The 57,671-nt window shown below is 60.7% G+C and carries 48 protein-coding genes (2 of these 48 cut by a window edge); 15 read left to right on the forward strand and 33 right to left on the reverse strand.

The annotated features are described in order from the left end of the window. Positions 1-860 carry the 3' portion of an MDR family MFS transporter gene (locus AC245Y_RS21365; protein WP_012759430.1) on the forward strand. The gene continues 679 nt to the left of window position 1, outside the view, so only the last 860 of its 1,539 coding nucleotides appear in the window; the start codon falls outside the window, past its left edge; its stop codon occupies positions 858-860. 391 nt (positions 861-1,251) lie between these two features. Continuing rightward, positions 1,252-2,796 (forward strand): M48 family metalloprotease, encoded by a 1,545-nt coding sequence (locus tag AC245Y_RS21370; protein ID WP_017995499.1) that lies wholly within the window; start codon positions 1,252-1,254, stop codon positions 2,794-2,796. Between the two features lie 112 nt (positions 2,797-2,908). On the opposite strand, the gene AC245Y_RS21375 is transcribed toward AC245Y_RS21370, so the two are convergent. From AC245Y_RS21375 to AC245Y_RS21395, 5 genes are all read right to left on the reverse strand, one after another. Beyond that, positions 2,909-3,772 carry an RNA polymerase factor sigma-32 gene (locus AC245Y_RS21375; protein ID WP_012759432.1) on the reverse strand — a complete coding sequence of 288 codons (864 nt, stop codon included), beginning with the start codon at positions 3,770-3,772 and terminating at the stop codon, positions 2,909-2,911. Between the two features lie 377 nt (positions 3,773-4,149). Continuing rightward, on the reverse strand, positions 4,150-4,722 hold the full coding sequence (locus AC245Y_RS21380; RefSeq protein WP_003543775.1) for a CarD family transcriptional regulator: 573 nt from the start codon (positions 4,720-4,722) through the stop codon (positions 4,150-4,152). Between the two features lie 393 nt (positions 4,723-5,115). After that, positions 5,116-5,454 carry a ferredoxin FdxA gene (gene fdxA / locus AC245Y_RS21385; protein WP_012759433.1) on the reverse strand — a complete coding sequence of 113 codons (339 nt, stop codon included), beginning with the start codon at positions 5,452-5,454 and terminating at the stop codon, positions 5,116-5,118. 194 nt (positions 5,455-5,648) lie between these two features. Continuing rightward, positions 5,649-6,053, reverse strand: a complete 405-nt coding sequence (locus AC245Y_RS21390; protein ID WP_017995502.1) for an RNA-binding S4 domain-containing protein — start codon at positions 6,051-6,053, stop codon at positions 5,649-5,651. Positions 6,054-6,055: 2 nt separating this feature from the next. Next, positions 6,056-9,328: a helicase-related protein gene (locus AC245Y_RS21395; protein ID WP_017995503.1), complete on the reverse strand. Its 3,273-nt coding sequence runs from the start codon at positions 9,326-9,328 to the stop codon at positions 6,056-6,058. An 810-nt stretch (positions 9,329-10,138) separates the two neighbouring features. Between AC245Y_RS21395 and AC245Y_RS21400 the strand changes: the two genes are divergently transcribed. The 3 genes from AC245Y_RS21400 (at position 10,139) to AC245Y_RS21410 (ending at position 10,931) form a co-directional block, all read left to right on the forward strand. Then, the gene (locus tag AC245Y_RS21400) at positions 10,139-10,294 is read left to right on the forward strand and encodes a DUF3309 family protein (protein WP_007632343.1); all 156 of its coding nucleotides are present in this window, start codon (positions 10,139-10,141) and stop codon (positions 10,292-10,294) included. 27 nt (positions 10,295-10,321) lie between these two features. After that, complete coding sequence (locus tag AC245Y_RS21405) at positions 10,322-10,579, forward strand: YMGG-like glycine zipper-containing protein (RefSeq protein WP_003589657.1); 258 nt, start codon at positions 10,322-10,324, stop codon at positions 10,577-10,579. 193 nt (positions 10,580-10,772) lie between these two features. After that, the gene (locus AC245Y_RS21410; protein WP_017995504.1) at positions 10,773-10,931 is read left to right on the forward strand and encodes a hypothetical protein; all 159 of its coding nucleotides are present in this window, start codon (positions 10,773-10,775) and stop codon (positions 10,929-10,931) included. A 149-nt stretch (positions 10,932-11,080) separates the two neighbouring features. On the opposite strand, the gene phbB is transcribed toward AC245Y_RS21410, so the two are convergent. Both phbB and AC245Y_RS21420 read right to left on the reverse strand, forming a co-directional pair. Next, a complete protein-coding gene (gene phbB / locus AC245Y_RS21415; RefSeq protein WP_017962530.1) occupies positions 11,081-11,806 on the reverse strand; it encodes a beta-ketoacyl-ACP reductase in 726 nt (241 codons plus the stop codon). A 71-nt stretch (positions 11,807-11,877) separates the two neighbouring features. Beyond that, positions 11,878-13,059, reverse strand: a complete 1,182-nt coding sequence (locus AC245Y_RS21420) for an acetyl-CoA C-acetyltransferase (protein WP_017995505.1) — start codon at positions 13,057-13,059, stop codon at positions 11,878-11,880. Positions 13,060-13,297: 238 nt separating this feature from the next. On the opposite strand from AC245Y_RS21420, the gene phaR reads away from it, so the two are divergent. Further along, on the forward strand, positions 13,298-13,870 hold the full coding sequence (gene phaR, locus AC245Y_RS21425; RefSeq protein WP_012759438.1) for a polyhydroxyalkanoate synthesis repressor PhaR: 573 nt from the start codon (positions 13,298-13,300) through the stop codon (positions 13,868-13,870). Here the strand turns inward: phaR and AC245Y_RS21430 are convergent. The 5 genes from AC245Y_RS21430 to mtgA all read right to left on the reverse strand — a co-directional run bounded on the left by AC245Y_RS21430 (position 13,865) and on the right by mtgA (position 17,024). After that, a complete protein-coding gene (locus AC245Y_RS21430; RefSeq protein WP_026157508.1) occupies positions 13,865-14,272 on the reverse strand; it encodes a hypothetical protein in 408 nt (135 codons plus the stop codon). The genes phaR and AC245Y_RS21430 overlap by 6 nt on opposite strands. Before the next feature lie 143 nt (positions 14,273-14,415). Next, positions 14,416-14,601, reverse strand: coding sequence for a 50S ribosomal protein L32 (rpmF, locus tag AC245Y_RS21435; RefSeq protein WP_003543812.1), 186 nt, complete (start codon positions 14,599-14,601; stop codon positions 14,416-14,418). Between the two features lie 155 nt (positions 14,602-14,756). Then, positions 14,757-15,404 carry a glutathione S-transferase family protein gene (locus AC245Y_RS21440; protein ID WP_017995507.1) on the reverse strand — a complete coding sequence of 216 codons (648 nt, stop codon included), beginning with the start codon at positions 15,402-15,404 and terminating at the stop codon, positions 14,757-14,759. 13 nt (positions 15,405-15,417) lie between these two features. Beyond that, positions 15,418-16,140 (reverse strand): DUF1868 domain-containing protein, encoded by a 723-nt coding sequence (locus tag AC245Y_RS21445; RefSeq protein ID WP_017995508.1) that lies wholly within the window; start codon positions 16,138-16,140, stop codon positions 15,418-15,420. A 146-nt stretch (positions 16,141-16,286) separates the two neighbouring features. Beyond that, positions 16,287-17,024, reverse strand: coding sequence for a monofunctional biosynthetic peptidoglycan transglycosylase (gene mtgA, locus AC245Y_RS21450; protein ID WP_017995509.1), 738 nt, complete (start codon positions 17,022-17,024; stop codon positions 16,287-16,289). A 135-nt stretch (positions 17,025-17,159) separates the two neighbouring features. Here mtgA and AC245Y_RS21455 point away from each other — a divergent pair, with 135 nt between their 5' ends. Then, positions 17,160-18,074 carry a polyprenyl synthetase family protein gene (locus tag AC245Y_RS21455; RefSeq protein WP_017995510.1) on the forward strand — a complete coding sequence of 305 codons (915 nt, stop codon included), beginning with the start codon at positions 17,160-17,162 and terminating at the stop codon, positions 18,072-18,074. Positions 18,075-18,084: 10 nt separating this feature from the next. Here the strand turns inward: AC245Y_RS21455 and hisC are convergent, their stop codons facing one another. The 4 genes from hisC to AC245Y_RS21475 all read right to left on the reverse strand — a co-directional run bounded on the left by hisC (position 18,085) and on the right by AC245Y_RS21475 (position 22,643). Further along, positions 18,085-19,146 carry a histidinol-phosphate transaminase gene (gene hisC / locus AC245Y_RS21460; RefSeq protein ID WP_017995511.1) on the reverse strand — a complete coding sequence of 354 codons (1,062 nt, stop codon included), beginning with the start codon at positions 19,144-19,146 and terminating at the stop codon, positions 18,085-18,087. Positions 19,147-19,162: 16 nt separating this feature from the next. Next, positions 19,163-20,413: a flavodoxin-dependent (E)-4-hydroxy-3-methylbut-2-enyl-diphosphate synthase gene (gene ispG, locus AC245Y_RS21465; RefSeq protein WP_017995512.1), complete on the reverse strand. Its 1,251-nt coding sequence runs from the start codon at positions 20,411-20,413 to the stop codon at positions 19,163-19,165. Between the two features lie 199 nt (positions 20,414-20,612). Next, positions 20,613-21,803, reverse strand: a complete 1,191-nt coding sequence (locus AC245Y_RS21470; protein WP_017995513.1) for an MFS transporter — start codon at positions 21,801-21,803, stop codon at positions 20,613-20,615. Between the two features lie 63 nt (positions 21,804-21,866). Further along, positions 21,867-22,643: a DeoR/GlpR family DNA-binding transcription regulator gene (locus AC245Y_RS21475; protein WP_026157509.1), complete on the reverse strand. Its 777-nt coding sequence runs from the start codon at positions 22,641-22,643 to the stop codon at positions 21,867-21,869. Positions 22,644-22,855: 212 nt separating this feature from the next. On the opposite strand from AC245Y_RS21475, the gene AC245Y_RS21480 reads away from it, so the two are divergent. The 4 genes from AC245Y_RS21480 (at position 22,856) to AC245Y_RS21495 (ending at position 26,303) form a co-directional block, all read left to right on the forward strand. Further along, the gene (locus tag AC245Y_RS21480) at positions 22,856-23,725 is read left to right on the forward strand and encodes a DMT family transporter (RefSeq protein ID WP_026157510.1); all 870 of its coding nucleotides are present in this window, start codon (positions 22,856-22,858) and stop codon (positions 23,723-23,725) included. Between the two features lie 152 nt (positions 23,726-23,877). Then, positions 23,878-24,651: an amino acid ABC transporter substrate-binding protein gene (locus AC245Y_RS21485; RefSeq protein ID WP_017995516.1), complete on the forward strand. Its 774-nt coding sequence runs from the start codon at positions 23,878-23,880 to the stop codon at positions 24,649-24,651. 213 nt (positions 24,652-24,864) lie between these two features. Beyond that, positions 24,865-25,545, forward strand: a complete 681-nt coding sequence (locus tag AC245Y_RS21490) for an amino acid ABC transporter permease (protein WP_012759450.1) — start codon at positions 24,865-24,867, stop codon at positions 25,543-25,545. Next, positions 25,542-26,303: an amino acid ABC transporter ATP-binding protein gene (locus tag AC245Y_RS21495; RefSeq protein WP_017995517.1), complete on the forward strand. Its 762-nt coding sequence runs from the start codon at positions 25,542-25,544 to the stop codon at positions 26,301-26,303. Before AC245Y_RS21490 ends, AC245Y_RS21495 begins: the two co-directional genes overlap by 4 nt. Before the next feature lie 157 nt (positions 26,304-26,460). Here AC245Y_RS21495 and AC245Y_RS21500 read toward each other — a convergent pair whose 3' ends face one another. The 3 genes from AC245Y_RS21500 to AC245Y_RS21510 all read right to left on the reverse strand — a co-directional run bounded on the left by AC245Y_RS21500 (position 26,461) and on the right by AC245Y_RS21510 (position 31,661). Then, positions 26,461-27,033: an NADPH-dependent FMN reductase gene (locus AC245Y_RS21500; protein ID WP_012759452.1), complete on the reverse strand. Its 573-nt coding sequence runs from the start codon at positions 27,031-27,033 to the stop codon at positions 26,461-26,463. Positions 27,034-27,223: 190 nt separating this feature from the next. Further along, entirely contained in the window at positions 27,224-30,688 is a 3,465-nt protein-coding gene (gene pyc, locus AC245Y_RS21505) for a pyruvate carboxylase (protein WP_017995519.1), read from the reverse strand. A gap of 217 nt (positions 30,689-30,905) precedes the next feature. Next, a complete protein-coding gene (locus AC245Y_RS21510) occupies positions 30,906-31,661 on the reverse strand; it encodes a helix-turn-helix transcriptional regulator (protein WP_017995520.1) in 756 nt (251 codons plus the stop codon). 319 nt (positions 31,662-31,980) lie between these two features. Here AC245Y_RS21510 and AC245Y_RS21515 point away from each other — a divergent pair, with 319 nt between their 5' ends. The 3 genes from AC245Y_RS21515 to AC245Y_RS21525 all read left to right on the forward strand — a co-directional run bounded on the left by AC245Y_RS21515 (position 31,981) and on the right by AC245Y_RS21525 (position 35,087). Beyond that, positions 31,981-33,744 (forward strand): glucan ABC transporter ATP-binding protein/ permease, encoded by a 1,764-nt coding sequence (locus AC245Y_RS21515; protein WP_012759455.1) that lies wholly within the window; start codon positions 31,981-31,983, stop codon positions 33,742-33,744. A gap of 153 nt (positions 33,745-33,897) precedes the next feature. After that, on the forward strand, positions 33,898-34,266 hold the full coding sequence (locus AC245Y_RS21520) for an IS5 family transposase (protein ID WP_157628345.1): 369 nt from the start codon (positions 33,898-33,900) through the stop codon (positions 34,264-34,266). Positions 34,267-34,733: 467 nt separating this feature from the next. Further along, entirely contained in the window at positions 34,734-35,087 is a 354-nt protein-coding gene (locus AC245Y_RS21525; RefSeq protein ID WP_012759457.1) for a VOC family protein, read from the forward strand. Positions 35,088-35,137: 50 nt separating this feature from the next. On the opposite strand, the gene AC245Y_RS21530 is transcribed toward AC245Y_RS21525, so the two are convergent. The 13 genes from AC245Y_RS21530 to AC245Y_RS21590 all read right to left on the reverse strand — a co-directional run bounded on the left by AC245Y_RS21530 (position 35,138) and on the right by AC245Y_RS21590 (position 56,293). Further along, complete coding sequence (locus AC245Y_RS21530; RefSeq protein ID WP_017995521.1) at positions 35,138-36,376, reverse strand: OpgC family protein; 1,239 nt, start codon at positions 36,374-36,376, stop codon at positions 35,138-35,140. A 100-nt stretch (positions 36,377-36,476) separates the two neighbouring features. Continuing rightward, the gene (locus tag AC245Y_RS21535; RefSeq protein ID WP_017995522.1) at positions 36,477-44,996 is read right to left on the reverse strand and encodes a glycoside hydrolase family 94 protein; all 8,520 of its coding nucleotides are present in this window, start codon (positions 44,994-44,996) and stop codon (positions 36,477-36,479) included. 574 nt (positions 44,997-45,570) lie between these two features. Beyond that, positions 45,571-45,735 (reverse strand): hypothetical protein, encoded by a 165-nt coding sequence (locus tag AC245Y_RS21540; RefSeq protein WP_003543858.1) that lies wholly within the window; start codon positions 45,733-45,735, stop codon positions 45,571-45,573. Between the two features lie 126 nt (positions 45,736-45,861). Next, entirely contained in the window at positions 45,862-46,050 is a 189-nt protein-coding gene (locus AC245Y_RS21545) for a hypothetical protein (protein ID WP_012759460.1), read from the reverse strand. Positions 46,051-46,213: 163 nt separating this feature from the next. Next, positions 46,214-46,963: an ABC transporter ATP-binding protein gene (locus tag AC245Y_RS21550; protein WP_012759461.1), complete on the reverse strand. Its 750-nt coding sequence runs from the start codon at positions 46,961-46,963 to the stop codon at positions 46,214-46,216. Further along, positions 46,960-47,793 carry an ABC transporter ATP-binding protein gene (locus tag AC245Y_RS21555; protein WP_012759462.1) on the reverse strand — a complete coding sequence of 278 codons (834 nt, stop codon included), beginning with the start codon at positions 47,791-47,793 and terminating at the stop codon, positions 46,960-46,962. Before AC245Y_RS21555 ends, AC245Y_RS21550 begins: the two co-directional genes overlap by 4 nt. Beyond that, on the reverse strand, positions 47,790-48,725 hold the full coding sequence (locus tag AC245Y_RS21560) for an ABC transporter permease (RefSeq protein ID WP_017995523.1): 936 nt from the start codon (positions 48,723-48,725) through the stop codon (positions 47,790-47,792). Before AC245Y_RS21560 ends, AC245Y_RS21555 begins: the two co-directional genes overlap by 4 nt. After that, a complete protein-coding gene (locus AC245Y_RS21565; protein ID WP_017995524.1) occupies positions 48,722-49,789 on the reverse strand; it encodes an ABC transporter permease in 1,068 nt (355 codons plus the stop codon). Before AC245Y_RS21565 ends, AC245Y_RS21560 begins: the two co-directional genes overlap by 4 nt. Positions 49,790-49,807: 18 nt before the next feature. Then, the gene (locus AC245Y_RS21570) at positions 49,808-51,451 is read right to left on the reverse strand and encodes an ABC transporter substrate-binding protein (protein WP_017995525.1); all 1,644 of its coding nucleotides are present in this window, start codon (positions 51,449-51,451) and stop codon (positions 49,808-49,810) included. 37 nt (positions 51,452-51,488) lie between these two features. Further along, on the reverse strand, positions 51,489-52,547 hold the full coding sequence (locus tag AC245Y_RS21575; RefSeq protein ID WP_017995526.1) for a dipeptidase: 1,059 nt from the start codon (positions 52,545-52,547) through the stop codon (positions 51,489-51,491). 146 nt (positions 52,548-52,693) lie between these two features. After that, positions 52,694-53,719 carry an ABC transporter permease gene (locus tag AC245Y_RS21580; RefSeq protein ID WP_017995527.1) on the reverse strand — a complete coding sequence of 342 codons (1,026 nt, stop codon included), beginning with the start codon at positions 53,717-53,719 and terminating at the stop codon, positions 52,694-52,696. Positions 53,720-53,753: 34 nt separating this feature from the next. Beyond that, on the reverse strand, positions 53,754-55,295 hold the full coding sequence (locus AC245Y_RS21585; RefSeq protein WP_017995528.1) for a sugar ABC transporter ATP-binding protein: 1,542 nt from the start codon (positions 55,293-55,295) through the stop codon (positions 53,754-53,756). Between the two features lie 68 nt (positions 55,296-55,363). Then, positions 55,364-56,293: a sugar ABC transporter substrate-binding protein gene (locus AC245Y_RS21590; protein WP_012759469.1), complete on the reverse strand. Its 930-nt coding sequence runs from the start codon at positions 56,291-56,293 to the stop codon at positions 55,364-55,366. 375 nt (positions 56,294-56,668) lie between these two features. Between AC245Y_RS21590 and AC245Y_RS21595 the strand changes: the two genes are divergently transcribed. Beyond that, complete coding sequence (locus AC245Y_RS21595) at positions 56,669-57,166, forward strand: DUF1993 domain-containing protein (RefSeq protein ID WP_017995529.1); 498 nt, start codon at positions 56,669-56,671, stop codon at positions 57,164-57,166. Positions 57,167-57,321: 155 nt separating this feature from the next. Here AC245Y_RS21595 and AC245Y_RS21600 read toward each other — a convergent pair whose 3' ends face one another. After that, positions 57,322-57,671 carry the end of an alkaline phosphatase family protein gene (locus tag AC245Y_RS21600; RefSeq protein WP_017995530.1) on the reverse strand. 1,210 nt of this gene lie beyond the right edge of the window, so the window shows 350 of its 1,560 coding nt (coding positions 1,211-1,560); its start codon lies beyond the right edge, outside the window — the gene reads right to left on this strand; it ends in the stop codon at positions 57,322-57,324.

Below are 57,671 nucleotides of genomic sequence, written 5' to 3' on the forward strand. Positions count from 1 at the left end.
AATTGTTCGGCGCATTGATCTCGCCGGAGAGTATCGGCATCGTCGCCTTCGGCGTCGTCTGCGCCGTCACCTGGGTGTTCGTCGAGCGCCGCGCGCCGGAACCGATCGTTCCCCTGCAGCTGTTTCGCAATTCGACCTTCAGCCTGCTCCTGGTGATCTCGATCATGGGCGGCGCCATCGCCATCGGCATGGTCAATTATCTCGCCCTCTTTCTGCAGACAACGACCGGCCTTTCGCCGTCTGCCGCCGGCCTGCTCTTCATCCTTCTGACCGGCGGCCTCGTCTGCGGGTCGCTTTCCGCAGGCCGCATCATCTCGAAGACGGGGCGCTACAAGCCCTTCGCCATCGCCAGCCTCACCTGCAGCGCCATCGCCTTTGCGCTGATGTCGCAGATCCACGCCGGAACGCCGATCGCCTTCATCGGCGCGGTCATGATGCTGCACGGCATCGGCATCGGCCTTGCCCAGCAGGTTCCCGTCATCGGCGTACAGAATGCAGCACCCGCCCGCGACGTCGGCGCCGCCACCGGCTCGGTGACGCTGTCGCGCATGGGCGGCGCCTCGATCGCCATTTCCATCTATGGCGCCATCATCGCCTCTGAGCTCGGCAAGGTCGGCGTCTCCATTCCTGGCGTCGCCGATATCAAGCAGCTGACGCCGAAAATGATGGCCGCCCTTCCCGAAGCGAGCCGCCAAGCGGTCGCCGATACCTATGCCGCCGCATTCTCGCCGCTCTTCATGACCTCCTGCGCCATTGCGCTGATCGGCCTTGCCGCCGCCATCATGCTGAAACCCGTGCAACTGCCCCGTGCCGGCGAGACGATAAAGCCGCAACCGGCGACGGCGGAAGCTGCCGAATAGTCGAATCGTCACGCGAGAGAATGCTTTATCAGGAGGCGTTCTCTCTCGACGTGCATACATCAAAGGTTGCGATTTTCTCGCAAGACTGTCGCTATCGAGCCGGTTGCTTCAATCGGGCCGTTCTTTTTCCGCACCGCCGACGAATCTCGGCTTTGTGACGGAACTTTCGCCATAATTTCATCCGAGCGAAGGGAAGCCTTAATGCCTGAGGCTTGCTAAAATGCAACGGCGCCACATTTAAACAGAGTCTCGCTATGCAACCGATGCGTAAATCAGCTACAGCAACGACTTGTATTGGCCGATTGTGCAGCGCGAGATCAGGGGTGCGCACCTGTTGAATTCCCCTTGCCACGGTCGGTCCGAATCTGCGGCAAACCGGCAAAACAGCGACATGATGCGGAGAAACAGACTGGACAGCTTGACGACGTGGAAATCCCCCGCGCTTTCCAGTGATGCCATTTCCGCGCCGCGGCGCTTCGCGCGTCGCATGATGCTGCTTTCGGCCGTCGCAATGGCGCTGAATGGCTGCCAAACGCTGATCGACCAATCCTATCAGCCGAGTGTTTCGCCGTCTTCCAATCCACAGATCGTCGACGAGGTGCAGAAAAACGACCCGCGCGCGGCGATGGGCGCCCGCGAGCATCCGCGCATCGTGGCAAGCTACGGCGGCGAATACAAGGACGCCAAAACCGAGCGCCTCGTCGCCCGCATCGCCGGCGCGCTGACGGCGGTGTCGGAAAATCCGAGCCAGTCCTACCGCATCACCATCCTGAATTCGCCGGCGATCAACGCCTTTGCGCTGCCGGGCGGTTATCTCTACGTCACCCGCGGCCTGCTCGCCCTTGCCAACGACGCTTCGGAAGTTGCCGCCGTGCTGTCGCACGAAATGGGCCATGTGACGGCGAACCACGGCATCGAGCGGCAGAAGCGCGAAGAGGCTGAGGTTATCGCCAGCCGCGTCGTCGCCGAAGTCCTTTCCAGCGACATCGCCGGCAAGCAGGCGCTTGCCCGCGGCAAGCTGCGGCTCGCCGCCTTCTCCCGCCAGCAGGAGCTGCAGGCCGATGTCATCGGTGTGCGCATGCTCGGCGAAGCTGGCTATGATCCCTATGCCGCTGCCCGTTTCCTCGATTCGATGGCGGCTTACAGTCGCTTCATGTCGGTTGATCCCGAAGCCGACCAGAGCCTCGACTTCCTGTCGAGCCATCCGAATTCGGCGCAACGCATCGAGCTTGCCCGCACCCACGCCCGCGCCTTCGGCCAGGAAGGCTCGGTCGGCGACAAGGGCCGCGATTATTATCTCGACGGCATAGACGGACTGCTCTACGGCGACAGCCCGGAAGAAGGCTATGTGCGCGGCCAGACCTTCCTGCATGGGGGTCTCGGCATCCGCTTCGACGTGCCGCCGGATTTCCACATCGACAACAAGGTCGAAGCGGTGATGGCCACCGGCCCGAACGACATTGCCGTCCGCTTCGACGGCGTCGCCGACAATCAGAACCAGAGCCTCACCAACTATATCTCCAGCGGCTGGGTGACCGGCCTCGACCCGTCGACCATCCAGCCGATCACCATCAACGGCATGGAAGCAGCCACCGCGCGCGCCAGCGCCGACCGCTGGGATTTCGATGTGACCGTGATCCGCAACAATTCGCAGATCTTCCGTTTCCTGACCGCCGTGCCGAAAGGCAGCGGCGCCCTTGAGCCAACGGCGAATGTGCTGCGCGCGAGTTTCCGGCGCATGACGCCGGCAGAGGCCGCCTCGCTGAAGCCGCTGCGCATCCGCGTCGTCACCGTTCGGCCGGGCGAGAACATCTCGACACTCGCCGCCCGCATGATGGGCACAGACCGCAAGCTCGATCTCTTCAAGCTCATCAACGCCCTGCCCACGGGTGCAGCCGTTGCAACAGGCGATCGCGTCAAGATCATCGCCGAATAAAAAAGGCCCGGCTTGCGCCGGGCCAGTTTGTGCTGCTGGAGGGGATAAACATCTGGCGCAAAACTGTGCGGCGGTTTTGCGACAATGACCGAAAGCGCGACGCGCTTTCGGTTCAGGCGTAGGCCGCCATATGCGGATCGGCGCTGACGAGCGCGCTGCGAAGTTTCTCCATCGCCCGGCTTTCGATCTGACGCACGCGCTCCTTGGAAATGCCGAGATCGGCACCGAGCTCTTCGAGCGTGGCACCATCTTCCGCCAGTCGCCGGGCGCTGATGATCTTCATCTCGCGTTCGTTGAGATGTTTCAGCGCCGAGGCGAGCCAGACGCGGCGGCGCTCGCCGTCGATCATGTTGGACACCTGCTCGTCCGGCAGGGGATCGTCGCTGACGAGGAAGTCCATCTTCTCCGCGCTCTCGGCATCGCCGGAGACCGAAGGCGCCTGCAGCGAGGCGTCGTTGCCGGAAAGCCTGGCATCCATCGTCTGCACATCCGAGAGGCTGACGCCGAGGGCCGCGGCGATTTCCTGGTGAATGGATTGCAGCGTCAGCTGCGTGTCGCCCTTGGCGAGCTTGGCGCGCAGACGGCGCAGATTGAAGAACAGCGCTTTTTGCGCCGAACTCGTGCCGCCGCGCACGATCGACCAGTTGCGCAGGATATAATCCTGGATCGACGCCCTGATCCACCAGCTTGCATAGGTGGAAAAACGCACGTCGCGTTCCGGCTCGAAGCGGGCGGCGGCCTCGAGCAGACCGACATAGCCCTCCTGCACCAGATCGCTCATCGGCAGGCCGAAATTGCGGAACTTGCCCGCCATGGATATGACAAGGCGCATATGGGCCATGGCGATCTGGTTGCGCGCGCCGCGGTCGTCGTGATCCTTCCAGCGGGTGGCGAGATCGTGCTCTTCCTGACGAGCGAGATAAGGCGCGGCCATCGCGATTTTGATCATGCGCCGATCTGCAGACATGTTCTTCATTTCGATCTCCCGAAACAGGCCTCTCGCCCTGAAATGAACAATAAAACTCATCTTCCGGAACATCGCTGTCCGGATTCAATGGGGTTCTGAATGCATAAAAACCTCGCCCCTGGACTTTTCAGGGGGAGGCCCTATTTTTCATCATGTGCCGGTAAGACGGCTGGGCAGGACCTGTTTTTTCACCTTGCCGGATGGGCAATATAGAAAAGGCATGATCCGCTCCTCATCGAACATTGACGGAATAGCAGTTCGCCCGTGAGGCCATTGCCCGACGAGCAGTCCGCAATTACGTGTGATAAACGCGGCAGTCGGCAAAAAGTTCCAATAAAAAAACCCGGCTCGAAGGCCGGGTTTTTTGACAGAAAAACAGGGTCGCTTTATGCGGCTTCGTCCTGTGAATCGTCTTCTTCGATGGCCTTGCCACGCTTCGGACCCTTGTTGAGATTGGTCTCGACGAGGCGGACGGCTTCGGTTTCCGACATCTTGTTGACCGCGGCGATTTCGCGCGCCATGCGGTCGAGCGCAGCCTCATAAAGCTGGCGCTCGGAATAGGACTGCTCGGGCTGGTTCTCGGCACGATAGAGATCGCGCACGACTTCAGCGATGGAAATCAGGTCGCCGGAATTGATCTTGGCATCATATTCCTGGGCGCGGCGGGACCACATGGTGCGCTTGACGCGCGCCTTGCCCTGCACGACCTTCAAAGCACGCTCGACGAAATCCGTTTCCGAAAGCTTGCGCATACCAATGCTCATCGCCTTCGCGACCGGAACCTTCAGACGCATCTTGTCCTTCTCGAAATCAATAACGAAAAGTTCGAGCTTCATGCCGGCAACTTCTTGCTCTTCGATAGCGGTGATGGTACCGACGCCATGAGCGGGGTAGACGATCGATTCACCGGTCTTGAAGCCGTGACGTGCTGTAGAAGGTTTTTTCTGCTGAGTCGTCATTCTATTCAAAAACTCCCTGTTACGCTTCCGGCGGCGGCCGGAGCCGGGTCAGTCAGGCCCGGGTGAGACGGTAGTATCCGTCGGGTGACTTCACTCTGGTCCCATCGGGCAAAAGCAAAGACTTCTTGCGCACGATCTTGGGACCCGGCGCTCAAAGCGTTGATATGTCACGGAAACCGTGTACGGATTTGTTTTGCTTTCGTGATGGTTTTGGGCATGCGTCATGCCACAAATGGAACAGTAGACGAAACCTATCATAAAAATATGAGGAAATCAATAATTTGCTTCGCTTGAGTCATGCGGGCAACACATGTCACCCATATGCCTCACGCAGCTTTTAAAACGTTTTGCCCTACGTTCGCCCGAACCCGGTGACCGAATGTAGGCGCTGTCTCAATCGCCGGAACCGGGCTTTTCGGAAAAATACTTCTCGAATTTTCCGGTCTCGCCATCCATGTCCTTGGCCTCAGGCAACGGCTCCTTCTTGACCGTAATATTCGGCCAGATCGTTGCGTATTCGGTGTTGATCTTCAGCCATTTGTCGAGGCCAGGCTCGGTATCGGGCTTGATCGCCTCGGCGGGACATTCCGGTTCGCAGACGCCGCAATCGATGCATTCGTCGGGATGGATGACGAGGAAATTCTCGCCCTCATAGAAGCAGTCGACAGGGCAGACTTCCACGCAATCGGTGTATTTGCACTTGATGCAATTGTCGGTCACGACATAGGTCATGAAGAACTCCAGGATTTCCATGCGGATGGGGCCGGGCAACCTGGAACGTCGCGCCTATCCCCGTGCCGGAGGAAAAGCGTGAGCACGCTTGGGAGGCAAGCACGCTTCCGGCAGGTTGTCAGTGACGTATCGGCTTTATCGCCGGATTTCAAGGATAAACGATCTGCAAAAGCCGACGCCGCAGACAGAGTTTTCTAATCCTCGTCCGACATCAGCCTGTCGATTGCACGTCTTTCCTTTTTGGTCGGACGGCCGGTGCCGGTCGCCCGGATTGCCTGCTCGTAGGGGGTGAGACGTTTTGCCTCATCGGGCGGCGGAGACTGGTCGTCGTAGAGCAGGCGCGCCTCCTCGTAAGGACCGCGCCGCTCGCCGGCAAGGCGCATGACGAGAACGACATCGCGCCGCTCCAGCTTCAGCTCGATACGGTCGCCCGGCTTGACCATCTGGCTCGGATGGTTGCAGCGCTCGCCGTTGATGCGCACATGGCCCGATTGGATATGGCTCTGCGCCAGCGAGCGCGACTTCACCATGCGCGCGAAGAACAGCCACTTGTCGATGCGCTGGCGCGAACCGCTTGTCGGCTGTGTCTCCCCGCTCATGATTACTTCTTCATCTGCTCCTTGAGAGCTGCGAGCTTGGCGAAAGGCGAATCCGGATCAATCGGCTTCTCCTTGCGCGGTGGCTTGGCCTCGAAGCGCAGCGGCTGCGAGCCACCACGATTGTTGTTGCGGTCGTTACGATCGTTACGATCGCCGCGATCCTTGCGATCGCCACGGTCCTGCCGGTCGCCGCGCGGCTGGTCGCCCCGTGGTTGGTTGTTGCGGTCGCCTCTTGCCTGCTGCGGCCGGCCGCCATCGCGCCCGCCGCTGTCCTTGCCGCGGTTCTGGCGATTGTTGTCGCGGCCGTCGCCATTGCGATTGCCCTCGCCGCCTTCACCGCCGCCCGGCCGGCGATTGCGGTCGCCGCGCTCCTGGTTCTGACCGCGCTGCTCGCCCTGGCCGCCACGGCGTTCGCCATGCCCGCCCCGCGCCTGGCGCTGATTGTCGTTGCGACCCCCAAGACGCCACAGAAGAACCGGCTTCGGTTCCGCCGGCTCGCCGGCTTCCCCAGAAGCAGCTACTGCTTCATCGGAAGCCAATACCGCTTCCGCAGGAGCGGAGGTTTCCCCGGGAGCAGAGGCTTCCGCCGGAGCCGATACCTCGATCGCTTCGGCCGGAGCGTCGCTTTCGCCTGCTTCCGTCACCGGCGCTTCGGCGACCGCCGAAGCCGCCTCGGTTGCGGATGGCTCGGCGGCAGTCTCTTCCGCCGCGCCATCGGCATCGTCGTGATCGGCCTTCTCGGCTGTCTCTTCCGCAGGCGTTTGTGCGCTGGCGGCAGGCACCGAGGCCACATCCTGCGCCGCAAGATGGAGTGATGCCTCTTCCGCCTTCACGGCATCGGCGCGATAGCCGAGACCCTTGAGGATTTCTTCCATGTCCTCGAGCGTCGCACCGAGGATCGACAGCATCGCCGTCGTCGTCGTGAAGCGGCGGCCATCATAGGCGCCCTCCGGACGGTTGTTTTGGCCGGGCTTCCATTGCAGCAGCGGACGGATGATATCGGCCAGGCGTTCCAGGATGTCGATGCGTACGGCACGCTTGCCGAGGAAACGGAAGCCGGCGAGCTTGTAGAACATCCGCTCGAAGGTCGGATCGGTGACGACGGAGGTGCGGCCGGCGGCAAGCACCGGAATGAGATCGCCGTAGCCGGGCTTGTCGAGACCGTCGTTCTTCAGCGCCCAGAGCAGCGTGATGAGCTCGGCCGGCGCCGGCTTCAGAAGTGCGGGAACGAAGATATGATAGGCGCCGAAACGCACGCCGTAGCGGCGCATGGAGGCACGGGCCTCCTGGTCCAGCGACTTCACCTCCTCGGTCACGTCACGGCGGAACAGCACCCCGAGATTCTCGACGAGCTGGAAGGCAAGCCCTTTGGCAAGGCCCTGCAGATCTTCGGCGCGCGACAGATCATCGAGCGGCTTCAGCACCGTGCTGATATGATGATTGACGAAGCGCTCGATGCGGGCGGCAACGTGATCGCGGGCATTGCCCGTCAGCTGTTCGTCGGCCAGCAGGATCACGCGCGGACGCATGATATGATCACTGCCCGAAAGCCGCGCCACCGGGTCGCCCAGCCAACGGATCAACCCATCCGAACCGATCACCAGATCGCTGTTGCCGGCGGCATGCATCCGGGCCGCACGGGCTTCGAACTCGAGCCCGAGCGCCTTCTGCGACGCAGCCTGAACCGCCTTGGCATCCGGTCCGTCCGTTCCCGCCACCGGCGTGAAACGGAACCCGCTCAATTGCCCTACATGATGTCCTTCAACAAAGACATCGCCATTCACACTGATTTCAGCTTCCAGCATCGCATTCTCTCTCAGGCGCTTCATGAGCACAGATGTCCTGCGATCAACAAAGCGTTTCGTCAACCTTTCATGTAACGCGTCGGACAATCGATCTTCGATTTCCCGCGTCTTTTCCTGCCAGTGTGTCGGATCGGCAAGCCAACCGGGCCGATTCGAAACGTAGGTCCAGGTCCTTATCTGCGCGATTCGCGCCGAAAGCGTGTCAATTTCCCCATCTGTTCGATCGGAGCGATGAACCTGCTCCGCAAGAAACTGCTCATTCACCGTGCCATAGCGGACAAGATCGGAAAAGAGGGTCGCGATAAGATCGGCATGTTGTGCTGGGGTGATACGCCGATAATCGGGAAGCGCGCAAGCCTCCCAGAGTTTTTCGACGCGCGCCGGCCTGTCGGCGAGATCGATGACCTCGGGATAGCGCGAAAGCTGTTCCAGCGCCTGCTGGTCGACCGCAGGCAGCGCCCGCGTCAGCCCCGGCACGCGCGGTCCCACCTCAAGGCTGGCGCGCAGCGATGCGATTGAGGAGAAGTCCATCTCCGTCGTCCGCCACTGCAAAACCTTGACGTTGTCGAATTCGTGCCCCTCGATGCGCTGCACCAGTTCGTCGTCGAAGGGCGAGACCTGTCCGGTGACGCCGAAGGTCCCGTCCCGCACATGCCGCCCGGCGCGCCCGGCGACCTGGCCGAGTTCGCCTGGATTGAGATTGCGGAACTGGTAACCGTCGAACTTCCGGTCCTGGGCAAAGGCGACGTGATCGACATCGAGGTTGAGGCCCATGCCGATCGCATCGGTCGCCACCAGATATTCGACGTCGCCCGCCTGATAAAGCGCCACCTGCGCATTGCGGGTGCGCGGGCTGAGCGCGCCGAGCACCACCGCCGCGCCGCCGCGCTGCCGGCGGATGAGCTCGGCGATGGCATAGACCTCGTCGGCAGAGAAGGCGACGATGGCCGAGCGCTGCGGCAGCCGGGTGATCTTCTTCTGCCCGGCATAGAAAAGATGCGAAAGCCGCGGCCGCTCGACGATAGTGATGCCGGGCAGGAGCTGCTGCAGGATCGGCCGCATCGTCGCCGCGCCGAGCAGCAGCGTTTCCTCGCGGCCGCGCAGATGCAGGATACGGTCGGTGAAGATATGGCCACGCTCGAGATCGCCGGCGAGCTGCACCTCGTCGATCGCGACGAAGGCGGCCCTGGTCTCGCGCGGCATCGCTTCGACAGTGCAGACGGAAAAACGCGCATTGGGCGGCGAAATCTTTTCCTCGCCGGTGACCAGCGCCACATTCTGTGCGCCGACCTTCTCCACCACCCGCGTATAGACCTCGCGCGCCAGCAGCCGGAGCGGCAGGCCGATCACGCCCGTCCCGTGCGCAACCATGCGCTCGATGGCATAATGGGTCTTGCCGGTATTGGTCGGTCCGAGCACCGCGGTCACACCGCGCCCACTCAGAATCATCGGCTGCGAAATCAGAGTCATGAGTCCATGCAAATGAGGCGGGGTGGCCCCAGAAAATCTCGGCTCCTCGATGGAAGCTGGACAACACATGGACAGCTGCCGTCGCAAACGCAAGGGCAGATTTCAAAATGCCTCGGGGATTACGACCTTTGCGAGTCCTGCGGAACGCCCGAATTTCCGATTCGGAACAGCGCAAGAACGAATCAGCGACGAATCGATGATTCTCGCTGATTCAGCTTTTGTTCACGGCTAAGTATTGATTTTGAATCACTTTTTCCCACTAGATGCTGAATCGCGAGACTCTCTCCTGTTCGCACTTTCGCCGTCGTGAGCGACAATCTTCGCCCGATTTTGAACAGGCAAAAATCCGCCCGAAATTAACCTCTCGACCAAAGCCTGAACGAATCGGAGACGAATCGCTCACTCCATCGTTTTCGCCTTTCGTTCACGGCCACATCTGGTAGCGCTATCAGGCCCCGGCACTAGACGCGGATCAGCGGCAGAGCCCTTCGTCCCGCTCCGCCGCACCAAAATTAATCTTTTTGGGAGCCGGATTCAGACGGCGTTAAGTCGGGGACGGCCAATTGTGGCGCGCCGATCAAAAACGGAACGAATCGCTGACGAATCGGCGACATCGCGATTTTCCCGCTTTGTTCACCGCAACATATTGTATTTAAATGTCTTTTTAACCATAGCGGCAATTTTCGGAAATGACGGAAATTAAACCCTGAATCAGGCTTCGTCACATTTCCAGAGCTTAACCGGGAACAAAAATCGCCAATACGTGTTTCTAGTCCATCCAAATTGCGGATGAAATGAAGGAAACACACCATGCTTGGCACGATACTACTTGTTATCCTCATTCTGCTCTTGATCGGAGCCTTGCCGAATTGGGGTTATAGCCGTGGCTGGGGCTATGGACCTTCTGGCGGTTTGGGGCTAGTTCTCGTGATTATCATTATCCTTGTACTAATGGGCCGCGTCTAAAGGCCAACTAACCTGGGGAGTTACGACATGATGAAGAAGATTGTTCTTATTGGTGCGCTCGTCGGCGCGCTCGCATCCTGCACAGCGACCGAGCAAGGCACGGCGATCGGCGCCGGCACCGGCGCGGTTATCGGCGGTGTCGTCACCAACAGCTGGGGTGGTGCCGCCGTCGGCGCCGTTGCCGGCGGTCTGACTGGCGCTCTGATCGGCCAGTCGGTCGAACGCCGCGGCTACTGCGTCTATCGCGACCGCTACGGTCGCCGCTATGAGGCTCGTTGCCGCTGATCGGCACAAGCATATCGGACTCCCAACGGGCGCTTCGGCGCCCGTTTTCTTTGCCGGTCGTATCCGTCAACGAGACGTTGACAATCGGTTGCTAAAGTCAAGTCTAGCGCCGCCCAACAGGCAGGCACATATTTCCTTCACGAGCGCAATGAGCAGGCCGAGCCGCCCGGCGCACCGGAAAAGGAACGCTTCCATGATCCAGATTTTGCTGAATTCCTTCGTCGCCGTTCTCATCGTGTCGGCTTTCCTGACGACCGCAATATCAGCCCTCAGCACCGATGCTCTTTCGCCGCGCAAAGTGCCGGCCAGAGTTCGGCCACAGCGACGTCCGAACACAGACCGTCGCTCTTGATCTTCTCAAAACAGCGCCACTAAACCGGCCACAAGATCGCGCCAGCAGCACACAGAGAAGACACGCCATAAACAGCGATGGCGCGATCCTGCCGGACGCGCCATCGCTTTGAATCTAAATTCCTACTGTCGACGTGAAAACAGAAATGCCTAGGCGAAGAACTGTCCGCCATTGGCCGTCAGCGTCGAACCGGTGATGAAGCCGGCATCGTCGGAGACGAGAAAGGTGACGCAGCGCGCGATCTCTTCCGGTTCGCCGAGCCGGCCGACGGGGATCTGCGGAATGATACGTTCGTTCAGCACCTTCTCCGGCACGGCAAGCACCATTTCCGTTCCGATGTAACCGGGACAAATGGCGTTGACGGTGATGTTCTTGTTCGCCCCTTCCTGAGCCAGCGCCTTGGTAAAACCGAGATCGCCCGCCTTGGCCGCCGAATAATTCACTTGGCCCATCTGGCCCTTTTGCCCATTGATCGACGAAATATTGACGATACGGCCGAAGCTGCGGTCACGCATGCCGGTCCAGACCTGATGCGTCATGTTGAACAGCCCGGTGAGGTTGGTATTGATAACCTCGTGCCATTGTTGCTGCGTCATCTTGTGGAACATCGCGTCACGGGTGATGCCGGCATTGTTGACGAGGATTTCGACCGGGCCGATCTCGCTTTCGACCCTGGCAATTCCCTCGCCGCAGGCGAGGTAATCCGAAACATCCCATTTGAACACCGGAACGCCGGTAACGTCGTGGAAGGCTTTGGCCTTCTCGTCGTTGCCGGCATAGCTGGCAGCGACCCTGTATCCGGCATTTTTCAGTGCCATGGATATTGCCGCGCCGATGCCGCGTGTACCCCCGGTGACCAAAGCCACTCTGCTCATGTTCCGCTCCCCTTTTGTTTTTCGCCCCGTCGCGTGGCGGGATCTTCAATCAAACATGGATCGTATGCTATTTAAAGCGCTTCAAAGCACATGGCCACACCCATGCCACCTCCGATGCAAAGCGTGGCAAGACCCTTCTTCGCGCCGCGGCGCTTCATTTCGAACAGCAGCGTGTTGAGAACGCGTGCACCGGAGGCGCCGATCGGATGGCCGATCGCGATCGCTCCGCCATTGACGTTGACGATCGACGGATCCCACCCGAGATCCTTGGTGACGGCACAGGCTTGCGCCGCGAAGGCCTCGTTGGCTTCGACGAGATCGAGATCGTTGACCGACCAGCCGGCCTTCTCGAGCGCCTTGCGCGAAGCCGGGATCGGTCCGGTGCCCATGATCTGCGGATCGACACCCGCCGTTGCCCAGGAAACGATGCGGGCGAGCGGCTGGATGCCGCGCCGGACTGCCTCCGCTTCGCTCATCAGCACCGCCACAGCGGCACCGTCGTTGAGGCCGGACGCGTTCGCGGCCGTAACCGTGCCGTCCTTGTCGAAGGCCGGGCGCAGCTTCCCCATCGCCTCGATCGTCGCGCCGTGACGGATATATTCGTCAGCATCGACCGTAACGTCGCCCTTACGTGTCTTGATGATGTAGGGAATGATCTCGTCGGTAAAGCGACCGGCCTTCTGCGCTGCCTCCGCCTTGTTCTGCGAACTGACGGCGAATTGATCCTGGTCGTCGCGCGAAAGCTGCCACTGGCGCGCAACATTCTCGGCGGTGATGCCCATGTGGTAGCCGTGGAAAGCGTCGGTCAAGCCGTCCTTGATCATCGTGTCGATCATCTTCATGTCGCCCATCTTGACGCCACCGCGCAAGTGCGCGGCATGCGGGGCCATCGACATGGATTCCTGGCCGCCGGCAACGATGATCTTGGCGTCGCCGGTGGCGATCTGCTGCATGCCGAGCGCGACGGCGCGCAAGCCCGAGCCGCAGAGCTGGTTAACGCCCCAGGCCGTTGCTTCCTGCGGAATGCCGGCCTTCATCGCCGCCTGGCGGGCCGGGTTCTGACCTTCGCCGGCGGCAAGCACCTGGCCGAGGATCACCTCATCCACCTCGCCGGCATCGACGCCCGCACGCTCGAGCGCGCCCTTGATGACGGCCGCCCCGAGCTCATGCGCGAGGACCGTCGCGAAAGCACCGTTGAAGGCGCCGACTGCTGTTCGCCCTGCGCTGGCGATGACGATGGATGGATTGCTCATGGGGACGCTCCTCGTTTTCGTCTCACTTACATAAGTGGAAACTGGCAAAGCTTGGAGCACAAGTCAAACGCGAAGACCGGCTGCTCTCATTTTTCGGCAAAGCCTGTCAAAGCCCAATTCATCTGCTCTGTTAAAGGTTTGCCGCATCGCACAAAGAGATTGTCACCGGCCTTCTTTTGCGTTTACAGTCTCAAGTGGAGGAATATCCATAAATCAGACGGGGGTTCAGGAGACTGATATGGCGAAGCATGAGGGTCAGATTGTTATCAAGAAATACGCCAATCGCCGCCTATACAACACAGGCACCAGCACCTACGTGACGCTGGAAGACCTGGCGGAGATGGTGAAGAAGGGCGAAGAATTTAACGTACAAGATGCAAAAAGCGGAGATGACATCACCCATTCGGTGCTGACCCAGATCATCTTCGAACAGGAATCGAAGACCGGCAACACCTTGCTCCCGATCTCTTTCCTGCGCCAGCTCATCACCTATTACGGCGACCAGATGCAGATGGTGGTGCCGAGCTTTCTCGAACATTCGATGCGCTCCTTCACCGAACAGCAGTCCCAGATGCGCGAGCAAGTAAACCGCGCCTTCGGCGAAACGCCGCTCGGCAAGAACCTGCAGTTGCCGATGCAGATGGTCGAGGACCATGTTCGCCGCAACACCGAGCTGTTTCAGCAGGCGATGCAGATGTTCTCGCCCTTCATGACGCCGCCTGCCAAGGAAAGCCGCAAGGCCGAGGCCAAGGATATCGACGAGCTGAAGGAACAGCTCCGCGCCCTTCAGAACAAACTCGACAACCTATAGTCCGATCGAGACATCCCGCCCGGCGCTTCGGATCGACACGGCAAAACCGCCGATGACATCGATCAGAGCGATCGTCATCAAAATGAAGAAGACCTGCGTCGCAGCATCCCGGACGAGCAGAAACTCGACCAGGAAAGCGATGAACACCAGCATTGACAGCATGTGGTTGACGAGATTGCCGGGACCGGTTCTGGTCGCTTTGAGGATTTCGAAGAACAGCACGACAAGTGCGATGACGATAAAAAGGTCGCCGAGCGCCATGCTCCAGATCGCGCCCGAGATCATCGACAGCACGATGATATCATGCTGCAGTGCCGGAATGCCGCCATCGCCCATCAGGCCCAGCATCGCCAGATTGTAGAGAATAAACGGAATAATCATCAGGGGCATGGCATTTATCATCGGCAAATCTCCTCGGCGCCGAAAGAATACTGCCGTAAGTCGCTGCCCCACTGCAAGTCATTGCAAATATTATATTGCCGAAATGCAAAAGGCCGGCGTGACGCCGGCCTTGAAACTTCGATCGGACAAGCCGGATCGGGAAATTATGCGCTTTCCTTCGGCGTCAGAACCTGGCGGCCGCGATACATACCAGTCTTCAGATCGATATGATGCGGGCGGCGCAGTTCGCCGGAATTCTTGTCTTCGACGTAGGTCGGAGCCTTCAGGGCGTCTGCCGAACGGCGCATGCCGCGCTTGGACGGGCTTGTTTTTCTCTTCGGTACAGCCATTTCTCTTACTCCACTTGCGGGCAAAACATTCCCACGGCCACACGGGCGGCCGAAACGGACATGTCGCGATTTCGGAATTTGGCGCGCTTATACATGCAAGGGGTGACCTTGACCAGTCCCCATGCGTATTTTTTGCAAAGCCGATGATTCCAGGCTCAGACTTCGTCTTCCGGCACGATCCAAGGCTCGGCGCGGGCCGCCTCTTCCCATTTCCGCCAGGCCGGATGCGCCTTCATGGTCTCCATATAGGCCAGCGTATCATTTTGGCTGACGAGATCATAGATTTCGAACCGGTTGACGACAGGCGCAAACATCGCATCCGCCCCGCTGAACGCGCCAAACAGAAACGGTCCGCCGGATTGCTGCAGGAGGTCGCGCCAGATCGTCTCGATGCGGCTGATATCGGCGTCGACACCATCCGGCAACGCGATCTTGCCCTTCGGCCGGCGGATATTCATCGGGCAGGCACCGCGCAGCGCCCGGAAGCTTGACAGCATTTCCATCGAAACCGAACGGGCGAGCGCCCGCTCGGCGCGATCCCTCGGCAGAAGGCCGGCGTCCGGATAAAGCTCGGCGACATATTCGATGATCGCCAGCGATTCCCAGATCTTCAATGCACCATGCTGCAGAAGTGGTACTCGCCCGGTCGGTGAGACCGCCTTTATATCGGGATTGCCACCAGGATAGTCGAAGGGGATCAGGACTTCCTCGAAATCGACGCCGGCGCCCGTCAGCGCCATCCACGGCCGGAACGACCAGGAAGAATAGTTCTTGTTGGCGATGTAGAGCGTCGGTCTATCCATGGGCTTCTCCCGTTCATGCCTCGAAATCGAAGATCAACAATTCGTGGAAATGGTTCATGTCCTCGAACACGCAGAATGCCGGCGGGGTCAGCTCGAAAACAGGGGCCTTGCGGCGGACATCGTCGGCGACGTTGTCGAGCATTGCCTGCCAGCGCGGCAAGGCTTCGTCTTCCAACCGTTCGATCGCATAGGCGAAGGTCATGTGGAACTTATAGTCCTCATGGTTCGGCTGGCGATAGCCCAGAAGCTCGGCCAGCGCATTGCGCCAGGCGCGCATGACCTTGCGGTCTCTCTCCGTCGCCCCGTCGACGAGCAGGCCCGACGGGCGAGCTTCGACGATGGCGACCTTGAAGGGATCGGCCATCGAGAAACCTTCGAGCAGGGCCGCCATCAGCGCTATCATGTCGTCGATCGGCGTATCGAGAGGTAGATCGCCCGGCCAGCAATCCTGGCGGCGCCTGGTCTCGATGACACCTTCGAAAAGTGTCATGTGAATGCTTGATATCGGCGTGAAGAGGAACTGCGGGGCTTCGGGCATCGCCAGATATTTCTCACGCGCCTCGATCAGCACCGCCTGCGTTTGCGAACCCTTCTCGATATGGCAAACGATGGTGTTGCCGGCTTCCGGCAGAAAGCCGCCGACCTTGCGATAACGGCTGCCGAGATGGGCGGGCGGGGTTGGATTGTGCCTCTTCGAATAAAAGAGAAGCTCGGGCGAAAATGTCGTGATGGTCATGGGCGACTCGGGGGCTCTGGTTGGACTGCATTCGCCCATATGGCAGAACCAAGAATGTCAGATGACACTTGCCACGTCTCGAGCACGATACCGAAAAGTGTGAGCGGTTTTCGGACGACATCCTGTTCTAGCGATAAGTTCTGATCTCAATCATAGATGCACCTGATGTAATCGCCCGAACCTTGTGCGCGTCTCTCGATCACGCCGGCGAGCCGGCGAAGACCTCGTCCGGGCTTGCCGGCATTGCGGTCGATGGGGTTCGGCAGCGAGACGGCAAGCAGCGATGCCTGGCGCCGCGTCAGCTTCGAGGCCGGCACCTTGAAATGATGCTGGGCCGCCGCCTCGATACCGTAAATGCCGGGACCCCATTCGGCGATATTGAGATAGATTTCCATCAGCCGTCGTTTCGACAGGACAAAATCCGTGCTCACCGCGAGCGGAAGTTCCAGCGCCTTGCGCACGAAGGAGCGGCCGTTCCAGAGGAAGAGGTTTTTCGCCGTCTGCATCGGGATCGTGCTGCCGCCGCGCGTCGCCTGACCTTTCAGCGTATCCTCGACCAGCATGCGCATTTCCGCCCAGTCGACGCCGCCGTGAAAGCAATATTGCCCGTCCTCCGACATCATCACCGACTGCACCACAACAGGGGCGATGTTATCAAGCGACACCCATTGCCTGTCGTAACCACGCAGCAGCACGAGATCGCGCAGCATTAGTGTCGAGACGGGATGAATGAACGGCAGCAGATAGAGAAAGATCAGCGCATAGGGAAGGATCAGCACGATCAGCACGGCAAGAACAATGCGTTTCAACACACGCCTGTCTTCGAACCATCGCCGACGAGCCGGCATGTCGACGCTGTCCTCTCTCTCTGGCGCTATATCCAATGTCCCCAGTCCGATTTCGCTCCTGTCGTTCTCATAACGCCTGTGCAGAGCTTATGCCAGAGTGCGCGGCGAATCTTGCTGCCGCCATCGACAATTCCGTTGCAAGCCCGGGGGCGCTCATGCCAAACAGCGCCCATGGACGCGAACCCGGACACTTTCGAGACGAGGCTGAAGAACAACGCCCGCGACATCGAGGCGCTGCTCGACGCATTGCTTTCACCGAGTGCCCTTTCCGATGAAATCGCCAGGCCCGAGAGGCTGCGCGATGCCATGCATTATGCCGTGCTGAACGGCGGCAAGCGGCTGCGCCCGTTTCTCGTCGTCGAAAGTGCAGCCCTTCTCGGCGGCGACGCTGAGGCGGCACTTCGCGTCGGCGCCGCGCTCGAATGCGTCCACTGCTATTCCCTCGTGCATGACGACCTGCCGGCCATGGACGATGACGACCTGCGCCGCGGCAAACCGACGGTACACATCAAGTTCGACGAAGCGACGGCGATCCTTGCCGGCGACAGCCTGCTGACCTATGCCTTCGACATCATCGCCGCGCCGGAAACGACCCTTGCCGATACGAACAAGGCATCGCTGGTGCTGGCCCTTGCCCGCGCAGCCGGTCTCGGCGGCATGGCCGGCGGCCAGGCGCTTGATCTCGCGGCGGAAAAGCAGGCCCCCGAAGAGGCCGGCATCATCCGCCTGCAGGCGATGAAAACAGGCGCGCTGATCCGCTTCGCCTGCGAAGCCGGCGCCATCATCTCGGCAAGCCTGCCGGAAGATCGCCGCCGCCTGCGCGCCTTCGGCGAAAAGATCGGCCTTGCTTTCCAGCTTGCCGACGACATTCTCGACCTGACTTCGGATGCGGCGACCATGGGCAAGGCGACCGGCAAGGATGCGGCCCGCGGCAAGGGAACGCTTGTGGCCCTGCGCGGCATGGAATGGGCCGAGACCCAGCTCCGTGAGCATGTCCGCGATGCCGAGGCGCTGCTGGCCCCCTATGGCCCCCGCGCCTCGACCCTCATCGCTGCAGCGCATTTCATCGCCGACCGGAAGAGCTGACCCCAGCAGGTCAGGCTGCCAGTATCTCCTGGAGAGCGGAGACCAGACGGGCACACTCGTCATCCGTGCCGATGCTGATCCGCAGGAAGTCCGAAATACGCGGCTTGGCAAAATGCCGGACGAGAATGCCGCGCTCCCGCAGAGCGGCTTGAAATGCTGCGCCAGAACGGCTTTGGTGCCTTGCGAAAACGAAATTCGCCTGGGACGGCAGAACCTTGAAATCCAGCGCTTCGAGTTCCCTAACAAGGCTTTCCCGGCTGGCGATGATGTTCCTCCGGCCTGTCTCGAACCACGCCTCGTCCTTGATCGCTGCCGTCGCGGCAAGCTGCGCCAGACGATCGAGCGGATAGGAATTGAAGCTGTCCTTGACCCGCTCCAGCGCCTCGATCAGCGGCCGCTGCCCCAGCGCGAATCCGATGCGCAGACCGGCAAGTGAACGGGACTTCGACAGGGTCTGGATCACCAGTAGGTTGGGATAGGTTGAAACGAGCCCGGCGGCGCTCTCACCGCCGAAATCGATATAGGCCTCGTCTATGACGACGACCGCATCCGGATGGGCGGCAAGAAGTGCCTCGATGCCGGTGAGCGGCAGGGCAATGCCGGTCGGCGCGTTCGGATTGGGGATGATGATCGCGCCGCAAGGCCTGTCGTAATCGTCCAGCCGGATCCGGAACCCATCGTCAACAGGCACCTCGATCGCTTCGACGCCGTATAGCAGGCTATAGGTCGAATAGAAGGCGTAGGTCACATCAGGATAGAGAAGCGGCCGCTCATGTTTCAGCAGCGCCTGGAACGCATGCGCGAGAACCTCGTCGGAGCCATTGCCGACGAATACTTCCTCCGCCGTCAGGCCGAAACGCGCCGCGATCGTCTCGCGCAATTCCGTGGCGGTGGGATCGGGATAGAGCCGCAGACGATCGTCCGCCGCTTCCCGGATCGCCTCAAGCGCCTTCGGGGACGGACCGTAAGGGCTCTCGTTGGTATTGAGCTTGACCATGTTCGCGATACGGGGCTGCTCGCCCGCGACATAGGGCCGAAGCTTGCTGACGATAGGCGACCAGTACCGGCTCATCCGAACTTGCGGGCGGTCATTCCGCCGCCGTCCGCTGGCCGAAACGCTTCTCGATATAGTCGACAACAAGCGCCTCGAAATCGGCGGCGATATTAGGACCGCGCAGCGTCAGCGCCTTCCTGCCGTCGATGAAGACGGGGGCGGCCGGCGTTTCGCCAGTGCCCGGAAGCGAAATGCCGATATCGGCATGTTTGCTTTCGCCCGGCCCGTTGACGATGCAGCCCATGACGGCGACGTTCAGCGCCTCGACCCCAGGATATTTCTCGCGCCAGACCGGCATGTTCTTGCGGATGTCGTTCTGGATGTTCTGGGCAAGCTCCTGGAATACCGTCGACGTCGTACGTCCGCAGCCCGGACATGCCGCAACCACGGGTATGAACTGGCGGAAGCCCATGACCTGCAGGATTTCCTGCGCCACCTGCACTTCGCGCGTGCGATCGCCGTTCGGCTCCGGCGTCAGCGACACGCGGATCGTATCGCCGATGCCGTGCTGCAGCACGAAGCCCATCGCCGCCGACGAGGCGACGATGCCCTTGGTGCCCATGCCGGCTTCAGTCAGGCCGAGATGCAGTGCATGATTGGAGCGTTCGGCGAGCATGGAATTGACGGCGATCAGGTCCTGCACCTGGCTGACCTTGGCCGACAGGATAATGCGGTTGCGCGGCAGGCCGATCTCTTCGGCAAGGGCTGCCGACAGCAGCGCCGACTGCACGATCGCCTCGCGCGTCACCTGCCGGGCCGAAAGCGGCGATCCGGCTTCGGCGTTCCGGTCCATCAGCGCCGTCAGCAGATCCTGATCGAGCGAGCCCCAGTTGACGCCGATGCGCACCGGCTTGTCATAGCGGATCGCCATCTCGATGATCTCGGCGAACTGCTTGTCCTTCTTGTCCTTGAAGCCGACATTGCCGGGGTTGATGCGGTATTTCGCCAGCGCTTCGGCGCAATCCGGATGATCGGCGAGCAGCTTGTGGCCGATATAGTGGAAGTCGCCGATCAAGGGCACGTCCATGCCGAGGCGCAGAAGCCGCTCGCGGATCTTCGGCACGGCGGCTGCACTCTCGTCGCGGTCGACGGTAATGCGCACCAGTTCCGAGCCCGCCCGGTGGAGAGCGGCGACCTGCGCGACGGTGGAATCGATATCGGCCGTATCGGTGTTCGTCATGGACTGCACGACGACCGGCGCCCCGCCGCCGACGATGACGCCGCCGACATCGACGGCAACGGAAGCGCGGCGCGGTTTCGGATCAAAATCGGCGGCTGACAACATGGAGAGTTCTTGCACCCCTAAAGCATGTCGCGCAAAAGTGTGCAGCGGTTTTGCGATAACGACATGCGAAAAATAAAAACCTAAAGCGTGAGGAGCAAATCTGAAAGATTGCGACGCGCTTTAGAAACGGTGCTTTTCAGGTGGATCAAGGCCGGCTGCTTGTCAACCGCCCCTGATATCACTTTTGTTGGGAGGCGGCTCAGTGACCGCCTCCGGAGGTCTCATCGGCATAATGGGCCAGGTTGGAGAGCAGCAGAACGACGATGAGCAGCACCGGCAGCGCCATGAAAACGACGGCAAAACCGATATGCTCGGCGACGAAGCCGATCAACGATGGCGCAACCAGCATGCCGGAATAGCCCATGGTCGTGACCACCGAGATGCCGATGCCGGGCTTGAGTCCGGGAATATTGCCCGCCGCCGAGAAAGCGATCGGCACCATGTTGGAAATGCCGATACCGCAAAACGCAAAGCCCAGGATGGCAAGCTCGGCATTGGGCGCCAGGCCGGCAAGCAGCATGCCGACAATGGCAAACAAAGTGCAGATGCGTAGCGTCTTGACGCCGCCCAGGCGGTCGCGCACCAGGTCGCCGGCAAAGCGCATGATTGCCATGGTGGCCGAAAAGGCTGCGAAACCAAGGCCGGAAAGCGCCACGGATGCACCCATTTCCTGCCGGAGATAGAGCGCGCCCCAGTCGAGAACAGCGCCTTCAGGCACCATGCTGAACAGCGCCATCAATCCGAGCAGCCACGGCAGCGGCACCATCGGGAGCTTCGTCTTTTCCTTCTTGGCGTCGGGATGCGGCGGATCCGCAAGGATCATCGGCCAGGCGACGGCAAGGAAGATCGCCGCCAGCACCGTCGCCAGTTGCGCATGGCCGAGAATACCGAGCTTGGAGATCACGATGCCGCCGAGACCTGAGCCGATCAGTCCGCCAAGGCTCCAGAAAGCGTGGCAGGACGACATGATGGCGCGGCGCATGGATTTCTCGACCGAGACCGCATTGGCATTCATCGCCACATCCATTGCACCGATGAAGCCGCCGAACAGGAAGAGCGTGATCGCTCCAGTCAGCACATTTGGCGCCAGCGTCAATGCCAACAGCAACGGTAGCACGCAGACGGCCAGTATCTGAACGACGATACGCGAACCGTGTTTGGCGATCTGTGCACCGGCGATCGGCATCATGACCAGCGAGCCGACGCCGAAAACCAGGATCATCAGCCCAAGCTCGAACTTGGTCAGCGCCAGACGCTCGGCAAAATCAGGGATCTTCGGCGCCCAGCAGCCGACGACAAAACCGTTCATGAGAAAGAGCAGGGAAACCGCCGCTCTGCTTCTGGTAATGAAGCCGCTCCGGGCTCCCGGCGTACTCACATGACTATCCATTTCCGGTCTTTCCTCATTGCCGGGCTTGCTTGGCCCGGTTTCCCTAAACTCTATGACGTCGCCTCAGTTCGTTTTCTCGGCGAGAACAGTCCTGCATCCGCGCTCGCGGTAACGGGCGAGAATGGCCGGATCGGCATCGTGCTCGACGACCAGGCATTCGCAATGCGCAACCGGCAGGATGCTATGGGGGGCAGCGGTGCCGAATTTCTCCGAGGTTGCAGCCACCAACACCCTTTTGCTCCTGGATGTCGCAAACCGCTTGAACTCCGCATCCTCGAAGCCGAACACCGTGATGCCGGCCTCGAGATCGACGCCGCAGGCGCCGAGAATGCAGAGATCGGGCGAAATCTGCTCCATATCCCGCAAGGCCTTGGCGCCGAGCGAGCCGCCCGTCTGCCGATCCACCATCCCGCCGATCAGAATGACGTTGACGGCAGGCTTGTCGATCAGAGCTGCGGCAATCGCCGGCGCATTGGTCGCAGCCGTCAGTGCAAGTTCGACCGGTAATGCGTGGGCAATCGCCAGATTGGTGCTGCCGGCATCGAAGAACACAGTCGAGCCGGCGGCAATCTGCTTTGCTGCAGCGCGCGCCAGCGCCTGTTTCCGGTCAGCGGCAAAGCCGATGCGCTGCGTCAGGCTTCCGTGCGCCGGCGAGACCGGCAATGCGCCGCCGTAGACCCGCTCACAGAGCCCTGCCGCCGCCATCTCCCGCAGATCCCGCCGCACCGTATCCTCGGAGACGCCGAATTCGAGCGCAAGCTCCGTCGCCAGCACGCGGCCATTCAGCCGCAGCCTCTCGGAAATCACGCCTTGGCGCTCTCGCAACAGAAAATCCTGCATGTTCCTACCGGATCGAGACCTCACAAACCGAAAACGTGCATAAACGCTTACGATCATGCAGGCAATATGCACGGTCACACGTTTTCTGACGTTCGGAAATAAAGCTCCACCACCAGAGCGAATATGCCCTATTGACCGGCCCGGGAGGCGGGAATATCGATTGGTCATTCCCGATTCCCGCCGGCATATCCGCCACCTGGTCCGTTCTCCCCGTGAAAAACTCCGTCAGCCTGGGCATCCTGCTCACGAGCCTCGCCTATATGGCGTTCACCTTCCATGACGCGATCATCAAGATCCTGGCTTCAAGCATTCCCGTCTGGCAGATCCTGTTTTTCCGCAGTCTCACCATCCTCGTCGGTTGTCTCGCCTATGGTCGCGGCAAGCTCGTCCACCAGACGATGACATCGCCGATCATCAAGCCGATGATTGCCCGCAGCATCCTTCTTCTCTGCGCCTGGCTTTCCTACTATTCCGCCGCAAGCCGCCTGCAGCTTGCCGAAGTGACCACGCTCTATTACGCCGCACCTGTTGTCGGCACCTTGCTTGCCTGGTTCATCCTGAAGGAGAAGGTCACGCCGGCGCGTTGGCTGGCGGTCGGCGTCGGCTTCGTCGGCGTCCTCATCGCCTGCAATCCGGTCGGCCTCACCATCTCCTGGCCGGTCTATCTGGCGCTGCAGGCGGCCGTGCTCTGGGCCTCTGCCATGGTGCTGCTGCGCAAGACCTCGCTGCACGAAAAGACGATTATCCAGCTCGCCGTTTCCAACGTCTTTTTTCTTGCCATGACCGGCGTTGCCGTTCTCTACACTTGGCGGACACCCGATATGGCGCAGCTCGCGCTCCTCATCGCCACCGGCGTCGTTGCGGGCTGCGCGCAGTTCGCCCTTTTCGAAGGCATGCGCCAGGCGCCCGTCTCCGTGCTTGCGCCATTCGAATACAGTTCTCTCATCTGGGCCTTCCTCCTGGGGTATCTGATCTGGGCCGATATCCCCACGCCCAATGTGGTCGTCGGCGCGGCGATGATCCTCGGCGCCGGATTGATCATCATCGTCAGCGAAAAACTGCGCCGCCGCATCGCGGCATGATGCCTGTTTCTGCAGGTTTCATGGTTCGAGCGGCCGTTTGAGAAAAATATTTGCAGTTGCTGCTTTTATTCGCAGTTTTCTACGCTTCCGGCGCCGTAATTTTCTGCCAACTATCCCCATCCGATAACAACCTCCCAAGGATGGATGAAACAATGAACTGGTTGAAAACCGTCGCCGCCGCCGCCCTCATTCAAGCCGCGGCCCTCCTGCCTGCCCATGCCGGTGAAAACCTCGCCGCCATCAAATCGGCCGGCGTCTTCAAGATCGGCACCGAAGGCACTTATGCGCCCTTCACCTATCATGACGAAAGCGGCAAGCTCGTCGGCTTCGATGTCGAGATCGGCGAAGCGATCGCCGCCAAGCTCGGTGTCAAAGCCGAGTTCGTCGAAGGCAAGTGGGATGGCCTGATCGCCGGCCTCGATGCCAAGCGCTACGATACCGTCATCAACCAGGTCGGCATCACCGAAACCCGCAAGCAGAAATACGATTTCTCCGAGCCTTATATCGCCTCCAAGGCCGTACTGATCGCCCGCGACGGCGACGACAGCATCAAGTCTTTCGCCGACCTGAAGGGCAAGAAGGCCGCCCAGTCGCTGACCAGCAACTTCGGCAAGCTCGCAACCGAAGCCGGTGCCGAGCTCGTCGGCACCGACGGTTTCGATCAGTCGATCCAGCTGGTGCTGACCAAGCGCGCCGACGCCACGATCAACGACAGCCTCTCCTTCCTCGATTTCAAGAAGCACAAGCCGGACGCGCCGGTGAAGATCGTGGCCGAGCAGGAAAACGCCGATTACTCCGGCGTCATCATCCGCAAGAACGAGCCGGAGCTTCTCGCCGAAATCAACAAGGCGCTTGCCGATATCAAGGCCGACGGCACCTATAAGAAGATCGCCGACAAGTATTTCGGCCAGGATGTTTCCAAGTAAGTTCAACTGAAGAAAAGTCCCTTCCCAAACTCCTCCCCACAAGGGGGAGGGGCTTAGCCGGCGGGCCGTCTCATCTTCAAATAAACGTTTCGGCCTGCCGCTCGGTCGCTATTTCGTGTGAGCCGGCACCTGGATAAGTCCCTCCCCCTTGTGGGGAGGGGTGGGGGAGGGGTATTTCGGATATCACGACCCAACTGACGAGAGGCAACTCCCTTGGCGCACTGGCTCCAACTGATGGCGGAATCGCTACCCTCGCTCCTGTGGGCGGGGCTGATCTTCACCATTCCGCTGACCCTGCTATCCTTCGTCTTTGGCCTGGCCCTCGGGCTCGCCACCGCAATCGCCCGGCTCTTCGGGCCGATGCCGCTTTCGGCCGTCGCGCGCTTCTATGTCTGGGTCATCCGCGGCACGCCGCTGCTGGTGCAGCTCTTCGTGATCTTCTACGGCCTGCCGAGCCTCGGCATCCTGCTCGATGCCTTTCCGGCCGCCCTCATCGGCTTCACGCTGAATATCGGCGCCTACAGCTCCGAGATCATCCGCGCCGTCATTTCTTCGGTGCCGAAGGGCCAATGGGAAGCCGCCTATTCGATCGGCATGAGCTGGCGCCAGGCGATGAGCCGCACCATCCTGCCGCAGGCCGCCCGCGTCGCCGTGCCGCCTTTGTCGAACACCTTCATCTCGCTGGTCAAAGACACCTCGCTTGCCGCCGCCATCACCGTGCCCGAGCTCTTCCAGGCGGCGCAGCGCATCGTCGCCACCACCTACGAGCCGTTGATCCTCTATATCGAGGCGGCGCTGATCTATCTCGTCCTGAGCTCCGTCCTCTCGCAGTTGCAGGTGCGGCTGGAACGCCGCTTCGCGCGTTATGGCGGCATGCTGGAGGCAAATGCATGATCGAGCTTTCCAACATCGAAAAGCGCTTCGGCGACGCCGTCATCCTCAAGGATATCAGCATCCGTATTCCCGAAAGCAGCGTCACCGCGCTGGTCGGGCCTTCGGGCGGCGGCAAGAGCACACTGCTGCGCTGCATCAACCTACTCGAAATTCCGACCGCCGGCTCCATCCGCCTCGGAGAGGAGAAGCTGGCCTTTGCACCGGGCAAACGAACGAGCTGGCCGGCGATCCAGAAGATCCGCCGCCAGACCGGCATGGTCTTCCAGAATTTCCAGCTCTTCCCGCATCAGACCGCGATCGAGAATGTCATGGAAGGCCTGGTGACGGTACTGCGATGGCCGAGGGAAAAGGCCCGCGAGCGTGCGATGGAATTGCTGACAAAGGTCGGCATGACCCACAAGGCCGATGCATGGCCTTCGACGCTGTCGGGCGGCCAGCAGCAGCGCGTCGCGATCGCCCGCGCGCTGGCGCCGTCGCCGCGCGTGCTTCTCTGTGACGAGCCGACATCCGCCCTCGATCCCGAGCTTTCGGCCGAAGTGGTCGATGTACTCGGCAAGCTGGCCAGCGAAGGCACGACGATGGTGATGGCGACCCACGATCTCCGGCTCGCCTCGAAGATCGCCAATGACGTGGTTTTCCTGGAAGCCGGGAGCGTCGTGGAAACGGGCAGCGCCAGAGCGATCTTCAGCGCGCCGGAGCGCGAACGCACCAAACGTTTCATCTCGACGATCAACGCCGCCCATACTTACGATATCTGAGCTAGAGATGATGCCGAAAAGTGTGAGCGGTTTTCGGACGACATCATGCTCTATTTCTTTGATTTAGATCCGGATGCAGATTTTTAGGCCGACCTGGCCTAAAATCATCCGGATCTAATGCCGGGATGCGAAGATCCCGGCATGGCTGGAACTCCAATCAGGAGGCCGTGACGACGGCACGCGCCGCCTTCAGCGCATTACCCCACCAGATGAGCTGATCGAGCTGGTTCTTCGCCGCTTCGTTGAGATGGGCGTAATCGCTGAGGCTCTTGCCTTCCTTGAGGACGCCGAGATATTCGCCAAGCGCGATATGCACGCCCGTTTTCACCGAAGCCGCCCCCATTTCCACGAAGATCAGGCGAAGATGCTCGACCGCACGTGCGCCGCCAACGCCGCCGTAACCGACGAAACCGACCGGCTTGTGGATGAACTCGCCGAGGTCGATGGCGTTCTTCAAAACCGCAGTCGGCGCGTGATTGTACTCGGCAACTGTGAAAATGAAGCCATCGAATTCACGCAGCTTCTTTTTCCAGCGCTCTGCCGTTTCGCTTTCAGCGGTCGTGGCACGCTGCTCACCGAAAAAATGCATGGGGTAGTCGAGCAGGTCGAGAACCTCGACCTCAATGTCCTGCCGTTCGGCGGCGATAGCGGCAATCCACTTGGCCGGATGCTCGGAAAAACGGCCAATACGCGTGCTGCCGACGATAACGGCAATCTTCAACTTGCTCATTGATATCATTTCCTGATTGGTCTTGGGGGCGGATGGTGGGAGCGCAAGCTTATGAGAAAGCCTCCGCGCCGGGCAAGGCGCGAAGGCTTCGAAAAATCAGCTTTTTGACAGGCCGATCGTACACAATCGAGTGAATGGAGCCCGCTCGAAAAGCCGGCCGATGGGCGCCTTTGCCAAGGATGGCAGCGCTTCAGCCTGCGTAGACGACGAGCAGGTCCTTGGCATCGATCTGATCGCCGGCCCGTACCAGCACTTCGGAAATCGTGCCATCCTTTTCCGCATGCAGCGCCGTTTCCATCTTCATCGCCTCGATCGAGACGAGCACGTCGCCGGCATTGACGGCCTGGCCGGGCGAGACGAAGACACGGCTGATGACACCCGGCATCGGCGCGCCGACATGAACGGCATTGCCCGGTTCGGCCTTGCGGCGGACGGCCGCACCCGTCGCCCCATGGGCCCGGTCCGGCACCTTGATGCGGCGCGGCTGGCCATTGAGCTCGAAGAAGATGGTCACCATGCCCTGGCTGTCGGTGGCGCTCATCGCCTGGTTGACGATGACGAGCGTCTTGCCGCGCTCGATATCGGCAAACAGTTCCTCGCCGTCCTTGAGACCGTAGAAATAGGCGGGCGTCGGCAGCACCGAGACCGGGCCGTAGGTATCGGAGGCGAGCGCGAAGTCGGTGAAGACCTTCGGATACATCAGGTAGGAGGCAAATTCGAAGTCGCTGACCTCGCGCTCGAGTTTCGTCTCGATAACTTTGCGCTCCGCATCGAGATTAGCCTCCTTGAGCAGCGAGCCGGGGCGCACGGTATAGGGCTTGTCGCCCTTCAGCGCCTTCTTCTGCAGCGCTTCGGGCCATCCCGACGGCGGCTGGCCGAGATCGCCCTTCAGCATCGAGACCACCGATTCCGGGAAGGAGACTTCCTTGTCGGGGCTGACGACGTCGGCGACCGTCAGGTCCTGGGACACCATCATCAGCGCCATGTCGCCGACGACCTTGGAAGACGGCGTCACCTTGACGATATCGCCGAACATCTGGTTGGCGTCGGCATAGGCCTGCGCCACCCGATGCCAGCGGGTCTCGAGGCCGAGCGAGCGGGCCTGTTCCTTGAGGTTGGTGAACTGGCCGCCCGGCATTTCGTGCAGATAGACTTCGGATGCCGGCCCCTTCAGATCGCTTTCGAAGGCGGCATATTGGTTACGCGCCGCTTCCCAATAGAAGGAGATACGGCGGATCCATTCCGGATCGAGGCCCGGATCACGCTCCGTACCGCGCAACGCCTCGACGATCGAACCGAGACAGGGCTGCGAGGTATTGCCGGAAAGTGCGTCCATGGCCGCATCGACGGCATCGACGCCGGCATCGACGGCGGCAAGAACGGTCGCGGCCGCAATACCCGATGTATCATGCGTGTGGAAATGGATCGGCAGGCTGGTCGCCTCACGCAGCGCCTTGAACAGAACCTTCGCAGCCGCAGGTTTGAGAAGACCCGCCATATCCTTGAGCGCGATGATATGCGCGCCTGCCTTCTCGAGCTCGACTGCAAGATCGGTGTAGTATTTCAGATCGTATTTCGGACGCGCCGAGTTGAGGATATCGCCGGTATAGCAGATTGCCGCCTCGCAGAGCTTGTTCTCCTCGGCAATGGCATCCATCGAGACGCGCATGTTCTCCACCCAGTTCAGGCAATCGAACACGCGGAACAGATCGATGCCGCCTCTGGCTGCCTGGCGGACGAAATATTTGACGACATTATCGGGATAATTGGTGTAGCCGACGCCGTTGGCGCCGCGCAGCAGCATCTGCAGCAGAAGGTTCGGGGCGCCCTCACGGATCAGCGCCAGGCGTTCCCACGGATCCTCGGTCAGAAAGCGCATGGAGACGTCAAAGGTCGCGCCGCCCCAGCATTCGAGCGACAGAAGGTTCGGCAGCGCATGCGCATAGGTGTCGGCAATACGGGCGATGTCATAGGTGCGCATGCGGGTGGCGAGCAGCGACTGGTGGCCGTCGCGCATCGTCGTGTCGGTCAAAAGCACGCGCTTCTCGTTGCGCATCCATTCGCCGAATTTCTTCGGGCCGAGCGTGTCGAGGAGCTGCTTTGTACCATCCTTGACCGCATTGCCGTTGGCGTAGGGAACCACCGGCTCGGCAGCGTTTTCCAGCGGCCTCGGCCTATCCTTGGCCTCGGGATGGCCATTGACGGTGACATCGGCGAGATAGGTCAGGAGCTTCGTGGCGCGATCCTGGCGCTTGACCTGCTGGAAGAGTTCCGGCGTCGTGTCGATGAAGCGTGTCGTGTAGCTGTTATCCCGGAATTTCGGATGGCCGATGATCGCTTCGAGGAAGGTCAGGTTGGTTGCCACGCCGCGAATACGGAATTCGCGCAGCGCCCGGTCCATGCGGGCGATCGCTTCGGATGGATTGGGCGCCCATGCCGTGACCTTGACGAGAAGCGGATCGTAAAAGCGGGTGATGATTGCACCCGAATAGGAGGTGCCGCCATCGAGGCGGATGCCGAAACCGGACGCCGAGCGATAGGCGGTGATGCGGCCGTAATCCGGAATGAAATTATGCTCCGGATCTTCCGTGGTGATGCGGCACTGCAGCGCATGGCCGTTGAGACGGATATCCTCCTGGCGCGGCACGCCCGATTCCGGCGTGCCGATCGCAAAACCGTCGAGGATGTGGATCTGCGCCTTGACGATGTCGATGCCGGTGACGACTTCGGTCACCGTATGCTCGACCTGGATACGCGGATTGACTTCGATGAAGTAAAATTTGCCGGTATCGGCATCCATCAGATACTCGACGGTACCGGCGCCGACATAATTGGTCGCGGCCGCGATCTTCAGCGAATAGGCGGCGAGCTCCTGGCGTTGCGCCTCCGAGAGATAGGGCGCTGGCGCGCGCTCGACGACCTTCTGGTTGCGACGCTGGATCGAGCAGTCACGCTCGAAGAGATGCACGACATTGCCGTGCGTATCGCCGAGAACCTGGCTTTCGACATGGCGGGCGCGCTCGACGAGCTTTTCCAGATAGACCTCGTCCTTGCCGAAGGCCGCCATCGCCTCGCGTTTGGCTTCCGTCACCTCGCGGGCGAGATCCTTTGGATCGCGGATCGCGCGCATGCCGCGCCCGCCGCCGCCCCAGGAGGCCTTCAGCATGACGGGGTAGCCGATCCCCTCCGCCATCTTCGCCACTTCGGCCATGTCCTCCGGCAGCGGCCCTGTGGCCGGCACCACGGGAACGCCGACCGAGATCGCCAGGTTGCGCGCCGCAACCTTATTGCCAAGCTGGCGCATCGTATCGGCCCTCGGGCCGATGAAGATGATGCCGGCCTTGTTGCAGGCATCGACGAATTCGGGGCTTTCCGACAGCAGGCCGTAGCCGGGATGGATGGCATCGGCGCCGGAGAGTTTCGCAACGCGGATCACCTCCTCGATCGACAGATAGCTCTCGATCGGGCCCATGTCCTTGGACAGATGCGGGCCGCGGCCGACCTGGTAGCTCTCGTCCGCCTTGAAGCGGTGCAGCGCCAGCTTGTCCTCTTCCGCCCAGATCGCCACGGTTTTTATTCCAAGCTCGTTGGCCGCGCGGAACACGCGGATGGCAATTTCAGAGCGATTGGCAACGAGAATCTTGGAAATGGGCAAAACGGTCTCCTCAGACGTTCAGACGCGGGATTGCTGCACCCGCGAAGGAAATTCTTAACTTCTTGTCACAGAAAGTTCAATTTATCTTGCGACTGCGAAATGCAATTTTTCGACATGCTGGAGCAACTCCGCGAAAAGTGCGAAGCGGTTTTCCGTTCGGAGTTGCGCAAAAATAAAAAACCAGAGCAATTCCGCTTCGATGAGAAGCGGAGTTTCTCTACCTTATCAGGCCATGACGGAAGGCAAGCGCCACCGCATGCTGCCTGTTTTTCGCCTTCAGCTTGTCCTGTAGGCCGTTCATATACCAGTCGACGGTGTGGTTTGAGATCTTCAGCATCTTGCTGATCTCCATCGAAGTCATGCCTTCGGCGAGATAATGCAGGATTTCCATCTCGCGCCGTGTCAGCGGCGTATCGGCCGGCAGCACGGTTTCCAGTGCCTGCGCCTCACCTTTCAGATCGAGCAACCGCCAGAAGGCCTTGCGCGCCACCGCCTCCAGCAATGCGATTTCCACCGGCGACAGCTCAATCGGCTTGCCGGCGAGACTAAGGCTGGCGAGAATGCCGCTGCGTCCGTGGATGGGAAAGATGTAGCCGTCCTCCAACCCGTGCCCGAAGGCATCGACCATCATCTGCTCCATGCGCCGATGATAGGCGTCCTTGCGGAAGGCCGCCATCGCCTCTCGCCAGCGGAAAGGCCGCTGCGCATGGGCGAGATAGCGCACCATCGGATCGATCAGCGCATATTTTTTCGCGGCATATATTTGCGGCCATTGTTCCGGCCAGCGGCCGGCAAGCGCCGCAGCCCAAGGCTCTGGATTCTGCTGCAGCGGGCTCTGCGGCAAATGGTGCGGCAAGCCGTAATATTCGAAGCCGCAACCGCGGAGGATCTGCTCCAGTTCGGTGATGACAGCTTCAGGATTTGAGCATTCTTCCAGAATTACAAGCAATTGAATTAACGAATTAATATTCACAAAAATGCCCCTTGCCCGGACCTGATGCCCGCATGAGGCCGCTGGCGGCTGGTCAAACTGGTCGCGAAACGGTCTTATTCAATAAATGCAGTCTGTAATTTAATGCTGCGCTAAACATTTAATAAAATGCAAGCGCAAATTGTTGCGAGATATAGTCAGGCGGCAATTTCGGCGTCATGGCCACTCGTCGGATCCTGCCATAATATGATCGCGGCAATCATCACATCGATCGAACCCTGAATACTCCGTTAATCGCCCGTTCAGGTAGCCTTTTGTAGCATCGCATCATCCCGTTTTCGCAGATGCAAAGAGGTTCGACGTGACGCTATTCAAGGTCTATGCAAGGGCTCTGCGCTATCTTGGCGCCTACAAGCTGCGCGTATCCCTAGTCGTTGTCGCAAACATTGTTCTTGCGACGATCACCATCGCGGAGCCGATCCTGTTCGGTCGCATCATCGATGCGATTTCGGGCAAGGGTGAGGTCAAGCCCATCCTCTTCATGTGGGCGACTTTCGCCGTCTTCAACACCATTGCCTTCGTTCTGGTGGCCCGCGAGGCCGACAGGCTGGCCCATGGCCGGCGAGCGACGCTGTTGACGGAAGCCTTCGGCCGCATCATTTCCATGCCGCTCGGCTGGCATCATCAGCGCGGCACCTCTAACGCGCTGCATACGTTGCTGCGCGCCTGCGAGACACTGTTCGGCCTCTGGCTGGAATTCATGCGCAACCACTTGTCGACGGTCATCGCGCTTGCCCTTCTGATACCGACCGCAATGTCGATGGATCTGCGCCTTTCCGCAGTACTCATGGTGCTCGCCATCGCCTATTGGCTGATCGGCCGCGTCGTCATGAGCCGCACCAAGGACGGCCAGGCTTCGGTCGAGAACCATTATCACACCGTCTTCTCGCATGTCAGCGACTCGATTAGCAACGTTTCTGTCCTGCACAGCTACAACCGCATCGAGGCCGAAACCAGGGCGCTGAAATCCTTCGCCGACCGTCTGCTCGAAGCCCAGTATCCGGTGCTCGACTGGTGGGCGATCGCCGGCGCACTGAACCGCATGGCGTCGACCATCGCGATGATGGTGGTTCTGATCATCGGCACCATGCTCGTCCAGGCCGGCCAGCTGCGCGTCGGCGAAGTCATCGCCTTCATCGGCTTTGCCAACCTGTTGATCGGCCGTCTCGACCTGATGCGCCAGTTCGCTACGCAGATTTTCGAGGCCCGTTCCAAGCTTGAGGAATTCTATGCGCTGGAAGACTCGGTACGTGAACGTGAAGAGCCGGCCGGCAACGGCGAGATCAAGGACGTCAAGGGTGCGATCGAATTCCGCGACGTCTCCTTCGGCTTCGGCAACAGCTCACAGGGCCTGCACAACGTCTCCTTCTCGGTGAAGGCAGGCCAGACGGTCGCGATCGTCGGCCCGACCGGCGCCGGCAAAACGACGCTCGTCAACCTGCTGCAGCGTGTCTACGATGCCCAGGGCGGCAAGATTCTCGTCGACGGAACCGATATTACCAAGGTGACCCGCAAGTCGCTGCGTCGCCACATCGCCACCGTCTTCCAGGATGCGGGCCTGCTGAACCGTTCGATCAGTGACAATATCCGCCTTGGCCGCGAGGGCGCCAGTGAAGAGGAAATGCGCCGTGCGGCCGAAGCCGCCGCCGCTGCCGACTTCATCGAGACCCGCGAGGATCGCTACGATACGCATGTCGGTGAACGCGGCAACAAGCTCTCCGGCGGCGAGCGCCAGCGCATCGCGATTGCCCGCGCCATCCTCAAGGACGCGCCGATCCTGGTGCTCGACGAGGCGACCTCGGCGCTCGACGTCGAAACCGAAAACCGCGTCAAGGCCGCAATCGACAATCTGCGCCAGAACCGCACCACCTTCATCATCGCCCACCGCCTGTCGACGGTCCGCGAAGCCGATATGGTGCTCTTCCTGGATGACGGCCGTGTCGTCGAACAGGGCAGCTTCGACGAACTCAGCCACAGCAACGGCCGCTTCGCCGCCCTGCTGCGCGCCAGCGGCATCCTGACGGACGAAGAGGTCCGCAAGGCCCATACCACCGAAGCCGCCTGATCGGTTTGGGTTCGAGATAAAGGCCGGAAGGGTAACTCCTTCTGGCCTTTTCGTTTGCTCTGGGGCTGAGGACCGATCGACATTCAGGATTCCCAAATCGGTTGATCACTGATTCATAAGGTACCGTGTGCAGCACGGAGGCCTTTGAGGGGCGTGAAGCGATACGAGTTGAACGAGGCGCAATGGTCGAGAATTGCGCCTTTGTTGCCAGGCAAGGCCAGCGATCCAGGTCGGACGGGGGTAGATAACCGGCTGTTTGTGAACGGGTGTTTGTGGGTGCTGCGCTCAGGCGCGCACTGGCGGGACCTGCCGGAGCGCTATGGCAAGTGGAAGACGGTCCATCGCCGGTTCAGTCGCTGGTGCCATGCCGGCGTATGGGAGCGGGTCTTTGATGCCCTCACTGCTGACCGGGACAATCAGTACTTAATGATCGACAGTACCATCGTGCGTGCCCATCAACAGGCGGCGAGCGGAAAAGGGGGGCCAAGGATCAGGCGCTGGGGCGTTCCAGAGGTGGACTGACGGCCCAAGGCCCATATGCCGGTCGATACGCTCGAGCGCCCCTGCTCTTCATCACGATGGCCGGCCAGGTCGCGACATCACGCAAGCTCAATAACCAGACAGCTCAAGCCATCTGGGCGATAAAGCCTATGACAGCAATGCCTTGCGCGCAACGATCGCAAAGATGGAAGCCGAGGCAGTCATAGCCTCAGACCGTTCTCGAAAAACCGAGAGACGGGCGTCGCGCCCTGCCGCGCATCTCTCCGCCAAACCATGCCGAACCTCCCGACAAATCATCGCGGAAGTGTCAGGCATGTCTCCGAACATCTGTCACGTATGCATCAAGACCGTACACCTGTCGGGGGAAATGCCCGGCAGGGCAGAGGGGGTAGTGCACGGCACAACATCTCCGCTCCAACCCACATGATTGATCACCCCGCCGATCTTCCCTATCCTTCGCCAGTCAACGGAGCATAGGGAGAAAACCCATGAAGGTCCTGCGCATCGTCGCCAATATCCAGGCAGCGGATATCACCCCGGCCCGGCGCTTCTATCAGGATATCCTCGGTCTTGACGTCATCATGGACCACGGCTGGATCACGACGTTCGGCGCCGCACGCTCAATGAATATTCAGCTCAGCATCGCCAGTGAAGGCGGTTCCGGAACGGAGGTGCCGGACCTCTCGATCGAGGTTGATGACCTCGATGACGCTTTCGAGGCGATGTCGGCTTCAGGCTTCCCGATCGAGTACGGCCCGGCCGATGAGCCTTGGGGCGTCAGACGCTTTTATGTCCGAGATCCCTTCGGCAAGTTGGTGAACATCCTCATGCATAAAAATTGAGCCGGCGGCCATCGGCCACCGGCTCCTTCATGTCGAGCAAAATCCCAGCCCTATTTCCGATCATTCTGGCGATAGGCATTTGCCGTTCCGCCAATGCGGACGGGAACGGGGATGGTGGCGGTATCGGTGACGAGTTTCCCCCTAACCTTGCCCTGCTGACGTTTGCGCTCGAGATAATAGGCATAGGCGAATTGTATCGCGATCCCTGCAATCACGAAGAGCGGACCGACCAGTTGGTCCTTGTTGGTGATGTAGAGCACCACCTGGCCGATCATGGCGAGGATCGTGCCGGCGACGAAGATGTTCAGCGAATGGCGGCCGAGGATCGTCAGCGGATGGTCCACAGGACGGCGCAGGATACGCGAGAGCGCGGGAATGCTGATAACGAGGTAGGTCAGCGCCAGAACGTGCAGCAGCCGCGGCAGCGACAGGAAAGTCTTGTCGAAACCGGTGATGACAGGCGGCAGGCCGAGTGCCGCCAGCGAGTTGCCGAAAATCCAGAGATGGCCGGTCACCCAGATGAAGGACAGCACGACGTAACCGGCAGCGACCGTCAGCAGCAGCGGGTGCTGCGGGATCGTGCCGCCGCGCTTGATATGCAGCATCGAGACGATGCCGATCGAAAACAGGAACTGCCAGGAGAGCGGATTGAGGAACCAGTAGCTCTCGATCAGCATGTTGTGCGGCGCCACTTCATAGATGCCCGCAAGCAGCCAGACCGTAGCCGAGACGCCGAGCGCCAGCCAAGGGCTGCGCGCATTCAACAGCAGGATAATCGGCACCATCAGCATCAGCGCCCCGTACATCGGCAGGATATTGTTGTAGCCGATCTGGTGGCCGAGCAGGAGCAGCGCCGGAATGCCTTCCTTCAGGTTCATCAGAACCGCCAGGATATTAATCTCGACCAGCAAGCCCGGCCGATGGAACAGCCAGGCACCGCAGATGAAGAGCGCCAGCGTCATGAAGGTGGTGATCATATGGGCGAGATAGAGCGTGAAGGCGCGCTTTACCGCCTTGATCGCCACCGTCAGCCGGTTGCCCGGCTGGAAGCGGGACCCATAGGCAAGGCCGACGGCAATGCCCGAGATCAGCACGAAGGCTTCGGCGGCATCGGAGAAACCAAAATTCTTCGTCGTCACATATTCGAAGATCTGTCCGGGAACATGATTGATGAAGATCATGATCAGCGCCACGCCGCGCAAGACGTCGAGCCTCGTGTCACGCACCGGCGCAGCTGCGGATAGGGAACTGCGCCCCGTGACGATGGCTTGGGTCGGCGTGCTTGCCATGGGTTTCTCCTTATTATCCGATTTGCAAACGCGACGACGGCCAAAAGGGTTCCCTTTTGGCCGTCGCGAATCGCCGTGTTTTTCAGCGTGGAGAACGCTGTTATCCGAGCGGATATCCCTCTTCGGGATCGGTGACTTCGCAGCCGTTGATTGCCAGAGTGTAGCCGCTGTCATTGGACGCTTTTGAGACCGAAATGCGGTATTTCCCGCCGCCTTGCTCCACCTCTGCCGCAAAACCGTCCCATTTCGACGGGAGCGACGGGCGCACATAGAGCCGACCATCCTTCAGCCGGATACCGAGGATGCCCTCGACGGCGGCGCGGTAGAGCCAGCCGGCTGACCCGGTATACCAGGTCCAGCCGCCGCGTGACGTATAAGGCTCGTTTCCGTAGACGTCGGCCGCCACGACATAGGGTTCGACGCGGTATTGCTCCGCTGAAGCCTTGTCGAGCGCATGGGTGATCGGATTGAGGATCTGGAAGCAGCGGAAGGCATCGTCGCCCCGCTTCAGCTCCGCCAGCGCCATCACCACCCAGGTCGCCGCATGGGTATATTGCCCGCCATTTTCACGCACACCCGGCGGATAGGCCTTGATATAGCCGGGATCCCTGGCAGAATTGACGAAAGGCGGCGTGAACAGCCGGATGATGCGGGCATCCTCGTCGACCAGTTGGTCGAGCACAGCCTCCATCGCCGTGACGGCGCGGTCCGGATCGCCCTCGCCCGACAGCACGCTCCAGGACTGCGCGATCGAATCGATCCGGCATTCCGGGCTTTCCCTGGAGCCAAGCAGTGCACCGTCGTCGAACGTGCCGCGGCGATAATAGCCGCCATCCCAGGCCGCAGTTTCGAGCGCCTTCTTGAGCTCAGTAAGATGCGCCGCCCAGCGCTCCATGCGGGCCGTGTCGCCACGCTCTTCGGCATAGGGAATGAAGGAGCGCAATGCGCCCGCCAGAAACCAGCCGAGCCAGACGCTGGTGCCGCGCCCGCCGATGCCGACGCGGTTCATCCCGTCGTTCCAGTCGCCGCCGAGGAACAGCGGTAGGCCGTTTGCCCCCTTGCGAGCGATGGCAAGATCGAGCGCCAGCGCCGCGTGTTCGTAGACGCTCGCCTTGTCCTCGGAAATTTCCGGCTTGTAGAACGAGTCGTGCTGGCCTTCGAGCAGTGCTGGCCCTTCCAGGAAGGCGATCTCCTCATCGAGGACGTTTTTGTCGCCGGTGACGCTGCAATAGTGATGGATCGCGTAAGCGAGCCAGACGACGTCGTCGGAGATCAGCGTGCGCACGCCCGCACCCGTTCCCGGCAACCACCAATGCTGTACGTCGCCTTCACGGAATTGCCGCGAAGCGGCATTCAGGATCTGCCGGCGGGCAAGCGAGGGTTCGTGCAGCACGAAGGCCAGCGTGTCCTGCAGCTGGTCGCGGAAGCCGAAGGCGCCGCTTGCCTGGTAGAAGGCGGTGCGGGCCATGATGCGGCAGCCGAGGCTCTGATACGGCAGCCAGGTGTTGACGAGATTGTTCATCCCGCGATCCGGAGTCGATATCTGCAGCCTGCCGGTGAAATCCCGCCAGAAGGCGCGGTTTGCCTCGACGGTCTCGTCGAACGAAGCCTTGCGGATATCGGCGATAACAGTCCGCGCTTCTTCTTCCGTCGGGGTATCGCCGAGGAAGAAGGTGAAGTCGCGCTCCTCGCCGGCACCGAGCTCGATGTCGATAGCAAGCGCCGCGGCCGGATCACCGTCGAGTTCGGTCGCGCCGGAAAGGGCGGCGGCGGAAATGACGGCCTGCGGTGCCTGGATCGTCCCCGCCTTGCCGAGGAATTCGCGCCGGCTTGCCGAGAAACTCGAAAGCGTCTCGCTCGCCGCGAAGAAGGCAGTACGGTTGGAAAAATCGATGCTGTAGGGATTGGTGGCAAATAGCGCCCCCGTCTCCTCATCATGGCTCGACAGGATGAAAGGCACCGTGCGTCCCGGATTGCTGCCGAGGATCCATTCGACATAGCCGTAGAGACGCAGCTTGCGACTGGTCGAACCGGTGTTGCGCAGGCGCAGGCGTTGCAGTTTCACCGGCTTTTCGCGGTCGATCGTCTGCGTCAGCTCGAGCGCGATATCGTGCTGAACGCTGGAGAAGACGGAATAGCCGAGCCCGTGGCGGGCTTCGAAACGGATGTCCGGACGGCGGGAAAGCGCTGCGAACGGCGTCATGACAGCACCGCTGTCCAGATCGGTGAGATAGAACGCCTCGCCCGAACGGTTGACCACTGCATCGTTCGACCAGGAGGTCAGCTGATAGTCGCGCGAATTGACGCTCCAGGTGAAGCCCGAGCCCTCGGCCGACACGTGGAAGCCGAAGCTGTCGTTGGAAATGACATTGATCCAGGGCTGCGGCGTCGCATGACCTCCAGGCAGCCGAACGACATATTCGCGTCCGTCGCGGGCAAAGCCGCCGATGCCGTTCCAGAAGTCGAGATCGCCTTCCTCCTCGATGACGACGGCGGGCACGACAGGTGGCGGCACCGGCGCAATACGCTTGACGGGGGCCTTGTTGCGCTCGGCCCGTTCCATCTCCTGCAGTTCCTCCTTCGAGGGTGCAAACAGCGCGACGGCGCGGTTGATCTGGTCGACCACCTTGCCGTTCTTGGTGTGCAGCGTGACGCGGGAAGCCGCGATCAGCGCATGATAAGTGGCTTCCTCCATCAGGTCCTTGCGAACCGCAAAGATATGCTGGCGCAACCCGTCGGCCTGGCCCATGCGACGTACGTTTTCGCACATGGCGTCAAGCGCATGCTGCATGTCCTGCGCATAGGACGAAGCGCGTTCGTTCATGATGACGAGATCGGCGGTGACGCCGCGCGAGCGCAGATATTCCTGCGCCAGCAGCGCCTCGCGGGCGATGTCGAGATCCATGTCGTCGTTAATGCGCAGCGTGAAGATCGGGAAGTCACCGGAGATTGCCAGCGGCCAGAGCGCTGATTGCGACTGCAGGCCGGCCTCGACGGTCGCCTCGTCCTTGCGCAGTTGCATATCAGGATAGACGAGATAGCGTCCAAGATGCTGGAAGGCCGCCGCCTGCTGGGAGGTGACGCCGACATGGCGCATCTGCACCTGCGTGCGTGTCCAGGCCTGGACGAGCTCGTGGGTGAAGGCGTCGGGATGACGGTAGCGATTGACCGCCTTGTCGACTTCCTCGCGGCTTGGCGCCGCAATCGTCCAGAAGATCACGCTGACTTTCTTGCCGGCCGGTACGCGGACGGTGCGACGCAGCGACATCACGGCATCGAGCATGAAGCCGTCGCTGCCGGAAAGCGTAGCGCCCGGGTCGAAGGCGGCCGCATCGGCAAGACTGCGGCCACGGCCGATGAACTTGCGCCGGTCGGTCTCGAATTCGGTATGGCGGGTGTCGCCGGCATTGTCGACGATCAGATGTGCGATGCTGATGTTCGGCTCGTTCGGATCGCGCTTGTTGCGTTCGGCACGGATGACGTCGCCGCGCTTGCCGATCTCTGTCTTGACGAACATGCGGGCAAATGCCGGATGCGCATTGTCGGTATCGTCGGAGGTGATCACCGGCTCGAGATAGGAGGTGACCTCGATGAAACGGTCTTCCGTGCCCATGTTGAGCAGCGTAACACGACGGGCCTCGGCATCATGCTCGGTGGCGACGATGCACTCCACCTCGCTTGTGAGGTCGCCGACAATCTTGGTGAACTGCGCCTTCTCGTCGGCGAATTCGACCATGGTCTTTTCGCCTTCGACGCCCTTCGGCTCTGATGTCGCCGACCACCATTCGTTGGTGGCGGTATCACGCAGGAAGATGAAACTGCCCCAGCGGTCTTCAGTCGGATCAGGCTTCCAACGGGAAACGGAAAGATTGTTCCAGCGGGAATAACCGGCGCCCGTCGCCGTCAGCATCACCGAATAATGGCCGTTCGACAGGAAGACGAGTTCGCGGTCGCGCGAAGCCGGATCGCTGATCTTCCTGAGTTCCGGCCGCAGGAGATCGTCCTGGATGCTGGCGGGCGTATCGGATTCGTGCTTGCCGCTCATGACGGGAATGTCGCGCGGCGCCTTTTCCTGCAGCAGCAGTTCCGCCGCCTCGATGACAGGATCGGCGTGGAAGAGTTCGCGCAGATGACCGTTGAAGGCGACATTGGCAACCGCCGCGATCGACATGCCGTGATGGTGGGCATAATAATTGTAGACCACCGCGCATTTCTTGCCTTCCGGCACGCGCGTCGGCGTGAAGTCGACGGCGTCGTGGAAGCCGAACTTGCCGAGTGCGCCGAGCTTGCGCAGCCTCTGCAGGTTTTCCAGCGCAGCCGGCGGATCGTATTGGCTGGCAAGCAGCGAGGCATAGGGCGCGATAACGGCATTGTGGCCGAGACCGCGCTTCAGGCCGAGCGTCGGCACGCCGAAATTCGTGTACTGATAATTGAGGTTATGGTCGCGGGCATTGAAGGCGGCTTCCGAAATGCCCCAGGGAATACCGAGCTTGCGGGCGTAATTCATCTGCTCGACGACGACCAGATTGTTGGTCTGGTTGAGAATACCCCCGCCGCGCTCCTGCATGACGAGCGGCGGCATCAGATATTCGAACATCGAGCCGGACCAGGACACCAGCGCACCGCGCGAGCCGACGGGCACGACCTGGCGGCCGAGGCGGTACCAGTGTTCCGTCGGCAGGTCGCCCTTGGCGATGCCGAAGAGGCTGGTCAGGCGGCATTCCGAGGCGAGAAGGTCATAGCAGGCCTGATCGAGTTCACCGCTTTCGACGCGATAGCCGATCGACAGCAGACGCCGCTCCGGCCGGAACAGGAAGCCGAAATCCATCGAGAAGGCGAGATCGCGCGCCTTGTCGCGCAACGCCACCAGGCGCGGCCTCAGCGCATCGACTTTGGAAAGGTCGAAGGTGCTGTCGGAAATATGCGCCTCGCAGACCTTCACCAGCGATGCCGCCCATTGGGTGACCTCTTCGCTCTGCTTCGACTTGACCTCATGGTCGAGATTGGCGGCGAGCTTCTCGATGTCGCGCGCGAGAACCGCAAGGTTGATGATTCGGATCGAGGCAAATTCGTGCTCGCGTTTGACGGCGGCAAGCGCGTTCTGGAAGCCAACGATGCGCTCCTCCAGGCGGCGGCGCAGCGGGCGCACGGTCTTGCGGTCATCGGGCAGGTCCGCCAGCACTTCGCGGAGAATGCCGGCCGTGTCGCCGACGCCGTCGAGATTGCCCTGCATATGAGCGGACGGCGCCTCGGCCCAGTTGCGGCAGGCCGACGAAATGGCGATCAGATGGCCGGCGAGATTGCCGCTGTCGACGGCAGAGACGTAACGGGGCCCAAGCGTCTGCAGCGTATCGGTGTGGTACCAGTTGAACAGGTGACCGCGGAATTTCTCCATTTTGTCGATCGTCGCGATCGTCTGCTCCAGCCGCTCGAGCGTCTCCTCGAAGGAGAACCAGCCGAAATGCCGGCCGGAAACGACGGAAAGCAGATAGACGCCGATATTGGTCGGCGAGGTGCGCGCCGCGACGATCACATGCGGCGTTTCCTGGATATTGTCAGGCGGCAGATAGTTCTGCTCGGCGGTCGTGAAAGTTTCGAAATAACGCCAAGTGCGCCGGGCGATCTTGCGCAGTTCGCTCGACACGGAATCGGCGACCTCGAGCCGGTCCTCGGTCTCCGCCGACTGGCTGACATACCAGGCGACAACAGGCGACAGGATCCACAGCAGCGCGAAGGGAATGCCGACGAGGAAGGCGTTGTCGCCGGGAAGAGCGGCAAAACCGAGCGCCAGCAGCGCCAGCGCCGGTGCATGCCACATCGCCTTGTAATAGGAAATCAGCGTGCCCTGGCCGCCGGCCTGAACGCTGGCGGCGGTCCGCCACTGCAGCATCAGCTTGCGGCTGACGAACAGGCGGTAGAGCGACCGGCCGATCGCATCCGCCATCATGCAAGCCGAATCGGCGATGAAGACGATGCGCAGCGCAACCTGCGCATTGGCAGCCGTGATATCGGCCCAGACCGTATAGAGATGGGCGCGGGCGATGATATCGCTGGTGCGCGGGATGATGCCGTTGATGAGCGATAGCGTCGGCGCGACGAAGAGGCAGAAGATCAGCAGAATCTGCCAGATGAGCGCGCCGAGCGGACCCATGAAATACCAGCCGAGCACGGAGGCGAAGAACCAGGCGATCGGCGTCAGCGAGCGGCGCAGATTGTCGAACATCTTCCAGCGGCCGAGTGCCGTGACGCCATATTTTGGATTGAACATGTAGGGGAGAAGCTGCCAGTCGCCGCGCGCCCAGCGATGCTGGCGCGAGGTTTCCACCTCGTAGCGGATCGGGAAATCCTCCACCAGTTCGAGATCGGTAACGAGCGCGCAACGCGCCATCGAGCCTTCGAGAAGATCGTGGCTGAGCACGGAGTTCTCGTCAATCCGGCCCTTCAGCGACGCTTCGAAGGCATCGACATGGTAAAGGCCCTTGCCGGTGAAGGTGCCTTCGCCGGCGAGATCCTGATAGACGTCGGATACGGTGAAAACGTAAGGATCGAGGCCGCGGTTGATCGAAAAGACGCGCTGGAAGACCGACGCGTCCTTGCCCGTCGTCAGCGACGGGGTGACGCGCGGCTGCAGCACGCCGTAGCCACTTTCGACACGGCCGGTTTTCGGATTGATCACCGGGCGGTTGATCGGATGATAGAGCTTGCCGACGAGCTTGGTGACGGCATCGCGCATCAGGCGTGTATCGGCATCGAGCGTCATGACATATTGTACATTGGCCGGCACGGTATTGGCACCCGGCAGATAGGTCGTGTCGCGGTCGCCACGCAGAAGCATGTTCAGCTCGTGCAGCTTGCCGCGCTTGCGCTCCCAGCCCATCCAGACGCCTTCCGAGGGATTATAGAGGCGGCGGCGATGCAGCAGATAGAAACGCGTCTTGCCGTCATAGGCATAACGGGCGGAGAGATTGGCGATCTCGCGCCTGGCATAATCGAGAACCTCGAGATCGGCAGGCGTTTCCTCGACCTCGCTGTCCGGCCAGTCGCTGAGCATCGCGAAATAGATCTCGCCGCGCGGATTGGCGAGATAATGGACCTCGAGATTGCGCACGTGGTCGTCGACGCTGTCGCGGTTCGAGATCAGGCAGGGCACGACGAGCAGCGTGCGCGCATCTTCCGGAATGCCGTCCTTGAACTCGTAGCCGACGAGGCGCGCCGGTGTCACGAAGAAGGAAAGCAAGGTGTTGAAGAGACCTGTCGCCCCCTCCGACGCCGGCACCGAGAACATGATCAGCAGCAGGGCGATTTCGACCGCCCCCATGCCGGCATTCGCCATGAACTTGCCGACGATTGCCATGGCGATGACCGTCAGCAGCATGACGGGCACGGCAATCGCCAGCCAGTTGAACCGGCGAACGGCGCGCACGAAATGCTGGGTGACCGTCGGACGATAGTTCGCCCGCGCCTCGAGCTTCGGCCGCTGCGCGCCCGACAGGAAGCCGCCGACATTCGGTTCATGCGGCTGCGGCTCGTCGGAGGCCTTGGCGGCATCGGTCATGTCGAGCGCCAGCTGGGCGATTTCCATTTCCGACAGCGGCGAGCGCTTGGCCAGCTTCTCGATCTGCTTGCGATATTTGTTGCGCGAGCCGGAATCGAGGATGCCGTAGTCCGAATGCTCCCAGAGCAGCTTGTCGACATGGCTGACCTGCTCGACCCAGACCGACCATTCGGCATCATCGATCTCGCGAAGGCTGCGGATGATGTTGCCCATCGTCACATTGCCGGACGAAAGCCGGCTGTGTTCGGCCGTCGTCGCCTCTTCGGTGTTGCGGCCGAGCTCTTCCAGCCGCTCGTCGAGCCAGGTGATCGCCAGGCTCGACGTCTGCGAGCCGTCGCGCAGGCGATAGAGGAACTGCGTCGAGAAGGTATTGTCCTCGGCAAGCGGTTCCAGCGTCTTTAGATAGGCGGCCGCCCCGGCTGGGTCGGTCAGGCGCACCAATTCGTCGGCTGCCTCGTTGGCGCGGCGGCGCAGCCGGCGGCTGGCTTCGACACGGCTCGAAATGCGGCGAAGGTTTTCGACGAGCACGTAGCGCACCAGAGAGGGCAACGCCCAGAGTTCGCCGATCCTGAGCGTCTCGCTGGCCTGGAAGCCATCGACCAGCGCCGTCAAACTTTCCTGCGAGATCGTGCTGTGGGTATGGGCGACATAGAGCCAGGCAAGCACGAGGGTGCGCGGCACCTCGACGCCACCGACGACCATGGTCGGCAATTCGCGGTAGAAGCGGCGGGGAAAGTCGCGCCGCACCTCCTGGATCGCCTCTTCGACGATATAGTGATTGTCCAGCAGCCATTCTGCCGCCGGCGTGATCGTCTCGCCGGCCTCGACGTCGGTCGCCGTTGTCCGGTAGACGCGCAGGATTTCCTTCTCGTTTTCCTTATGGCGCGCGAAGAAATCGAAGGGGGCGAAAGCCGGCAGCTGGTCGACGCCGTTGCGGGCGACCGCATCGCCCATCGCCTTGATGTCTTCGATCGACAGATAGGTCGAACGGATCGAACCATTGTGATCGATCTGCTTCATATCGGGTTCGCGCGGAAGGCTCGGAGAAAGATGAGAAATAGACATGGGTTCGGTTCTGGATCCAAACGAAGTTATGGCTGTTTTGCTCAGCCTTTTGCACTGCTTATCATGACTGCTACATGAACGGAGCCCTATTCTTCAAAGATCGATGAAGCCGGGGTGAACGACACTCGGGCCAAGCGATGCAAACGGGCCAAGCCCTGGTTCAGGACGTGGCCCGAGGGGATCGAGACCATCGATACCCTCTCCGCGAAAGCTATGTCGGAAATTTGGACACTATCGGGATAATTCAAGTCAAGAGGCGTTCGCCACTCGCCCGGCGGGCTAGCGTGGGCGGTCGGAATGACGAAAGTGCCGGCACCTGGTCCCGGCGATCAACGGCTTCGATTTCAGAAAAAGGAAAGAAGAATCGCCGGATCATGCGCCTGCCGGCGAATTGGGCCGGCTTGCGCGCCACGCATGAGCAAGTTCGCCGTGGCGCGCTTTGGATGGCGTGAAAAAGTACAGAAGAATGATGATGAAGAGTCTCGGAAAACCGAGACAAATTAATGTTCCGGAATTCAATAAAGGCGGAAACCGCCGCAGCGCCGGCACCTGCCGACGCTAGTCATCCGCCGGATTACCCGACGACGCCGCAAACCATGGCTACGACGAACAGGAATGCTGCGGTGAAGATCGCGCCATGGAGCATCGTCTGAAGCCTGTGGCGCGTGGTGAGCGGCTTCTTGGTCGGTACGGAACCATATTGGTTCACGTGAGCATGCGAAATACCCAGATCTGCCATATGTCGCCTCCGTTGTTCTCGTTCGGCCGGTTGTGCGGCTCGCGCTTATATTCGTATTTTGTCTATCAGTAGGTAGAGATAAATTTCCGTCCAGGGCGAACGAAAGAGAAAATTCAACCAGACCTTTTAGCAGAGCGTGCGCCATGCCCAGATCAACGAGCGCTCGACAGCGTTCTCGGTCTGGGGCGGGTTGGAGGAAGTCTCGATCAGCCGACGGTCCTTTTCCGCAGGAATGGATGCCGAAATCTGTTCCCGGCAATCGGCTTTAACAGGAGGATCGAGGTAACCCATGGTCATCCCACCGAGAAAGAACATGCAATCAACCTCCATCGATCACGAAAGCTAACAAACGTTAACAGGATCATGACAGAAGCAAGGCAGCTGTCAATAGTCTAGTTGAATGGTCGTCTTTTAGGAAACCATTATCCTTAACACCGCCGCCGGTCTTTTCTTTTCAAAGGTTTGAAAAGATTGGCTTTCACGCTTTGACGAAACCCTTGCTCGCGATCATCAAATTTCTCGTATAGTCCTCGTGAACCGCGCCTTCTGCCAGTGCCTGTGAGCTCAGCCGCTCGACGACGGCGCCGTTGCGCATCACGGCGAGCCTTTCACACATATGGGTGACGACACCGAGATCATGGCTCACCATAACAAAGGTAAGCTTGCGGTCGCGTCGGATCTCTTCCAGCAGGTTCAGCACCTCGGCCTGCACCGAGGCGTCGAGCGCCGATGTCGGCTCGTCGAGCAGCAGGATCGACGGTTCCACGATCAGCGCCCGGGCGATCGCCACGCGTTGGCGCTGGCCGCCGGAGAGCTGGTGCGGGTAGCGGAAACGGAAACCATTGCCGAGGCCGACCTCGTCGAGCGCTCGGGCGATGCGCTTCTCGCTGTCGGCGATGCCGTGGATTGCAAGCGGTTCGAGCAGAAGCCGATCGATCGTCTGGCGCGGATGTAGCGACCCGTAAGGATCCTGAAAGACCATTTGCACGCGCCGGTAGAAGGCCTTGCTGCGCTTCGAACCTTTCAGCGGCTCACCATCGATGTTGATCGCCCCGCCGCTGATCGGTGCAAGTCCGGCAACGGCTCGCAGCAAGGTCGATTTTCCCGAGCCGGACTCGCCGACAAGACCAAAGGATTCGCCGCTTTCGATGGCGATACTGACATCCTTCAGCGCATGAAAATGGTCGTAGACGACGCTGAGATCGTCGATATCGAGAGCTGCGCTCATGCCGCCCACTCCGGCTTGCGGTCGAGCACCGGCAGCGGATGGCGGTTTGCACCGATCTCGGGCATGCAGTTCAGGAGCCCCTGCGTATAGGGATGCTGCGCATGTTTGAGATCGGCCGCCGCCAGCTCCTCGACGACCTTGCCGGCATACATGACGATGACGCGGTCGCAGAAGGACGAGACCAGCCTCAGATCATGGGAGACGAAAATCAGCCCCATGCCGCGCTCGGACACCAGCCTGTCCATGATCCGCAGCACGTCGAGTTGCACCGTCACGTCAAGCGCCGAGGTCGGCTCGTCGGCAATCAGCAGTTCAGGCCCGGCAATCAGCATCATGGCGATCATCGCCCGCTGCCCCATGCCGCCCGAGACCTCGTGCGGATGCAGGTCGAAGACACGTTTCGGATCGCGGATCTGCACCGCTTCCAGCATGGCGAGCGCGCGCTCGCGCGCCTCCGCCTTGCCGACCTTCTCATGCGTGCGCAGCGTTTCGCAGATCTGCCGTCCGATCGACATGACGGGATCGAGCGAATATTTCGGATCCTGCAGGATCATGGCGATACGCTTGCCGCGCAGCCTGCGCCTTTCGCCGGCAGACGCATTGATGAGATCGATGCCGTTGAAATTAAGCCTGTCGGCCGTAACGATACCGTGTTTCGGCGTCAGGCCCATGATTGCCCGTCCGGTTTGAGACTTGCCGGAACCGGATTCGCCGACGATTCCGAGCCTTTCCTTGCCGAGCGTGAAGGAGACGCCGCGCACGGCCTCGATCACGCCGGTGCGCGTGGGGTAGCTGACTTTGAGGTTATCGACCGTCAGAAGCGTCGTCATTGGCCGCTCTCCTTTGGATCGAGCGCGTCGCGCAAGCCGTCGCCGAGGAGATTGAAACCGAGGCTGACGATGAGGATGGCGATGCCGGGCATCGCTGCGACCCACCATTGATCGAGGATGAAGCGCCGTCCCGAGGCGATCATCGCACCCCATTCCGGCAGCGGCGGCTGCGCCCCCAGACCGAGGAAACCGAGACCGGCCGCCGTCAGGATGATGCCCGCCATGTCAAGCGTCACCCGCACGATCAGTGAGGAAATGCAGAGCGGCATGACATGACGCACAATAATGCGAAGCGGCGAGGCGCCCATCAGCCTCACCGCCGAAATATAGTCGGAACGCCGAACCGTCAGCGTCTCGGCGCGCGCGATGCGGGCATAGGGCGGCCAGGAGGTGATGGCGATGGCGATGATCGCGTTCTGGATGCCGGGACCGAGGGCTGCGACGAAGGCGAGCGCCAGCACCAGCTTCGGAAAGGCGAGGAAAATATCGGTGATGCGCATCAGCGTCGCATCCACCCAGCCTCCGGCATAACCGGAGACCGTGCCGACGATCAGCCCGACCGGCGCCGAGATGACGGCGACGAGCACGACGACGAGCAGTGTCAACCGCGATCCGTAGATCAGCCGCGAGTAGATATCGCGGCCCTGATCGTCCGAACCGAGCCAGAATTCGCCCGTGCCGGGTGGCAGCAGGCGGGCATTGCGAAGATCGCCGACAACGGGGTTATGCGTGGCGAGCACATCGGCAAAGGCGGCGATAAAAAGCAGCGCCACGATGATCAGCAGGCCGACAACGGCGAGCCTGTTGGCCGTGAACTGACGCCAGGTGACGTAGGTGCGGCCGAGGCGGGCCTGCAGGCGCGATTGCGGCCGGTCGGAAAGCAGCCATTCGCGGCGGCTCATTGGTTGGGATGGGCTGGCGGGAACCGTCATCGGTTTCGCGTCCTCGGGTCGAGCGTCCGGTAGAGAAGATCGGACAGAAGGTTGATGCCGATAAAGACCGTACCGATGACGATCGTGCCGCCGAGCACGGCGTTCATGTCGGCGTTCTGCAGCGAATTGGTGATGTAGAGCCCGATGCCCGGCCAGGAAAAGACGGTCTCCGTCAGCACCGATCCTTCGAGCAGGCCGGCATAGGAAAGCGCAATCACAGTGACGAGCGGCACGGCGGCATTGCGCAGCGCATGGCCCCAGATCACCCGCGTTTCCGAAAGCCCCTTCGCGCGCGCGGCAACGATATATTCCTGGGAAAGCTCGTTCAGCATGAAGCTGCGCGTCATGCGGCTGATATAGGCGAGCGAGAAATAGCCGAGCAGCGAGGCAGGCAGGATGATGTGGCGGAAGACATCATAGAAGACGTCCCATTGCCCCTGCCAGGCACTGTCGAGCAGGTAGAGGCCGGTGATCGGCGTGAACGTATATTCGAAGACGATGTCGATACGGCCGGGAAAGGCCACCCAGCGCAGTTGCGCATAGAAGATGACGAGCGAGATCAGCGCAAGCCAGAAGATCGGCACCGAATACCCGACGAGACCGACGACGCGCACCACCTGGTCGGCGATGCTGCCGCGGCGCACCGCGGCGAGAACGCCGAGCGGTACGCCGACGAAGGCGCCGATGAGCGTTCCGAGCGTCGCGAGCTCGATTGTCGCCGGCAGCACACGGCGGATATCAACCATCACAGGATTGGTCGTCAGCACCGAATTGCCGAAATCGCCGGACAGGATGCCTTTGATATAGATGAAAAACTGCTGATAGAGCGGCAGGTTGAAGCCCATTTCCTGGCGTACACGCTCGACGACATGGTTGGGCGCGCGGTCGCCGAGAATGGCGAGCACGGGATCGATCGGCACGACGCGGCCGATGAAGAAGGTCACGGCCAGAAGGCCGAGATAGGTGGTGACGGCGGCAAACAGAAACCGCCCTAGCGCCTTTGCAAAGGCGCCGGCCCGGCCCTTTCGGGGCCGCGCCGCCTGTGTTGTTTCGACGGTGCTCAAGCGATTAATCCTGCCGGACTATTCCTTGGCGATCGGACCGACGAAATTGGTGTCGAAGCTCGGACCCAGCTTGAAGTCCTTCACGCTCTTGCGGTAGCCGGCCACCTCGGTCTGCTGGAAGATGAAGACGAAGGGGCTGTTTGCCAGGTACTTCTTCTGGATGTCCTGATATATGGCGGCGCGCTTGGCGGCGTCGCGTTCCAGAAGGGCTGCCTTGGCTTGCTTGTCGAGCTCCGGCGCTTCCCAGGTGTTGCGCCATGCGAGCGTCTTCACCGTGCCGGCATCGGAATTATCAGGATTGCCGGTAAAGGTGTCGGCATTGGAATTCGGGTCGAAATAGTCCGAACCCCACTGGCCGATATACATGTCGTGCGTACGGGCGCGGTACTTGGTCAGCGTCTGCTTGCCGTCGCCGGGGATGATTTCCATCTTCACGCCGGCCTGCGCCAGCGTCTGCTGCATCGATTCGGCGATACCGGTCACCGGCTGGCTGTTGCGCACGTCCATGGTGATCGAGAAACCGTCGGGTACGCCGGCCTTGGCCAGCAGTTCCTTGGCCTTGGCGACATCGAGCTTGTAGGGGTTCTCATCGAGTGCGCCGAGCTGACCCTTCGGCAGGAAGGTCTGATGGATCTCGCCGATTCCCTTGATCAGCGTTGCGCCGATCGCATCGTAATCGACCAGATATTTGAAGGCTTCCTGGACTTCCGGCTTCTTCAAGTTCTCGTTCTTGTTGTTCAGGCTGACATAATAGATCGTGCCCTTCGGCGCACTGGTTGTCGCCAGATCCGCATTCTTCGACACGGCGTCGATGTCGCCCGGCTCGAGGTTGCGGGCGATATCGATGTCGCCGGCTTCGAGCGCCAGCCGCTGGGCAGCGCTTTCCTTCATATAGCGATAGATGACGCGGTTGAGCTTTGCCTTGTCACCATAATAATTGTCATTGCGCTCCAGCACGACGACTTCGTTGGCGCGCCATTCGCGCATCTTATAGGGGCCGGAGCCGGCATAGCCGGTCTTCAGCCATTCATTGCCGAAGTCGTTGTCGTATTTGTGGTCGGCATCGGGCGTCACCGCCTTCACATGCTCCAGCACCAGCTTCTTGTCGACGACGGAAGCGACGGTTGCCGTCAGGCAGTTGAGCACGAAGCTCGGCGCATAGGCCTTATCGACCGTGAAGACGAAAGTGCCGGCATCGGCCGCCTTGGCTTTTTCGGCGACGTTGTCGCCGGTCAGACCGAACTGGGTGAGGATGAAGGCTGGGCTCTTGTCGAGCTTGACGGCACGCTCGAACGACCAGGCGACGTCTTCGGCGGTGATCGGGTTGCCGGAGGCGAATTTCAGGCCTGACTTCAGCTTGAACGTATAGGTAAGGCCGTCATCGGAAACGCTCCAGCTCTCGGCCAGATCGCCCTTCACCTTGGACGTGTCGTCCATGTCGAGACGGACGAGAAGGCTGTAGCTGTTGGTGGTGATTTCGGCGGTCGAAAGCTCGAAAGCCTCACCCGGATCCATCGTGATGATATCGTCGATGGCGAAACCTTCGACCAGCGTATCCTTCGGTGTCTCGGCAAAGGCCGAGGGTGCCGCCATCATCAGGAGCGAAAGAGCGGCTCCCGCGGAAAGCAGGCGAAAATTGCGGCTGAGTTTGGTCATCATCATGGTCTGTTCCCCTGTTTTTTGATTGAATACGAAAGGCTTAGGCGTGGTCCTCCCGCCAAGCCTGGGCCAGAATGCGAAGCCAGTTTTCACGGGCAAGTTTTGCCAGGTCGGCGTCAGCATAGCCAACCTCTCTGAGAGCGGCAATCAGCTTCTGATTACCGGCTGCATCACCGATTTCCTCCGGAATGGTGGCCCCGTCGAAGTCCGATCCGAGCGCCACGCAGTCGATGCCGATGCGATTCACAAGATAGTCGATATGGCGGATCATGTCGGCAAGCGGCGTGTCGCTGTCCGAGCGGCCGTCGGCACGCAACATGGCGGTGGCATAGTTGATGCCGACGAGCCCGCGGCTTTCGCGGATCGCATCGAGCTGCCTGTCCGTCAGGTTGCGCGCGACCGGCGTCAGGGCGTGGGCATTGGAATGGCTGGCGACCAGCGGCTGGTCCGTCTTCTTCGCCACGTCCCAGAAACCCTTCTCGGTGATATGGGCAAGGTCGATCAGGATGCCGAGGCGATTGCATTCCCTGACCAGCGCGAAGCCGGCATCGGTAAGGCCCGGCGCCGTGTCCGGCGACATCGGGAAGGCGAAAGGTACGCCGTGACCGAAGACATTGTGCCGGCTCCAGACCGGACCGAGCGACCGCAGCCCTGCCGCGTAGAACACCTCGAGCGCCGAGAGATCGACACCGATCGCCTCGCAGCCTTCCATATGCATGACGGCGGCGAAAATGTTATCCGCCATGGCGCCGCGGATATCCTTCACCGTCCGGCAGAGCCGCCAGGCGCCGGCCTGGTCGAGCCGCAGCGCGATCGCCGCCATTTCATTGGCGATGGCAAGGGATGGCAGCGGATCGAGAGGGGCCGCCATCGGCGTCATATAGCAGCCGTGGGCATCCGGATCGGCGAAGACGAGATCGCCCGAGGGAATATAGATGGCACAGAGACCGCCTGAAAGACCGCCCTCTCTAGCCCGATGCGCATCGATATGGCCGACCGTCGTGCCGTCTGCGAATTCCGCGATCGGGTCGCTGCCGTCTTTTGAATGTGTCCAGAGTCGAAGGAGAACGTCGTTGTGACCGTCAAATACGAATTGCATCTGTCTTCCTGCGCTGCCCGGGCGGGCGAATGAAGCGGCAGAATAGAAAAGCTGACGGAATTCGCCACCTCTTTTTTCAGAAATCCGTCGATGCTGAAATGAAACGGGAGCCGAAGCTCCCGTAAAAAATCATTGCATGCCAGAAATCAGTGCTTGCGGCGTTTCTTCTGTCTGTAGACGTCGATGACGACAGCCGCGATGATAATGAGGCCCTTGACGATCTCCTGGTAATAGGCGTCGATCCTGAGGAACGTGAAGCCCGAGGTCATGACGCCGAGAATGATCGTGCCGATGACGGTGCCGGTGATGCGCCCGACACCGCCGGTGAGCGAGGTGCCGCCGATGACGGTCGCGGCGATCGCGTCGAGTTCATATCCGACGCCCATGCTGGCCTGTGCGGTTTCAGCACGTGCCGCCGTGACGATACCGGCAAGGCCGGCAAGCAATCCCGCAATCACATAGACCTTGACGAGATGGGCCTCGATGTTGATGCCGGAAACACGCGCAGCCTGCGGATTCGCGCCGATAGCATAGGTGAACTTTCCATAACGGGTATAGCGCAGCGCAATATGAAAGATCAGCGCGACGACCAGGAAGACGACAACGGGCCAGGCTTTGGTTCCGATGAAATGAAACTGCTCGGTGATACCGGAAACCGGCTGTCCCTTCGTATACCACTTCGCCACACCTCTGGCCGAAACGAACATACCAAGCGTGGCAATGAACGGCGGGATCTTCGTGTAGGCGATGAGCGCGCCGTTCGCGAAGCCGGCGGCCGCCCCGATCAGCAGACCAACGACGATAGGCACGAAAGCCGGCAGGTCGGTCAGCGAGGGAAAGACGGCCCGCCCCCAGGTCGAGGACTGAGCGAAGCTTGTTGCGATCATCGCCGTCATGCCGACGACCGAACCCGACGAAAGGTCGATGCCGCCAGTGATAATGACCTGCGTGACGCCGACGGCGATGATGCCGATGACGGAGACCTGCAGGATCATGATCGTCAGACGCTGCGAATTCATCAGGAAGCTTTGGCCGATGAACATCCAGCCGAGAACTTCGTAGATGAGCGCGATGCCGACGAGCACGAGGAAAATGCTGAGCTCCGTCGGTATGCGCCGCCGCCTTTGCCGGGTTGCGAGCGGAGCCGCGCCCTCTGCTGCCTTGGTAGTCATGTCAAACCTCCCTTGGGCAATCGCCGTCAACGCATCACTGCGCAGCCAGCTCCATCACCTTGATCTGCGTTGCTTCGTCGCGATTGAGGAAACCGGTCACGCGTCCTTCGTGCATGACCATGATGCGATCGCTCATCCCGAGAACTTCGGGCATCTCGGATGAGATCATCACCACCGCCACGCCATCTCGCGCCATCTCCGTGACCAGCCGGTGGATTTCCGCCTTGGCGCCGACATCGATGCCGCGCGTCGGCTCGTCGAGGATGAGGATGCGCGGATTGGTGAGCAGCCAGCGCCCGATCAGCACCTTCTGCTGATTGCCGCCCGAAAGATTTTCCACCCGCTCGTAAAGATTGGGCGTTTTCACGCGCAGCTTTTTTGCCATGTCTTCGCAGGTTGCCTCGACTGCGCCCTGCTGCACGAAGCCGCCCTTGACGTATCTGTCCTGCAGAACGGCGATCTGCATATTCTCGAGAATATCGAGGATCAGCAGGCAGCCGGTATCTTTGCGGTCCTCAGTCAGGAACGCCATCCGATTGCGGATGGCCTGTGTGGGCGAAGAAATGGTCACCGGCTTGCCGTAGAGCTCGATCGAGCCGGAGCTTGCCGGCGTCACCCCAAACAGCGTTTCGGCAACATTCGACCGGCCGGAGCCGACGAGGCCGGCCACACCGAGGATTTCGCCGGCCCTGACCTCGAAGGAGACGTTGTTGAAGACGCCCTTGAGACAAAGATCCTTGACGGAGAGCACGACCTCGCCGATCGGCACCTCTTCCTTGGGAAACATCTGGGTGATCTCGCGCCCGACCATCATGCGGATGATGTCGTCGCGGGTGACGTCGGTCGAGGCATGCGTGCCGATATATCGTCCGTCGCGGAAGACGGAGAACTCGTCGGCGATCTCGAAAAGCTCGTTCATCTTGTGGGTGATGTAGACGATGCCGATGCCTTGGGCCCTGAGGTCGCGGATAATACGGAAAAGATGCTCGACCTCGCGCTCCGTCAGCGCCGAAGTCGGCTCGTCCATGATCAACACGTCGGAATTATAGGAAACCGCCTTGGCGATCTCGACCATCTGCCGGTTGGCGACCGAGAGGTGGCGGACCTCGATATCGGGGTCGATGGCGATATTGAGCCGAGTAAACAGTTCCTCGGTCATGCGATGCATCACGCCGTGATCGATGAAGCCGAGGCGGTTCTTCGGTTCGCGGCGAATCCAGATATTTTCGGCAACCGTCATGAACGGCATCAGGTTCAGTTCCTGATGGATCATGGCAATGCCGTTCTCCAACGCGTCGAGCGGAGATTTCAGCTGGATCTCGATCCCTTTCAGCCGAATATCGCCCTTATCGGGCGTGTAGATGCCAGCGAGGATCTTCATCAACGTCGATTTGCCGGCGCCGTTTTCGCCCATCAGCGCATGCACGGAGGCGCGCTTCAGCCGGAACTGCACGTCGTCGAGTGCGACGACACCAGGAAATTCCTTGCGGACACCCTCGGCGCTCAAGAGATATTCCGCATTCGGGACCGCGCCGCTCGCGCGCACGGCGGCCATGGTTGTCGGACTGACGGCCATATCATCTCCTCCGGATACGGGTAGGCGAAAAGGATGCGGGCTTTGCCCGCATCCTCTTAGCGTTCGCCTCAGTTCTTGGTGACGAAGTCCTTGACGTTGGCAGGTGTGACGAGCTGGAAGGGAATGTAGACCTTCTTCTCGATCTTTTCGCCCTTGGCGAGCTTGAGCGCTGCATCGAGCGAGCCCTTGCCCTGGCCGGCGGCATCCTGGAACACCGTGACGTCGAGATCGCCCGCCTGCATGGCGGCAAGCGCATCCTGCGTGGCGTCGACGCCGCCGACGACGACCTTGGTCATATCCTTGCCGGCCGCCTTCAGCGCCTGAATGGCGCCGATCGCCATTTCGTCGTTGTTGGCGATCACGGCGTCGAATTCGATGCCGCTCGAGAGCCAGTTGGTCATCAGGTCGGCGCCCTGGGTGCGGTCCCAGTTGGCCGTCTGCTCTTCGACGATCTCCAGGCCCTTGCATTCATCCGTCTTGATGACGTCGTGGATGTCCTGGGTGCGCATGCGCGCAGCCTGGTTGGAAAGCTCGCCCATGATGACGACGGCCTTGCCCTTGCCGCCGAGAATGCGGCAGATTTCCTTGGTTTCCAGCGTGCCGGATTCCTGTTCGTTGGATGCGACGAAGGCCTGCTTGTCCGGCAGCGTGTCGACGTTGACCGGCTGACGGTTGACGTAAACCAGCGGGATGCCGGCATCGGCCGCGAGCTTCGACATTGCCGTAGTCGCATCGGTATCGACAGGGTTGACGATGATCGCATCGACCTTGGAGGCGATGAAATTCTGGATCTGGCTCTGCTGCTTGGAAACGTCGTTCTGTGCGTCTTCGACCTGCAGCGTCACACCGCTCAGTGTCTTTGCATAATCGGTCATGCCGTTGCGCAGAACCGTCAGGAAATTGTCGTCGAATTTCGCCATCGAGACGCCGACAGTTTCCGCGTGAGCGGCCGTCGACATGACGAGCGCCATCGCAGTGCCCAGGATAAACTTTTTCATTTTCACTTCCTCCACAAAGCGGTGCCCGGCTGCACCCTCCTCACGCCGGAGCTCCAGGCATTTGCTCTGAAGCCGCAATTCCCCTGCGCCACCTCTCCCGCGGCGCTTCGCAAAACGGAACAAACAAACCGTTAAATCTGTTCTGCGGAATATTCATTCCATTTTCTGGGAACGGCGTCAAGTATCTTTAGCGGCGACGAGATATGGATGAGAGCGAAATGCCACAGGGCCTCACGACCGACGCCCACATTCCTCGTGTTGTGAAAGACCAAGCGAGCATCCATCTATGGGAGGATCGAAGGCAGGCTCACGGCCGCAGGCGCCTTCGACCTCTCGCCGCGACCCAATCATTTGAAGATTTTGGAGACAGGACAAATGTCCATTTCGATGTATCGCCTCACCGTTCCAATGTTCCAGCGCGGCCTCGCCAGTCTGAAAACCTACCTCGACAAGGCCGAAGCCTATGCGAAGGAAAAGAATATCGATCCCGCCATATTAGCCGCCGCTCGCCTGGCGCCCGACATGCTGCCGCTCTCCGGCCAGTATCAGCGCGCCAGCGACAGCGCCAAATTTGCGCTCGCCCGTCTGACGGCGACCGATGCCCCGAAATTCGAAGACAACGAAAAGACGTTCGACGACCTGCGCGAGCGCCTGGCAAAGACCGACGCCTATCTCGCCGGCTTCTCGGCGGAAGCATTGGAAGGCACGCAAACCCGCCAGATCACCCTACCGGGAAAGAGTGGTATCGTGCTCCCGGGAGACGACTATATCGCCACCTTCGCCCTGCCGAACTTCTATTTCCACGTCGCGACAGCCCACGCCATCCTGCGCAACCAGGGCGCTCCGATCGGCAAGCGCGATTATCTCGGCTGAACCCCCGGTTCGGCCCGGCTGAACCCCCGGTTCGGCCCGGCTAGACCACTGCATAATTCCTTAAATCGGAATCGATTTAAGGATAAAATTATGGAGCGATTCAAAGTGTTACAGCATCCTTTGCGCGTCTGAAAAAGACGCGCGGCGCTGTAATATCAGGGCCGGTGCGTCACCGGCCCTCTTTCCGTCAGCTCGGTATAGGCGAGCGTCTGATCGAGATGGCGTGCGCGGAGCGACAGCAGCTTCTCGGCATAGTCGAGCCGTATCGCCGCATAGGCCGGATCCGCCGCGACATTGTCGAGTTCCATCGGGTCGTCGGCAAGATTGAAGAGCAGCGGCGGCAAGGCGGTGAAATGCACATATTTGAACCGCGCGTCGCGGATCACCGCGAGATTGCATTCGTTGGACCGCAGCCGGAAATGCTGCTCGGCCTCACCATGCGCAATGTCGCGGAAATCGAATTCCCAAAATGCCGCGTCCCGCCAGCCCTTTCCGCTGCCACCCC

It is taken from the genome of Rhizobium sp. SRDI943 (assembly GCF_057653695.1).

Excerpts from the sequence above, each read along its gene's own strand:
- AC245Y_RS21370 (WP_017995499.1), top strand. The coding sequence starts at position 1,252 with ATGATGCGGAGAAACAGACTGGACAGCTTGACGACGTGGAAATCCCCC.
- AC245Y_RS21375 (WP_012759432.1), bottom strand. The coding sequence starts at position 3,772 with ATGAAGAACATGTCTGCAGATCGGCGCATGATCAAAATCGCGATGGCC.
- AC245Y_RS21380 (WP_003543775.1), bottom strand. The coding sequence starts at position 4,722 with ATGACGACTCAGCAGAAAAAACCTTCTACAGCACGTCACGGCTTCAAG.
- fdxA (WP_012759433.1), bottom strand. The coding sequence starts at position 5,454 with ATGACCTATGTCGTGACCGACAATTGCATCAAGTGCAAATACACCGAT.
- AC245Y_RS21390 (WP_017995502.1), bottom strand. The coding sequence starts at position 6,053 with ATGAGCGGGGAGACACAGCCGACAAGCGGTTCGCGCCAGCGCATCGAC.
- AC245Y_RS21395 (WP_017995503.1), bottom strand. The coding sequence starts at position 9,328 with ATGACTCTGATTTCGCAGCCGATGATTCTGAGTGGGCGCGGTGTGACC.
- AC245Y_RS21400 (WP_007632343.1), top strand. The coding sequence starts at position 10,139 with ATGCTTGGCACGATACTACTTGTTATCCTCATTCTGCTCTTGATCGGA.
- AC245Y_RS21405 (WP_003589657.1), top strand. The coding sequence starts at position 10,322 with ATGATGAAGAAGATTGTTCTTATTGGTGCGCTCGTCGGCGCGCTCGCA.
- AC245Y_RS21410 (WP_017995504.1), top strand. The coding sequence starts at position 10,773 with ATGATCCAGATTTTGCTGAATTCCTTCGTCGCCGTTCTCATCGTGTCG.
- phbB (WP_017962530.1), bottom strand. The coding sequence starts at position 11,806 with ATGAGCAGAGTGGCTTTGGTCACCGGGGGTACACGCGGCATCGGCGCG.
- AC245Y_RS21420 (WP_017995505.1), bottom strand. The coding sequence starts at position 13,059 with ATGAGCAATCCATCCATCGTCATCGCCAGCGCAGGGCGAACAGCAGTC.
- phaR (WP_012759438.1), top strand. The coding sequence starts at position 13,298 with ATGGCGAAGCATGAGGGTCAGATTGTTATCAAGAAATACGCCAATCGC.
- AC245Y_RS21430 (WP_026157508.1), bottom strand. The coding sequence starts at position 14,272 with ATGATAAATGCCATGCCCCTGATGATTATTCCGTTTATTCTCTACAAT.
- rpmF (WP_003543812.1), bottom strand. The coding sequence starts at position 14,601 with ATGGCTGTACCGAAGAGAAAAACAAGCCCGTCCAAGCGCGGCATGCGC.
- AC245Y_RS21440 (WP_017995507.1), bottom strand. The coding sequence starts at position 15,404 with ATGGATAGACCGACGCTCTACATCGCCAACAAGAACTATTCTTCCTGG.
- AC245Y_RS21445 (WP_017995508.1), bottom strand. The coding sequence starts at position 16,140 with ATGACCATCACGACATTTTCGCCCGAGCTTCTCTTTTATTCGAAGAGG.
- AC245Y_RS21455 (WP_017995510.1), top strand. The coding sequence starts at position 17,160 with ATGGACGCGAACCCGGACACTTTCGAGACGAGGCTGAAGAACAACGCC.
- hisC (WP_017995511.1), bottom strand. The coding sequence starts at position 19,146 with ATGAGCCGGTACTGGTCGCCTATCGTCAGCAAGCTTCGGCCCTATGTC.
- ispG (WP_017995512.1), bottom strand. The coding sequence starts at position 20,413 with ATGTTGTCAGCCGCCGATTTTGATCCGAAACCGCGCCGCGCTTCCGTT.
- AC245Y_RS21470 (WP_017995513.1), bottom strand. The coding sequence starts at position 21,803 with ATGGATAGTCATGTGAGTACGCCGGGAGCCCGGAGCGGCTTCATTACC.
- AC245Y_RS21475 (WP_026157509.1), bottom strand. The coding sequence starts at position 22,643 with ATGCAGGATTTTCTGTTGCGAGAGCGCCAAGGCGTGATTTCCGAGAGG.
- AC245Y_RS21485 (WP_017995516.1), top strand. The coding sequence starts at position 23,878 with ATGAACTGGTTGAAAACCGTCGCCGCCGCCGCCCTCATTCAAGCCGCG.
- AC245Y_RS21495 (WP_017995517.1), top strand. The coding sequence starts at position 25,542 with ATGATCGAGCTTTCCAACATCGAAAAGCGCTTCGGCGACGCCGTCATC.
- AC245Y_RS21500 (WP_012759452.1), bottom strand. The coding sequence starts at position 27,033 with ATGAGCAAGTTGAAGATTGCCGTTATCGTCGGCAGCACGCGTATTGGC.
- AC245Y_RS21525 (WP_012759457.1), top strand. The coding sequence starts at position 34,734 with ATGAAGGTCCTGCGCATCGTCGCCAATATCCAGGCAGCGGATATCACC.
- AC245Y_RS21530 (WP_017995521.1), bottom strand. The coding sequence starts at position 36,376 with ATGGCAAGCACGCCGACCCAAGCCATCGTCACGGGGCGCAGTTCCCTA.
- AC245Y_RS21535 (WP_017995522.1), bottom strand. The coding sequence starts at position 44,996 with ATGTCTATTTCTCATCTTTCTCCGAGCCTTCCGCGCGAACCCGATATG.
- AC245Y_RS21540 (WP_003543858.1), bottom strand. The coding sequence starts at position 45,735 with ATGGCAGATCTGGGTATTTCGCATGCTCACGTGAACCAATATGGTTCC.
- AC245Y_RS21545 (WP_012759460.1), bottom strand. The coding sequence starts at position 46,050 with ATGTTCTTTCTCGGTGGGATGACCATGGGTTACCTCGATCCTCCTGTT.
- AC245Y_RS21550 (WP_012759461.1), bottom strand. The coding sequence starts at position 46,963 with ATGAGCGCAGCTCTCGATATCGACGATCTCAGCGTCGTCTACGACCAT.
- AC245Y_RS21555 (WP_012759462.1), bottom strand. The coding sequence starts at position 47,793 with ATGACGACGCTTCTGACGGTCGATAACCTCAAAGTCAGCTACCCCACG.
- AC245Y_RS21560 (WP_017995523.1), bottom strand. The coding sequence starts at position 48,725 with ATGACGGTTCCCGCCAGCCCATCCCAACCAATGAGCCGCCGCGAATGG.
- AC245Y_RS21570 (WP_017995525.1), bottom strand. The coding sequence starts at position 51,451 with ATGATGATGACCAAACTCAGCCGCAATTTTCGCCTGCTTTCCGCGGGA.
- AC245Y_RS21575 (WP_017995526.1), bottom strand. The coding sequence starts at position 52,547 with ATGCAATTCGTATTTGACGGTCACAACGACGTTCTCCTTCGACTCTGG.
- AC245Y_RS21580 (WP_017995527.1), bottom strand. The coding sequence starts at position 53,719 with ATGACTACCAAGGCAGCAGAGGGCGCGGCTCCGCTCGCAACCCGGCAA.
- AC245Y_RS21585 (WP_017995528.1), bottom strand. The coding sequence starts at position 55,295 with ATGGCCGTCAGTCCGACAACCATGGCCGCCGTGCGCGCGAGCGGCGCG.
- AC245Y_RS21590 (WP_012759469.1), bottom strand. The coding sequence starts at position 56,293 with ATGAAAAAGTTTATCCTGGGCACTGCGATGGCGCTCGTCATGTCGACG.
- AC245Y_RS21595 (WP_017995529.1), top strand. The coding sequence starts at position 56,669 with ATGTCCATTTCGATGTATCGCCTCACCGTTCCAATGTTCCAGCGCGGC.